Origin of the sequence: Bacillus salacetis (assembly GCF_003581585.1) — a bacterium.
Lineage (GTDB): Bacteria > Bacillota > Bacilli > Bacillales > Bacillaceae_B > Rossellomorea > Rossellomorea salacetis.
This window is the reverse complement of sequence record NZ_QXIR01000006.1, coordinates 115,343-169,809: the sequence shown is the minus strand read 5'-3', so window position 1 is coordinate 169,809 and position 54,467 is coordinate 115,343. Positions and strand designations below refer to the sequence as shown.

Here is a 54,467-nt window from a genome sequence, read left to right as displayed (position 1 = left end):
AAAAACCGCCGATAAACTGCCCGAAACCGCCGATAAACCATTCAAAATCGCCGATAAATCAAAAACACTACTCAAGATCCAGACAAAGGGGAGAAAAAATATATGAGTATCAAGAACGTAATGGTCATAGGTGCAGGACAAATGGGATCGGGAATCGCCCAGGTCTGCGCCCAAGCCGGATTCCAAGTAAAACTCAACGACTTGAAAGAAGATTTCGTCCAAAGGGGAATGGGCGTCATCAATAAGAACCTTTCCCGTTCCGTCGAAAAAGGCAGGATGACGGAAGAAGACAAAGAGAAGGTTTTATCTAATCTGACTCAGTCAACGGACCTGCAGGATGCAAGTGATGTTGATCTTGTCATTGAAGCGGCAGTTGAAAACATGGAAGTTAAGACAAATATTTTTAAACAGCTGGATGAAATCGCACCACAGCACGCAATCCTTGCAACGAACACTTCGTCTCTTCCGATTACAGAAGTGGCAGCAGCGACCAACAGACCGCAAAAAGTGATCGGCATGCACTTCATGAATCCGGTTCCGGTCATGAAACTGGTTGAAATCATCCGGGGACTTGCAACATCGGATGAAGTCTATCAGGAAATTGAAGACATGACGAAGACGCTGAACAAAGTCGGCGTTGAAGTGGAGGATTTCCCTGGGTTCGTTTCCAACCGTGTATTGATGCCGATGATCAACGAAGCGATCTATACACTTTACGAAGGGGTTGCGACGAAGGAAGCGATTGATGAAGTGATGAAGCTCGGGATGAATCATCCTATGGGACCAATCACATTGGCTGATTTTATCGGACTGGATACCTGCCTGTACATCATGGAAACCCTTCACGAAGGATTCGGCGATGACAAATACCGTCCATGTCCGCTGCTTCGCAAGTATGTGAAAGCTGGATGGCTGGGCAAGAAAACCGGCCGCGGATTCTATACGTACGAGTAAAACAAGTTTGGGGAAGCTTGTTATGGGACAACGGGCACGGCTGGATAACCGGTAACGGAAAACCCGGTGAATATCCAAGTGCCCGGCAGCCCTTTTTTAAAAGGCTGACTTCGTAGAAGCTACTGCTTTCGAAAAGTTTCCAAGAGGCTGTTTTTCCCCTGGTTACCCGGGGGCCAATCCTTAAACGGAAAGACCAGTCTTTTCTTTCGTGTTGACCAGGGTGATGGTTTTCTGGATTTAGAATGGATAGCAGCCAAGTCGAAGAGCCTTTACTAACATCAGGGAGGAAATCAGGATGGACTTACGGTTTACAGAGGAACAGCAGATGATGAGGAAGATGGTCCGCGACTTTGCGCAGACGGAGATTGCACCATTTGTTGAAAGAATGGAAGCTGGTGAGTTTCCAAGAGAGATTCTGAAGAAGATGGCAGAGCTCGGATTGATGGGAATCACCATTCCGGAAAAGTACGGCGGGTCGGAAATGGACTTCACCTCTTATATCAGTGCGATTCATGAACTATCCAAGGTAAGTGCGACAGTCGGTGTCATCCTGTCGGTGCATACTTCGGTTGGAACGAATCCGATCCTTTACTTTGGAACTGAAGAACAGAAGCAAAAATATGTGACGAAACTGGCATCCGGTGAATATCTGGGGGCATTCTGTCTGACGGAACCTGGAGCGGGGTCGGATGCAGGCGGCCTGAAATCAAAAGCTGTCAAAAAAGATGATCACTATATCATCAACGGCGCCAAAGTCTTTATCACCAATGGAGGTGAGGCAGACGTATACATCGTCTTTGCCTCGACAGACCCGGAAAAGGGCGGCCGCGGAGTTTCTGCGTTTATCGTTGAAAAAGACACACCTGGACTCATCATCGGAAAAGATGAACAAAAGATGGGCCTCCATGGTTCGCGGACAGTCCAGCTTACATTTGAAGATATGAAAGTACCGGCAGAAAACCTTTTGGGTGAAGAAGGCCAGGGCTTCAAGATTGCGATGGCAAACCTTGATGTCGGCCGGATCGGTATCGCTGCCCAGGCACTGGGAATTGCCGAGGCTGCGTTTGACCACTCAACAGCTTATGCAAAAGAACGGGTACAGTTCGGCAAGCCGATTGCAGCCCAGCAGGGAATCGGATTCAAGCTTGCAGATATGGCGACAGCCGTGGAAGCCTCAAAACTATTAGTCTATCGCGCAGCCAATATGAGAAGCGAAGGAATGAATTGCGGCAGGGAAGCATCCATTGCCAAGCTTTTCGCATCCAAGACTGCAGTTGAAGTGACAACGGAAGCCATCCAAGTCTATGGCGGATACGGCTACACCGAAGAATACCCGGTTGAAAGACTTTTCCGTGACGCCAAAGTAACAGAAATATACGAAGGCACTAGCGAAATCCAAAGAGTTGTCATAGGCAAACATCTCTTAAAATAAGATTGGAGCGCTTTAGCACTCTAAAGCAAGTGGGGACAGTCCCCTGTTACTTTAAAGTACTAAAGCGCCGGCGATCCAATATCCTACTAAACAGACAAACGGGGGAAGAGAAATGAATTTCAAATTATCAGAAGAACATGAAATGATCCGCAAAATGGTGCGCGATTTCGCGAAGAACGAAGTGGAACCGACTGCAGCGGAGCGCGATGAAGAAGAACGCTTTGACCGGGGGCTTTTCGATAAGATGGCAGAGCTTGGCCTCACAGGGATCCCTTGGCCGGAAGAGTACGGCGGGATTGGCAGTGACTACCTCGCATACTGTATCGCGGTTGAAGAACTGTCAAGAGTTTGTGCTTCAACGGGTGTAACATTGTCTGCCCATACGTCACTGGCTGGATGGCCGATTTTCAAATTCGGTAACGAAGAACAAAAGCAGAAGTACCTTAAGCCGATGGCGCAAGGTGAGAAAATCGGGGGATATGGTTTGACGGAGCCTGCTTCCGGATCAGACGCTGGCGGAATGAAAACTACAGCGAAGCTTGACGGCGACCACTATGTTTTGAATGGCTCAAAGATCTTCATCACAAACGGCGGTATTGCCGATATCTATGTTGTTTTTGCTTTGACAGACCCATCACAGCGCCAAAGAGGGACGTCAGCATTCATCATCGAAAGCGGCTTTGAAGGCTTCTCCGTCGGCAAGAAAGAAAAGAAACTGGGCATCCGCTCATCACCGACAACAGAAATCGTATTCGATAACTGCCGGGTTCCAAAAGAAAACATGTTAGGAAAAGAAGGAGAAGGCTTCAAGATTGCCATGATGACACTTGACGGAGGCCGTAACGGGATTGCTGCCCAGGCAGTCGGAATTGCACAAGGTGCGTTGGACGCTTCCATCGCATATGCCAAGGAACGTGAACAGTTTGGCAAGCCGATTGCAGCGAACCAGGGGATATCCTTCAAAATTGCAGATATGGCAACAAGCATCGAGGCTTCCCGCTTGCTGACTTATCAGGCAGCCTGGCTTGAATCGGAAGGCCTTCCTTACGGGAAAGAATCAGCAATGTCCAAGCTGATGGCCGGTGATACAGCAATGAAAGTGACAACAGAAGCGGTACAGATCTTCGGGGGCTACGGCTATACAAAAGATTATCCGGTCGAGCGCTATATGCGTGACGCCAAAATCACCCAGATCTATGAAGGCACACAGGAAATCCAGCGTCTCGTCATCTCCCGCATGGTGACGAAATAATATTTCTGAAGAGATTTAGGAACAGAGATCTTTAATAAGAGACTATTACCAGCAATGATAGTTTTAGGGATTCGTAAAGATGAGTTGATTGAAGCGGAAGGTGTGCCACCTCCTGCGGAGCAGCGGGACAGGTGAGCCAAGGTTACGTACCTACCGGACCGTAACCCCGCAGGCGAAGCTGAGGAGGCTCACCGCCCGCCCCGCGGAGTCGCACACCTGCAGCGGAAATCAATCGTTTGCAAACAAGGGGAAAGTTTTACACAAGAGGGAGAAAAGGTGGTCAATAAAGGCGGTCGGATAATGTGAATAAAAAGAGGGAAGTCCATGCTTCTGTCAAAGATGAAAGGCTTGTAGAAAAGCGCCGTGATGAGATGGTCCGCGGGGCTGTCTCTCTCTTCAAGCTAAAGGGGTTTCATCGGACAACGACTAGAGAGATTGCCAAAGCGGCCGGTTTCAGTATCGGCACGCTGTATGAATATATCAGGACAAAGGAAGACGTTCTTTACCTCGTCTGTGACAGCATCTACGAGCAAGTGCGCTCACAGCTGCAGGCGATGGACACCGAACAGGGGACACTGGTCAGCTTGAAATTGGGCATCGACCACTATTTCCGTGTCATGGATGATCTGCAGGATGAGGTCCTGGTCATGTATCAGGAAGCCAAATCGCTTTCAAAGGATGCCCTTCCGTATGTGCTGCAAAAAGAACTGGAAATGGTCGGCATGTTTGAAACGCTGATCAAAAGATGCTGCGAAAACGGCGAGCTTGCCCTGGATGAAACCAGGATCCACCTGCTCGCTCAGAATATTTTTGTCCAGGGGCAGATGTGGGGATTCCGCCGCTGGGCGCTTCAGAAAAAATACACATTGGAAGAGTATATTGAAATTCAAACAGACCTGCTTTTTTCAGGCATCAACGGCTATCTAGAGTAGGTTGTTGCTGGGAAAATTATAGTGATGTGATTGCTCCAGGAGTTGCACATAGGTGATTGGAGCGGAGAGTGAACGATCTCGTGACTGGCGGGACAGGTGAGACCCCGGAAGTGCAGGTGAGGAGGCCAATCCAGCTCCAATGGCCAGCGACTGGCAGATTGCGGTCTTTCTCCTTGCGATAAGTCAAGATCGGCTCGCTGTGCTTGCCGTGTTTCCTTTATCTCATGAGAGAGCCCTCCAATCTGTGAGTCGCTGAACGGCCATTTCCGCTTTTTGGGTCACCGCCCTCCCGCGCAGCCGTATACCTGGAGAGCAAATCAATACAGGATTATTTTATGAACAGGGGGAGAAATATGAGCACGGTTGAGATTTATAAGCCAAAGCATCACGTCCGCTTCGTGACAGCATCCAGCTTGTTCGACGGACATGACGCTTCCATCAATATCATGAGAAGAATCATACAGGCGAGCGGTGCAGAGGTCATCCACCTCGGCCATAACCGTTCTGTTGAAGAAGTGGTCAATGCTGCAATCCAGGAAGATGTCCAGGGTATCGCAATATCTTCCTACCAGGGCGGGCATGTTGAATACTTTAAATATATGTACGACCTTTTGCAGGAAAGAGGCGCGGCCCATATCCGCATATACGGCGGCGGAGGCGGGGTGATCATACCCCGCGAAATCAAGGAACTGCATAATTACGGCATTGCCCGGATTTTTTCTCCGGAAGACGGCCGGACTCAAGGCCTTCAGGGAATGATCAATAACATGATCGAAGAATGTGATTTCCCAACGGTTACTTCTTCTGTAGGCGAGCAGTTGGATAAATTGCAGGCGGGGGATATCAACACGGTCTCAAAAATGATTTCACTTGCTGAATACCAAATCAATACGAACGAAGAAGCTGCGGCCACGGCACAATCCGTTCTTTCTGAAGTGAAGTCAATGGCCAAGACTGTACCGGTACTCGGAATCACAGGTACAGGCGGCGCCGGGAAAAGCTCCCTTACAGATGAACTGATCCGCCGCTTCCTGAATGAAATCCCTGAGAAAAAGGTGGCGATCCTGTCAATCGACCCGACGAAACAGAAAACAGGCGGGGCCCTTCTTGGCGACCGCATCCGGATGAACGCCATCTTCAACAATCGGGTATTCATGAGAAGCTTGGCGACACGCGGATCGAAGACAGAGCTTTCCCTTGCTATACAGGATTCCATCAATGTGGTAAAAGCTGCAGGCTATGATCTGGTCATTGTAGAAACATCCGGTATCGGCCAGGGGGATGCCGAAATCGCAGAAATCTGTGATCTGTCCATGTATGTCATGACAAGCGAATTCGGAGCGCCTTCACAGCTTGAAAAAATTGATATGATCGACTATGCCGACCTGATCGTCATCAACAAATTTGAGCGGAAAGGGTCCGAAGATGCAAGGCGCCAGGTACAGAAGCAGTATCAGCGCAGCCATATGCTGTTTGACAAGGATCTCGATCTGATGCCTGTGTATGGAACGATTGCCAGCCAATTCAACGATCCGGGCACAAACGCGTTGTTTGCCGCTCTGGTTGATAAAATCAACAGCAAACTGAATCTTGAGTGGTCCACCTCTTTTTCGAAGGATGTGGATGTTGAAAAACAGAATGTCATCATTCCGAATGACCGTCGTTATTACCTGAGAGAAATTTCAGAAACGGTGAGGAATTACCATAAAAAAGCGGAAGAGCAAGCACATCTCGCCCGCAAATTGTTCCAGCTTAAAGGAGCCATCGAGGCGGTGAAGGAACAAGAAGTCAACGAAGAAGTGGTGACTTCCCTTGAAAACTTGAAAAAGAATGTAGAAGAAAAACTGACTCCTGAATCCAGAAAAATCCTTGATGGCTGGGAAGAATTCAAAGAGAAATACGGCGCTGACCAGTTCATCACGAAAATCAGGGACAAGGAGATCATCACTGAGCTGAAGACAAAGAGCCTGTCCGGCCTTGATATCCCGAAAGTGGCACTTCCGAGATATAAGGACTTCGGCGAAATCCTTGGCTGGGTCTATAAAGAAAATGTGCCTGGTGCATTCCCGTACACAGGGGGAGTATTCCCATTCAAACGCAAAGGGGAAGATCCGAAGCGCCAATTTGCGGGTGAAGGTACACCGGAGAGAACGAACCGCCGCTTCCATTATCTGTCCAAGGACGATGATGCGAAACGATTGAGTACGGCATTTGACTCGGTCACACTGTATGGTGAAGATCCTGACCACCGTCCGGATATTTACGGAAAAGTCGGGGAGAGCGGCGTGAGCATCTGTACGCTGGATGACATGAAGAAATTGTATGCCGGCTTCGACCTGTGCGCTCCGTCGACTTCTGTTTCCATGACAATCAACGGCCCGGCACCGATCATCCTGGCCATGTTCATGAACACAGCCATCGATCAGCAGGTGAAGAAGAAAGAAGAGGAACTCGGAAGGACGCTTACACTGGAAGAGTTCACTCATGTTAAAGAAGCAACCCTTAATGTGGTGCGCGGTACGGTCCAGGCAGATATTTTAAAAGAAGACCAGGGCCAGAACACGTGTATCTTCTCTACTGAATTCGCATTGCGGATGATGGGTGACATCCAGCAGTACTTCATCGATCACAAAGTAAGAAACTATTACTCTGTATCGATTTCCGGCTACCATATCGCGGAAGCAGGAGCGAACCCGATTTCCCAGCTTGCCTTCACACTGGCAAATGGCTTTACGTATGTGGAATACTACTTAAGCAGAGGCATGGACATCAATGACTTTGCACCGAATTTATCCTTCTTCTTCTCGAATGGACTTGATCCCGAGTATACGGTAATTGGAAGAGTTGCACGCCGTATCTGGGCGACAGTCATGAGAGATAAGTATGGTGCAAATGAACGGAGCCAAAAACTGAAGTACCACATCCAGACGTCCGGGCGCTCGCTGCATGCGCAGGAAATCGATTTTAACGATATCCGTACGACATTGCAGGCGTTGATGGCGCTTCAGGATAACTGTAATTCCCTTCATACGAATGCTTATGACGAAGCGATCACGACGCCTACGGAGGAATCAGTCCGCAGAGCGATGGCGATCCAGATGATCATCACGAAAGAACATGGATTGTCTAAGAATGAAAATCCGCTTCAAGGTTCTTTCATTGTTGAAGAATTGACAGACCTTGTGGAAGAAATGGTGCTCGCAGAATTCGATCGCATCAACGACCGCGGCGGTGTGCTGGGTGCGATGGAAACCCAGTATCAGCGCGGGAAGATCCAGGAAGAGTCCATGTACTATGAAATGAAAAAGCACAGCGGCGAACTGCCGATTGTCGGGGTCAACACCTACCTGAACCCGAATCCTCCATCAGAAGAACAGATGGATACCATGGAACTGGCACGTGCGACGAAAGAAGAAAAAGAAACACAGATCACGAACCTTCGCAGCTTCCAGGGACGCAATGAAGACAGCACAGAAGAAGCATTGAAGAGGCTGAAAGAAGCAGCTGTGAACGACGGGAACATCTTTGCCGAATTGATGGAAACCGTCAAAGTCGCAAGCCTGGGCCAAATCACAAGGGCGCTCTACGAAGTGGGCGGACAGTATAGAAGAAACATGTAATCTCAATGAAAATGGGTCCAAAGCCGGGAGCTTAGGACCCGTTTTTCCTGATATCCAGGAAACGCTTTAGCCCTTTAAAGCAGCCGGGGACTGTCCCCGGCTGCTTTAAAGGGCTAAAGTGACAGAATCGAATTTCCTGTTTTTTAACACAGATTTAATATTATATAGCACCATTTTCATCTATAATAGGTAAAGAGTAATATGAATTTCAGTTGTGCTGGTTATATGGCAGGGAGTGAACATTTTGAAGTTTTTACTTAAATACATCCTGATTTTGGCAGGTTTCATATTATCGTTTTACCTATATCAGAAACTCCTGGGAGCGATCCCGCTTTTGGTTTTGGCTTCTTATTTCTTCTATGAAGCTTTCAGTGAAATATATCAAAATGCAATGAAGCAGCGCCACGCTGATTTAGAAAAAGGGGAACTGCCCTGACGTTGTGAACCAGAAGACGAAAGAGGCAATTCCCCATTTTACTGTCCCCCATCTCGCACCCTCTCAATATACCTTCCAAGAAACCCGATTCAAGAGAACCCTGATGTGGAAAAAAATAAAAGAAAAACCGCATAAATCTAGCATAAACCACTGTATATTGTTTATAATGAATAATATGGTTTTAGGCAAATTCGAGAATTATGCCCTTTTATCATTCTTTTAGGCTGGCTTCGTAAATATTACTTTAATAATATTTCCTGCTTATTCTTACATAACATTAGAAATAGAGTGTGAACGCACTTTTTTTCTAATTAATAGCTCTGTAAAAGCTTTTTCGTGAGCTGGTAGCGGAATGCGCTCGACTCCTGGGGAATCAGCGGGACAGGTGAGCCCCCGCAGGCGAACCTAGCTCCAGCGGCCAGCGACTAGCTGATTTCGGCCACCTTTCTTGCGATAAGTCATCATCAACTCATTTATGTTCGTTGTGATTCCTTTATCTCATGCAGGAGCCCTCCAATCCGTACATCGCTGAACGGCCGCTTACGCTTTTTATTCAGCCGAGGAGGCTCAACGCCCGCCCTTGGGAAAGCGAGTGCCTGGAGCGGAAACAATTTTAAAGTAACGAATTACGAAAATAGCATCTTTTAATAGAATGTGAAATAGAGAAAGGAAGTGCGTTAGATGAGTTTAAAGCAGCTATCGACAGAAGAATTGCATCAAATGTCTTTCATAGAATTAGCACATGAGTTACTGGCGGATAAAAAACAGGCAATGTCATTCAATGATTTAATCAAACAGATCGGCGACATACTGGAGCTGTCCGGGGAGGAAGTCCGTTCACGCATGGTCCAGTTCTACACAGACCTCAATGTAGATGGTCGCTTCATCGCGCTTGGTGAGAACCGCTGGGGAATCAGAGCTTGGTATCCGGTTGATCAAATCGAGGAAGAAACCGTTCCGACCATCAAGACACGCAAGAAGAAATCCAAGAAAAAGGATGACGAGGATCTGGAAGAAGACTTCGATGATGAAGACCTGGACTTCGATGACCTTGATGATTTGGATGAAGAGGATCTTACAGATGATGAAGAAGATCTTGATGACGATGATGATGAGGAAGACCTAGATTCAGATGAAGAAGAAATCGATGAAGAACTGATCGATGAAGATGAATATGATCTTGGTGATGATGAAGAGGAAGAAGAACTCGACGAAGACGACGAGGATTCAGAAAAAGAAGACAAATAATCAATTCTTGACTTCTGATGTCGAGGAAGGTAGTATGTTATTTGGGCTCCTTAAAAAAGGATCAGATTATGAATTCAACGCTCCCCTTACTTCGGTAAGCGGGGGCGTTTTTTATTTTTTGCACCCCCTTGAAGCTGTTTCGTGAAGACAACCTTCCGCTCTTTTTCTTAGGCACTTTTCGTAAACTTTGCTGCTATTCAATATAAAATTTTCAAGTAATATCCTGATGAATCGCCGTCAAATTCCCGGTGAGCAGGAAAGAAAAGAGCTGCCCGTTCTTTTCCGAAAGCAGCAATGTATGCGAAAACAACCTTTTTTTATAAAAGATTTTAGGAGACGAAGACTGCTGCAGCAGTACATGGGAGGCTTCACAGAAATAGTTCCGGGATTAATTTCATCATAAGAGACTAATGTTCAGCACTGCTGAACATACTTTTTTTAGACAACTAACTTGAAGAAGGGGGTACTTTGCATGACAAAGTATATTTTTGTAACAGGCGGTGTAGTTTCCTCACTGGGTAAAGGAATTACAGCTGCTTCACTTGGAAGACTATTGAAAAACCGCGGGTTGAAAGTGACAATCCAGAAATTTGATCCATACATCAACGTGGACCCTGGTACAATGAGCCCGTATCAGCATGGTGAAGTTTTTGTTACCGATGATGGCGCTGAAACGGATCTCGATCTGGGACATTATGAGCGTTTCATTGACATAAATCTTACAAAATACAGCTCAGTGACAACTGGGAAAATCTATTCAACTGTACTGAAAAAAGAGCGCCGCGGCGATTATCTGGGCGGAACGGTCCAGGTCATCCCTCATATTACAAATGAAATCAAAGAGAGAGTATTCCGTGCGGGCCGCGAAACGAATGCGGATATTGTCATTACGGAAATCGGCGGAACGGTCGGTGACATCGAATCCCTTCCATTCCTTGAGGCGATCCGCCAGATCAAGAGCGATGTCGGCCGTGACAACGTAATGTACATCCACTGTACACTTGTTCCTTACATCAAAGCTGCCGGTGAAATGAAGACGAAACCGACCCAGCATAGTGTAAAAGAACTGCGCAGCCTTGGGATCCAGCCTACGGTCATCGTGGTCCGAGCAGAAATGCCGATGACCCAGGATATGAAAGACAAGATTGCCTTGTTCTGTGACATCGATCCCCGTGCCGTCATCGAAGCAATCGATGCGGATACGCTATATGCCGTGCCTGTTGCCCTTCAGGATCAAAAACTTGATCAGCTTACATGCGACCACTTGAAGCTGGATTGCAGAGAGCCGGATATGACCGAGTGGAATGAACTGATCCACAGAGTCCGCAACTTAAGCAAGAAGACGAAGATCGCTCTTGTCGGAAAATACGTCGAGCTGCAGGATGCCTACATTTCAGTAGTGGAAGCCATGAAACATGCCGGCTACAACTTCGATGCAGATGTAGAAGTGAAGTGGCTGAACTCGGAGCTGATCACATCTGAAAATGTCGACGAAGTGCTTAGCGATGTGGACGGTATCCTTGTACCAGGCGGTTTCGGTGACCGGGGCGTTGAAGGTAAAATCATCGTGACGAAATATGCACGTGAAAATAAAGTGCCTTTCCTTGGCATCTGCCTGGGCATGCAGCTGGCATCAGTAGAATATGCCCGCAACGTGCTGGGATATGAAACAGCTCACTCTGCTGAGCTGAACCCGGAAACACCATATCCGGTAATCGATTTGCTTCCTGAGCAGAAAGACATTGAAGACCTTGGCGGAACACTTCGCCTCGGCCTGTATCCTTGTAAACTGACTCCGGGAACAAAGGCTTACGATGCATATGCCGGCGAGGTCGTTTACGAACGCCACCGCCATCGTTATGAGTTTAACAATCACTTCAGAGAAGAAATGGAAGCGGCAGGCTTCATCTTCTCCGGGACAAGCCCTGACGGACGTTTGGTTGAAATTATCGAGCTTGCGGATCACCCTTGGTTCGTGGCATCACAATTCCATCCGGAGTTCACATCCCGCCCTACTCGCCCGCAGCCGCTGTTCCGCGACTTCATCAATGCGGCTTTGGAGAATGCAAAATAATAATATGAAATATAAAGAAGAGCTGACCCGTCCGTGCGGGCCGGCTCTTTTTGTTTGGCTCTTTTCGTAAACTTTGTTGCTATTCAATATAAATTTCAATTAATATGCTGGTAAATCGTCGTAAAAACCCCTGTGAGCAGGAAAGAAAAGAGCTGCTCGTTCTTTTTCGAGAGTAAAACCTTTGTATACAGGGGAAAAATCCGGCACCTGGGATTTTTCCAAAAGCAACAATATATGCGAAAACAGCCTTTTGTTTAAACAAAATGGTTAACGGAACCTGGCTGCTTAATTCTCGAGGAGATTTGCGGCGTTGGTTGAATTTTACATTCTGTGAAGGGTTCTTGGAACCGGGGTCACGGTGAGATGAGCGTCTTGGTGCCTGATGGCAGCTAATGGAACTGGTTATGCAGCGATTTTTGGGGATTAGAGCGGCTCATGAAGGGCCCATTGTACCAATTATGCAGCGATGGGAGATTAGAGTGTTCCGTACAGCCCTTATGAAATAAAAGCTCAGTGAAATTACGATCAAGTTGTACCAAACATGGTTCATGAACCAAACTTCCGCCGAGAGTCCTCATGCAATCCAAGTAAAAAAGCCCCGGCACCAAACCGGGACTTCACTCCAAACTTAATATTCCTCCAGCATCTCTTCAAGCGAAAACTTAAGCAGATAATAGATATAGAGAGCAGCCATACTGGAAGGGAATCCGACACGTTCGCCCAATTCCTCTCCTGGCAGCATGCCTTTGATCAGTTTGGTATCAATGTGGATATCCGCCAAATCGGCAAGGTTTTCTCCTTCACCAGCCACCGCCCCTGAAATCGCGGTAAAAGCAACCCCTTTGTCAGAGAGCTGCTTTGCAAGTGCAGAAGCCTGTTCATCGTTGGAAAAGCGGGATACAAGAAGAACCCTGTCTGCTTCCGTCAGGTCATCCACATTCTCCAGTGCTTTAGCACCGTTAAGTGGTTCCTGTCCATATAGCGCTTCAAGAGTGACGCTTTCCATCTCCTTGAACCCTTTTATATAAATATGGCCTTCACCAACAGCTGCCTGAGCAAGAAGGCGGGCACCATCCTCTATTGAAAACTCTTCCTTATCCGCTATCCGGTTGTAAAGTCCCGAAAGCTGTGTGGTAAACATTTTGATCATCGTGAGTACTCCTTCCAAATAAAGAGGTTTTAATGCAAAAATATAGTTCATTTTACATTAAAGTATAATTCCGACAGAGCATGATGTAAAATTATCGCATAAAGAAGGAATTTCCCGGTCCAATGTTGAAGTATACTTTTGGACTAAAGTTTCATTTACATATCATTTTTTTGTAATAATCAAACCCGGAAAATACCCGGCAGAGAGAAAAAAGCAGCTAATACTGTGGGAAAAGAGGCTCCGTCTACGGCAGCATTTACCACGTTTCAGGTACGAATAAGAGGGGAAGAGGTGGATTAGGATGAATGAAAAAATCCTCATTGTTGACGATCAATTTGGTATCCGGATTTTACTGAACGAGGTTTTGCAGAAGGAAGGCTATACAACATTTCAAGCGGCTAACGGAATTCAGGCACTTGATATAGTGGATAAGCATTCCCTGGACCTGGTATTGCTTGATATGAAGATCCCGGGAATGGACGGGATTGAAATTTTAAAAAGAATGAAAGAAAAGGAACCGGATATCCGGGTCATCATCATGACAGCTTATGGTGAACTGGATATGATCCAGGAAGCGAAAGACCTGGGTGCCATCACCCACTTTGCCAAGCCGTTCGATATTGATGACATCAGACAGGCAGTGAAGCAATACTCAACGATGTAAACCTTTCCATAAAATTGAAAATACGGAATAGTACTTCTTTTATAAAATAAGGGCAGTCAGTTGGTAAAATGTTGACCTTTTTGGTATTATACAGATGAAATTGCAAACACTGAGAAACGGGTATACAGTTACATAACTGACTCAATAAAAGGAGGAACTAGACTATGCCTTTAGTTTCAATGAAAGAAATGCTTATTAAAGCAAAAGAAAACGGCTATGCTGTTGGACAATTCAATTTAAATAACCTTGAGTTCACTCAAGCGATCCTTCAAGCTGCAGAAGAAGAGAAATCACCGGTAATCCTTGGTGTTTCTGAAGGTGCAGGACGTTACATGGGCGGGTTCAAAACTGTCGTGAAAATGGTTGAAGGTCTTCTTGAAGACTACAACATCACAGTTCCTGTTGCCATCCACCTTGACCACGGTTCCAGCTATGATAAATGTAAAGAAGCAATTGATGCAGGATTTACTTCTGTCATGATCGATGCTTCCCACGGTCCTTTCGAGGAAAACATCGAAATCACTTCAAAAGTGGTTGAATATGCTCACTCCAAAGGGGTTTCTGTTGAGGCTGAACTGGGAGTTGTCGGCGGACAAGAGGACGACGTAGTAGCTGACGGCGTTATCTATGCTGACCCTAAAGAGTGCCAGGAGCTTGTAGAGCGCACTGGTATCGATACATTGGCACCTGCCCTTGGTTCTGTTCACGGACCTTACAAAGGCGAGCCAAACCTTGGATTCAAAGAAATGGAAGAAATCGGCGCAGCTACCGGAGTACCTCTTGTGCTTCACGGCGGTACCGGCATTCCAACAAAAGATATCCAAAGAGCGGTCTCTTATGGTACAGCGAAAATCAATGTAAATACTGAAAACCAAATTGCTTCAGCGAAGAAGGTCCGCGAAGTCCTTGCAGAGGATGCGCATGTGTATGATCCACGTAAATATCTTGGACCTGCCCGTGAAGCAATCAAGCAGACAGTCATCGGCAAAATGCGTGAATTTGGTTCTTCAAACCAAGCTTAATTTTATATAACACCACGATCAACTTCTGAATCAAATAAACCATTATAGAAACCGCCTTGTCCTATAAGGCGGTTTCCGTTCATTTTAACTGTTTTGAAAATTTAGTCGAAAAAGGGGAAATTGACATGAAATTTTTTATCGATACAGCAAATATGGAAGAAATCCGCGAAGCATTTGAATGGGGCATCCTTTCCGGAGTGACGACGAATCCTTCACTGGTTGCGAAAGAAGAAGGGGTGTCTTTTCACGACCGCCTGAAGGAAATCGCAAATCTTGTTCCTGGGTCCATCTCGGGTGAGGTCATTGCCCTTGATGCAGAAGGCATGATCAAGGAAGGCCGCGAACTTGCGGCACTGGCACCGAATATCACGGTCAAGGTACCAATGACACCGGATGGCTTGAAAGCAGTTTCTGTATTCGCAAAAGAAGGCATCAAAACAAATGTAACGCTCATTTTCAGCGCGAACCAGGCTTTGCTGGCAGCTAGGGCAGGCGCGACTTATGTCTCTCCTTTCCTTGGAAGATTGGATGATATCGGCCATGACGGAATGGAACTGATCGAAAAAATTGCTGAGATCTTTGCCATTCATGGCATTGATACAGAAATCATCGCGGCGTCCATCAGGCATCCGCAGCACATTACAGATGCGGCATTGAGAGGCGCGCATATTGCAACGACACCATTCAAAGTCCTCAGCCAAATGTTCAAGCATCCGCTGACAGACAAGGGAATCCAGGCATTCCTTGATGACTGGAGCAAGCGTTCAGGAAACTAATTGGTTAATCATGTGTATTGAAGGCGGGGAAGGGCTGCCGGATTAAGAGGAGAAGGAGACTGTGCAGGCACAGCCGAAGAGCGAGCATAGATTGAAAGATTCGAGCTTTTCTTGCCAATCTTATTAATAGTTCAATCAACCGGAACCTGGCAGAAATCAGCCTCTCTTTTCATGCCAATCCAGCTTGGAGGCTAAGTGGTTGACGTACTTCCCGGCTTTTCCTTGCGAGAAGTCAACATCGGCCCGCTGCGCATGCCCTATTTCCTTTGTCTCACTCGCGAACCTCCAGTCTGTACGGCGTTGAACAGCTGCTTCCGCTTTTTATCAGTCCAGCTCCAGCGCCTAGCCCCTCGGGGTCAAATAACCCAAAGAGAATAAAAGGAAAGAGCGGAAAGAGCGGAAAGAGCGCCTTTTATTCTCTTTGGAACATTTGCCTGTCGGGACTGTTCAAGGCGCTTTCGCTTTTTATCAATCCAGCTCCAGCGCCTAGCCCCTCGGGGTTAAATAACCCAAAGAGAATAAAAGGAAAGAGCGGAAAGAGCACCTTTTTTTTCTTTGGAACATTTGCCTGTCGGGGCTGTTCAAGGCGCTTTCGCTTTTTATCAATCCAGCTCCAGCGCCTAGCCCCTCGGGGTCAAATAACCCAAAGAGAATAAAAGGAAAGAGCGCCTTTTTTTCTCTTTGGAACATTTGCCTGTCGGGGCTGTTCAAGGCGCTCTCGCTTTTTATCAATCCAGCTTCAGCGCCCAGCCCCTCGGGGTCAAATAACCCAAAGTGAATAAAAGGAAAGAGCGCCTTTTTTTCTCTTTGGAACATTTGCCTGTCGGGGCTGTTCAAGGCGCTTTCGCTTTTTATAGTATAAATGGTATAATTTATAAAAAAATCTATTCACCTATACATGTTTTGACGAATTATGTATAAACTAGTAGACAATACTTCTTAGAATCATTTTTATTGGTAAAAATAACCATGAATAAACATCAAGATAAATTGACACTCAGTTTATGGGAAATTCATCAAGGAACTATGGAAGGGAGTCTAAAATGGAAAAGCTAAAAATTGCAGGCGGTTATCCACTTAAAGGCACAATTAAGGTAAGTGGAGCGAAAAACAGCGCTGTAGCCCTAATCCCGGCAACCATTCTTGCCGACTCTCCAGTATCAATTGAAGGTTTACCAGATATCTCAGATGTGCAGACACTCAAAGCCCTTCTTGAAGAAATAGGCGGCGAAGTGTCATTTGGCGAAAACGGAGAAATGAGAGTCGATCCGTCCCGGATGATTTCCATGCCATTGCCAAGCGGAAAAGTGAAGAAATTAAGAGCATCCTATTATTTGATGGGTGCCATGCTTGGACGATTCAAAAAGGCGGCTATCGGACTTCCGGGTGGATGCCATCTTGGTCCGCGTCCGATCGACCAGCATATCAAAGGGTTCGAAGCTCTTGGTGCAGAAGTCACAAATGAGCAAGGCGCAATCTACCTGAGAGCCGATGAACTGCGCGGCGCACGGATCTATTTGGATGTCGTCAGCGTCGGGGCGACCATAAATATCATGCTGGCAGCTGTCAGGGCAAAAGGCCAGACAATCATAGAAAATGCAGCAAAAGAACCTGAAATCATCGATGTTGCTACATTGCTCACGAACATGGGAGCGAAGATCAAAGGTGCGGGGACGGATGTCATCCGTATTGACGGAGTCGAAAACTTGAGCGGATGCAGGCATACCATCATTCCGGACCGGATCGAAGCGGGTACATTCATGATTTTAGGAGCCGCGGCAGGTGAAGGTGTGCTGATCGATAATGTCATTCCCCTTCACATGGAATCATTGATTGCGAAATTGCGTGAAATGGGTGTGCCAATTGAAGCAGGCGATGATCAAATCTTCATCGGCAAAGCTGAAAACCTGAACGCAGTGGATATCAAGACCCTTGTTTATCCTGGTTTCCCGACAGATTTACAGCAGCCATTCACTTCGCTCTTAACAAAAGCAAAAGGTTCGGCAGTTGTGACTGATACGATTTATTCCGCGCGCTTCAAGCATATTGATGAACTGCGCCGCATGAATGCCAATATTAAAGTGGAAGGCCGTTCGGCGATTGTCAACGGGCCGATCCAGCTGCAGGGAGCTAAAGTGAAAGCGAGCGACCTTAGAGCCGGGGCTGCCCTTGTGGTAGCAGGCTTGATGGCTGAAGGCGTTACAGAAGTAACTGGCCTTGAGCATATTGACCGCGGCTACAGCAACCTCGTTGAAAAACTTGAAGGGCTTGGTGCGACGATCTGGCGTGAAAAGATGACAGCTGAAGAACTTGAACAGCTGAAAAGTTCCTGATTTACTCTTTCAAGAAAATAATCCTGCCGCTTAATGTTTAATGTGTTACAATATATTTATCATTATGTTATACAATTCGTATATATAAATATATATGTGACACAGGAGGCAGAAATCGATGGAAAGAAGTTTATCTATGGAACTTGTACGCGTAACTGAAGGTGCAGCACTCGCATCGGCCCGCTGGATGGGTAGAGGAAAGAAAAATGAAGCAGATGATGCAGCGACTTCGGCAATGAGAGATGTCTTTGATACAGTGCCGATGAAAGGGACCGTCGTCATTGGAGAAGGGGAGATGGATGAAGCCCCTATGCTCTATATCGGTGAAAAATTAGGGACAGGCTATGGTCCGCGTGTGGACGTGGCAGTAGACCCTTTGGAAGGCACGAATATCGTGGCTTCCGGCGGCTGGAATGCCCTTGCTGTTCTGGCCGTTGCCGATCATGGCAACCTGCTGAATGCCCCGGATATGTACATGGACAAAATTGCCGTTGGACCTGAGGCAGTCGGACAAATCGATATCAACGCTTCTGTGCTTGATAACCTGAAAGCTGTTGCACGTGCGAAAAATAAAGATATTGAAGATGTGGTCGCTACAGTATTGAACCGTGAGCGCCATGAACATATCATTGCCCAGCTGAGAGAAGCGGGTGCAAGGATCAAGCTGATCAATGACGGCGATGTCGCCGGCGCAATGAACACGGCCTTTGATCATACAGGCGTGGATATCCTTTTCGGTTCAGGCGGTGCACCTGAAGGCGTCCTTGCGGCTGTTGCGTTGAAATGCCTTGGAGGGGAAATCCAGGGAAAACTGCTGCCGCAGAACGAAGAAGAGGCTGTGCGTTGTGAAAGTATGGGGCTGGATTGCAGTAAGATCCTCCGTATGGAAGACCTGGTGACTGGTGATGATGCGATCTTCGCGGCAACCGGCGTAACAGATGGTGAGCTTTTGCGCGGTGTCCAATTGAAGGGCAGCCATGGCTTGACGCACTCCATCGTCATGAGAGCGAAATCCGGCACTGTCCGTTTCATCGACGGCCGCCACAGCTTGCAAAAGAAGCCGAATCTCGTCATTAAGTAAGGCATTTCCTAATATTTCCGGTTGCTGATAGGGATGCATGCAGGAAACGGATTGCTATCCACCGCAAGGAGATCCGGTTCCTGTGATTCCTCATGGCCGGCAATCACTTTGGAAATTGCCTGGCATCATAAATAGTAGTCAGCTTTGATGGATCCAGTCCATTGAAGCTGACATTTCCTATATACAGAGAGAAAATGAAACCGGGTATTCCTCTGCCCGCAGGCTTTAACCTTCCCTTTAAATTCCTTTGTTGATTTCAAGAGAAAAATATGATTAGATAGTAGTTGTTTTATTTTCGTCTATAGCATATAAACTTCACAAGAAATTGCTTCTTTATTTCTTCTATTTACTTTTTCCTGTAATTTTTTCCTATCATAACGTTCTCCATATGGTAGATTTCAAATAATTGAAGAGTGGTGTCATTATGGAATTAACGATCAAAGGTCTAGAAAACATGAAATTGAAAGAACTGTATGAATTAGCTAGAGAGTACAAGATTTCCTATTACAGCAAGCTGACAAAAAAAGAACTTATCTTTGCGATTTTAAAAGTGAGAGCGGAGAAGGAAGGCTATTTCTTCATGGAAGGTGTATTGGAAATCATCCAGTCAGAGGGATTTGGATTCCTGCGCCCGATCAACTATTCGCCAAGTGCTGAAGATATTTATATTTCTGCATCACAGATCCGCCGCTTTGACTTGCGGAACGGGGACAAGGTTTCCGGCAAGGTGCGGCCTCCAAAAGAGAATGAGCGCTATTTCGGACTCCTGCATGTAGAGATGGTCAACGGCGAGGAACCGGAAGCTTCCAAGGAACGTGTCCATTTCCCTGCTTTGACACCATTGTATCCCGACCGCCAGATCATGCTGGAGACGGCTCCGAACAAGATTTCCACACGGATCATGGATCTTATCTCCCCGGTTGGATTTGGACAGCGGGGTCTAATCGTTGCTCCTCCAAAAGCGGGTAAGACAATGCTTTTAAAAGAGATTGCGAACTCGATTACCACCAACAATCCAGAAGCGGAATTAATCATTCTGTTGATCGATGAGCGTCCTGAGGAAGTTACGGATATCGAACGTTCAGTGGAAGCGGAAGTTGTCAGCTCGACGTTTGATGAAGTGCCTGAAAATCATATCAAGGTAGCAGAGTTGGTGTTGGAGCGGGCGATGCGCCTTGTTGAACACAAGCGTGACGTGATCATCCTGATGGATAGCATCACTCGTTTGGCGCGTGCGTATAACCTGGTCATCCCTCCAAGCGGAAGGACCCTGTCAGGCGGTATCGACCCGGCAGCTTTCCACCGTCCGAAACGATTCTTTGGTGCTGCGCGTAACATTGAAGAAGGCGGAAGTTTAACGGTGCTTGCCACTGCGCTTATCGATACAGGCTCCCGTATGGATGATGTCATTTATGAGGAATTCAAAGGAACAGGAAACATGGAACTTCACCTTGACCGTCATCTTGCGGAAAGAAGGATCTTCCCTGCGATCGATATCCGCCGTTCCGGCACAAGGAAAGAAGAACTCCTTATTCCTTCTGAAAACCTCGAAAAATTGTGGGCAATCAGAAAAGCAATGTCCGATGCACCGGACTTCGCGGAAAAATTCCTGCGCAAGCTGAAAAAGTCGAAAACCAACGAAGAATTCTTCGAAGTGCTGCACGAAGAATCCAAAGGAAAAAGGGGCTGACGCTTTACCCCTTTAAAGCAAGTGGGGACAGTCCCCACTTGCTTTAGAGCGTTAAAGGGAATCCCATCCAGCTCAAAAAGCTGGTTGCAATTCGGGCATGGACTTGTTATAATATTGTCAGTGTGTTTTTAAAGTGGATGCGGTAAGGGGCTGGTCAAACGGCTTATGCTCATATCGCATATTGAGGAATATATAACTCTGTCTCAGATGATTCAGGGCGGAAGGAGATGAAAAAGAATGAAACAAGGAATTCATCCAGAATACAAAAAAGTGATGGTTACATGTGCTTGCGGTAACGAGTTCGAAACAGGTTCTGTTGAGAACGAAGTTAAAGTTGAGGTTTGCTCTGAGTGCCATCCTTTCTACACTGGTCGTCAAAAATTCGCTGATGCCGGCGGACGTGTTGATCGTTTCAACAAAAAATACGGCCTTAAAAACGACAATCAATAAACCTTTTAGAAAAGCGGCGGCTTGATTCCGGCACCCTGCACGCACTTGTGCATAACAGGAGCCTGGATACACGCCCCTTTCTGAATTTTGAAGAAAACAGGCAAGGAATCATGCTTGCCTGTTTTTTATTTCTCTTTTATGAGAAAATAAGTAAGAAATAAGTGGAGGCAGTTCGAAAAGCACTGTGCCACTTTTTTTCTGAAATAAAACGTACCGAGCATTCTTTTTTTATCAAATCACCCGCGTAATTGCACTTATTTTTTTATCTTTTCTGGAGTGGATTTTACATAGGATGCAGTATGGAATTGATTAATACGATCGAGGAAGGAGAGGGCTAATTTCATGTACATCATGAAACAGACCGGTTGGTTGGAAGTAATTTGCGGAAGCATGTTCTCAGGAAAATCAGAAGAATTGATTCGACGCGTAAGGCGGGCACAATTCGCCAAGCAGGAAATCATGGTCTTCAAACCGAAATTAGATAACCGTTACAGCGAGGAATCCGTCGTTTCCCATAATGGGACGTCGGTGATTGCGAGGCCTGTGGAATCATCTTTGGATATCCTTGACGAAGTTACTGCAAGTGTGGATATCGTTGCCATTGATGAAGTTCAGTTTTTTGACGAGGGAATCGTGGAAGTTGTCCAAAAGCTGGCTGACAGTGGGCATCGTGTTGTCACTGCAGGACTTGACCAGGACTTTCGCGGAGAACCATTTGGTCCAATGCCCAATCTGATGGCTGCTGCTGAACAAGTGACAAAACTGCAGGCGGTATGCTCGGTTTGCGGGTCGCCGGCAAGCCGGACACAGCGCCTGATCGATGGGAAGCCTGCTGGCTATGATGATCCGATCATTTTGGTTGGGGCTTCGGAAGCTTATGAACCAAGATGCCGCCATCATCATCAGGTGCCCAAAGGTGTCAGTATCAGTCAGGAATCGATCGTGAAGAAAATATAAATTATTCCGGGAGCCATTTGGTTCCCGGTTTTTATTTTCAAAAATTTTTGTTGTGGAACGGGGGCATGGGAGGCAGCCCTGTCTTTCTTTGAAGATGCCGCCAGCTCCGTGGACCGGCACTATAAGGTCTGCCTTCATGTGGTCCGGGTAATGGCGAATCGCTGGAATCCCGGTGACATTTTTAACATGAACGGAATTCCTTCACCAGTCAGTGAACGTCAGCTTGCGCTTTTGATTGCATATACTCCGAGACATGGGACAACCTATGCTCAGGAGGTGTTTTCAGATGAGAAAAGTCTTGAGTTTACTTTCACTGACTATATTACTGACTGCCTGCGGGGCACAAGAAAAGGATAATCTTTACGTGCAGGATGAAGATCAAGGCGGCAGAAGATTCGTCAACAATGACTTGACGGATGTCGATACCAACCAGAATGTCGACCAGCCGATGGAAACCAACCAAAACCCGAACTTTATTGATTTATCGGAGACACAGCCCAATAAAGGGACGGATGTCGACAAGGCAAGGGAAGTCATCGATGTTTATACAGATTATGAGCCCGGCCAGGTCTGGGTGAACGGAGAGCAGATGTGGGTGACGGCTTACACCCATGACGAATTGTCGCAGGACAAGAGGGATGACAAAGAAGCTGAACTGCGCAAGCGACTGACAAGAGCCTTGCCAAGATACAAGATAAATGTCAAGATCCAAGAGCGGTAAAAGGGATAAGCCCCCTTTTGCCGCTTCTTGTATTTAGGGCGTGCATATAATATAATTAGACTGTTATGGATTAAAATTGAGGTGAATAGCTGTGTTCGATCGTTTACAAGCAGTTGAAGATCGTTATGAAAAGCTGAATGAGCTTTTGAGCGATCCGGAAATTGTGAATGACCCAAAAAAGCTAAGAGAATATTCAAAAGAACAATCTAACATCCAGGAAACTGTTGAAGCATACCGTGAATATAAGGAAGCTACCTCCCAGTTCAAAGATGCCAAATCAATGCTTGAAGAAAAGCTTGATGCTGACATGCGCGAAATGGTCAAAGAGGAAGTCTCTGAACTCGAAGATAAAATTGAAGAGCTTGAAGAAAGAATGAAGATCCTTCTTATTCCAAAAGACCCCAATGATGACAAAAACGTTATCATGGAGGTCCGTGGAGCGGCAGGCGGTGATGAAGCTGCCCTGTTTGCCGGAGATCTTTACCGCATGTACACCCGTTATGCGGAAACTCAAGGCTGGAAGATCGAAGTCATGGAAGCCAACTCGACAGGGGTCGGCGGGTATAAAGAGATCATCTTCATGATCAATGGCAATGGAGCCTACTCAAAGATGAAGTATGAAAATGGTGCCCACCGCGTGCAGCGTGTACCGGAAACGGAATCCGGCGGACGTATCCATACGTCAACTGCAACTGTTGCATGTCTTCCCGAAGCAGAAGAGGTCGAAATTGATATCCATGAAAAAGATATCCGTGTTGATACATTCGCTTCCAGCGGACCTGGCGGCCAGAGTGTAAACACGACGATGTCGGCTGTGCGCCTGACGCATTTACCTACAGGTGTCGTGGTTTCATGCCAGGATGAAAAATCACAGATCAAGAATAAAGAAAAAGCGATGAAAGTACTTCGTGCCCGTGTATATGACAAGTTCCAGCAAGAGGCACAGGCAGAGTATGATGCGAATCGTAAGTCTGCTGTTGGTACTGGTGACCGTTCCGAGCGTATCCGCACGTATAATTTCCCGCAAAACCGTGTGACGGACCACCGCATCGGCCTGACAATCCAAAAGCTCGATCAAATCTTGGAAGGCAAACTGGATGAAGTCATCAGTGCACTTATCCTTGAAGACCAGTCTAAGCTGCTCGAGAGAATGGAAGAGTAATGAGAAATTGCGATACAGTTTTTGAAGCCCTAAAATGGGCTTCTTCTTTTTTGATAGAAAACAAGCGGGATGAAAATGCGGGAGAACTATTAATGAAGCATCTTTTGAAGATGGACAGGTCGCAGCTGCTGGCAAATCAGCGGCTGGTGCTGAAGGATCAGGAAAAATTGGAATTCGTCCGCGGGATCACGGATCACATTCAGGGAACGCCGATCCAGCACATCATCGGTTCCGAGGAATTTTATGGACGGCAGTTTTTGGTCAACGGAGATGTACTGATTCCCCGTCCTGAAACCGAGGAGTTGGTATATCATACGCTGGAAAAAATCCGGGTGCATTTCGGGGCTGCAGAGAGGCTGGAGCTGGCGGATATCGGAACCGGCAGCGGGGCGATTGCTGTTTCATTGAAAGCAGAGAAGCCGGAGTTGTCGGTTTGTGCTGTGGATATTTCAGGTGAGGCTTTGGACGTTGCCCGGCAAAATGCCGAGGTTCTAGGTGCTGAAGTGGTATTTATAGAGGGAGATCTTCTGGAGCCGTTGATTTCACGAGGGATGAAGGTGGATGTTCTGGTGTCCAATCCTCCATATATTCCTTTGGGTGACCTGCCTTCGTTATCCGAAGTGGTGAAAGATCATGAACCTCATTCGGCTCTTTTCGGCGGCGAAAGCGGGCTGGAGTTCTATCAGCGCTTTATGGAAGAACTGCCGCTTGTCATGAAAGACCGGTTCCTGGTTGGCTTCGAAATCGGAGCGGGCCAGGGAGAAGCGGTGGCAGGCATGCTGCGGGGAGCATTCCCGGATACCCATACTGAAATCATCCCTGATATTAACGGCAAAGACAGAATGGTTTTCTGCACGAAAGGCTGATAATGGGTTATGCTTTACCGCATTGCCGCGCTAAGGGGGACTGTCCCTTTCAGCGCGGTGCTGCGTTACCGCGTTACCACGCCCGGGGACAGTCCCCTGTTACTTTAACGCAGCAGAGCAAAGCTATAATTCTAGTATTTTGCCATTTTTAAATTTATTTGATTTTGCTAGTTTAAGAAATCGCATTTCTGACCACACTGTTTTACTGAAGGGACGGTGGAGGAAATGAAATCAACTAAATTAGCATGGATGTACATTATCACTTTATGTATGGGAACTATTTTAAGTTTATATATACCGAAACAGGAATCTATTTCTGCACAGCAGGAGGTCCAGGTCATTCCGAACGAAGCGATCAGGCTCAGGATACTGGCAGACAGTGACAAGGAAGAAGATCAGGCGGTCAAACGTTTGATCCGTGACCGGGTCAATGAAGAAATCACTGTCTGGGTTGAACAACTCACTTCTCTTGAAGAAGCGCGTACAACAATCAAAGCGGGTCTTCCGGAGCTGCAGGAAATTGCAGAAGATGTCATGGAAGAGGAAGGCCTGTCCCAAACGGTCAATGTAGAGTTTGGCAAAGTCGATTTCCCGACGAAGCTTTACGGCCAGTTTTTATATCCTGCCGGGGAATATGAAGCCATCCTGATCACCCTTGGCAGCGGCCAAGGCGCCAACTGGTGGTGTGTGCTTTACCCGCCTTTATGCTTCCTCGATTTTTCAAGCGGAACAGCTGTAAGGAGTCCGGGCTTTGAAACTACTGCAGAAGCCAGTGAAGTAGATGAAGTGTCTGCTGAAACGGCTGTGTCAGAAGAGGAAGCCATTCCTGGTGTAAAAGAGATTCCAGAAGAAGAGCATGCACCAGTCAGCGAAGCTCCAGAAACACCTGAAACCGATGAAGTTTCTGAACAATTGGGAAGTGGACAAGTTGTGGATAGTGTTAAAACAGAGCCGGCTGATGCTCAGGATGACCAGCTTTTTGTAAAGGAAGAAGAAAGTGAAGTGGAAGTAAGATTTTTCGTAGTAGACTTCATCAAAAAATTGATTCCATAAAAACAGATAACCAGAAGAGATTCTTCCCAAAAAAGAATCTCTTTTGTTCTTTTTACTCTCTCATTACATATCTATTAATTATAAAGATTAATTGAGAGGGTGCAGGGATCAGTGAAGACAATCAGAAAAGCTGTGGAAAAAGATATCGCAAACATTAAGGAGTTTTTGGATCTGGCAGGAGTAAGTTCACTGGGGGTGGAAGAGATTGTTGATAACTTTCTGCTCGTGGAGAATGAAGGAGGGGAGATTGATGGTTCTCTCGGCTTGGAAATTCAGGAAAGGACGGGCCTGCTGCGATCACTCGTCGTCAAACCGGGTATGGACGGGGCGGATCTGTTTGCTCTATTTCAGGAAATCCTGCAGTTGGGCAGGGAAAAGCAGTTATCCACTCTTTTCCTCGTTTCCAACAAACAGACCTCCGTACAGTTCTTTAATCTGCTGGGCTTTAAGCAAGTGGATAAACCGGAATATCCTGAAGAACTTACACATTTCACACACGCCAAAGCGTTATCCACAGTGGATAACTGCACCATCATGAAATTTGAATTTTAGCACACTTTAACACAGTAAAGCAGTGGGGGACAGTCCCTCACTGCTTTACTGTGTTAAAGTGAATACTCTAAGATGTACACATAGTTATGCACAAAGTTATTCGAGTTATACACATTTTGTGGATAAGGTTTGAATAACTCGCTCATTTTTAATATACTTGCAAAAGTAGAAATGATATAGGATAGTTAAATTTCAGCGGGAAACGAGCTTTCTCGACATAAATCTTGTTCGAAAAGATAAAGGTGGATCACAATGAAGATGAATTACTGGACTGTGGAGAACAATGTGGATATTAATGAAAGTTGTCCACAGATTGTGGAAGCTTCTCAATTTATAAAGAATAATGAAGTTGTTGCGTTTCCAACCGAAACGGTTTACGGACTTGGAGCCAATGCAAAATCGGATGAAGCGGTGGATAAAATTTTTGCCGCAAAAGGAAGGCCGAGCGACAATCCCCTGATTGTCCACATCTCCAACAAGGATCAGTTGAATGAGCTGGTCAGCGGCATTCCAGATGCAGCGCAAACCTTGATGAATAAGTTTTGGCCAGGCCCTTTAACGATTATTTTTAATAAAAGGGAAGGGGTGCTTTCGGAAAAAGTGACGGCCGGACTTGATTCAGTGGGAATCAGGATGCCGGATCACCCGGTAGCGCTGGCGCTGATCGAAGCGGCGGACCTTCCGGTTGCTGCACCAAGCGCGAACGTTTCCGGGCGGCCGAGCCCTACAGCTGCCAATCATGTTACACAGGATTTGGATGGAAAGATCAGCGGAATCATTGATGGCGGGGAAACGGGTGTTGGTGTTGAATCGACGGTTGTCGATTGCACTTCTGAAATCCCGGTTATCCTGAGGCCGGGCGGTGTAACGAGAGAACAGCTGGAAGAAGCGGCCGGCCCTGTGGAGGTGGATCCTTCTCTGGCTAAGGGAGAAGGTGCCCCGAAATCACCGGGAATGAAATACACCCACTATGCCCCTGATGCACCGATGATTTTAGCAGAAGGTACAAAGGAATGGGTCCAATCATTGATTGATGAAAAGCGAAATGCCGGATTGAAGGCAGGCGTTCTGACAACGGAAGAAAACAAGAATTTTTACCAAGCGGATAAGATCCTCGCCTGCGGCTTCCGCTCGGACCTCAACTCTGTCGCGCATTCGTTATACGATGTACTTCGTTCATTTAACGAAAGTGATGTTGACATCATATTTTCAGAAACGTTCCCGACTGATGGGGTCGGCATGGCTGTCATGAACAGGCTCCAGAAAGCAGCTGGACATAATTTGATAAAAGAGAGTTAGGAGCGGCAGGTTAACTTACCAAACCGTCATTTTCACTGAATAAAAAGCTATATAACTAACACATAAAGAAGCCCGGGAACCTCCCGGGCTTCTTTTCAATGTGCTGCTTTACTCCCAGGGAATAAACCAGGAAAGTTTAAAGTGCCAATATATTGACGGTAACAATTATTGACAATTAAGCCCAAACAATAAAAAGAAAGGCTGCAAGGTGAGGGCTTGCTTCGCCTTTACTCGCCTTTATTAAAGACAGGATAAAGAAATACCCAACAATTAAAAATAGACTTGTGTACAAGAAAAACAAAAGTTAACTTCCCTTCATTATATTAATGAATATTCTATCAAAAGGATTTTTCACTAAACTTATTTATTTGAAAGGCTCTTTAGGGTAAACTTTGTTGTTATTAAATATGAATTGCAGATAATATCCTGTTAATTCACCGAAAAAACTCCAGTTGCAGGGAAGAAAAGAGCTGTTCTCCATTTTTCAAGAGAAATACTTTGGAACACGGGAGGAATCCGGCTCTTGGGATTTTTTGAATTCAGCCATTTAAAAACAACAAAGCTTGTTGATTCCCATCCGGTTTAAAAATCTCTAATCCATCATGGATTGATTTTTGTAATCAGCAGCAAGGTTTACGAAAAGACATTAATAAACAGATATATTTCCTTCTGGACCAGCATAGAGTTTGATGTAGGCACGTCCAAAGGAGGAAATGAAATGACGGCGGTTATAGCGGAATTGTTCACGTTGATGTTGATGGCATTTGCCCTTGGGATGGATGCCTTTTCGATAGGGATTGGAATGGGGATGGTGAAACTTCGCCTGCGGCAGATTTTCTACATAGGCATCACGGTAGGGTTGTTTCATGTATGGATGCCGCTGCTCGGTATGATGACTGGTAAGTTCCTTTCAGAAAAATTCGGTTCGTTTGCTGCCTATGCAGGAGGGGTCCTGTTGATCGTGCTGGGAATCCAGATGGTGCTGGCGAGCTTTAAGAGTGACGAAAGTCCAGTGATGACACCAGTCGGCTTCGGCCTTCTCCTATTTGCTTTGAGTGTCAGCCTGGACAGTTTTTCGGTCGGGCTGACATTGGGAATATTCGGTGCAAGAACAGCCGCAGCCGTGATTTGCTTTGGAGTGGCAGCGACCATCCTGACCTGGTGCGGGCTGCTGGTCGGCCGCCGTGTTCAAGGCTGGCTTGGTTCTTACAGTGAAGCTTTGGGAGGCTGCATTCTCTTTGCTTTCGGAATCAAACTGCTGCTTCCGTTTTAAACGGTAAGGTCTTTAGTGCTTTAGCGCGGCGGGGGACAGTCCCCCGCCGCTTTAACGCGTTAACGTAAGTGGGGACAGTCCCTCGGTGCTTTAAAGCGCTGAAGGGATTTTTTATATTTCTCCCAAACCCGGCTATAGAGTTGTCGGACAATGGCTTATAATAGGGGTAAGGAGATGGTCAAATATGAATATATTATTTGTTTGCACGGGAAACACATGCCGCAGCCCCATGGCGGAAGCTCTTTTGAAACATAAGGGAAAAGACCGGTTCCAGGTGAAATCTGCCGGTGTTTTTGCAGCAGATGGACAAAAAGCCTCCTTTCAGACTCAAGAAGTTCTGAAAGAGAACGATATAATACATGAACACACATCCAGTTCGCTGACCCCGGGGGATATTCAGTGGGCGGACTATATTTTCACCATGACTGAGGGACATAAACAATCAATCGCATCCATGCAACCTCAGGCAGCGGACAAGACGTTTACGTTGAAAGAGTTTGTCACAGAAGAAGAGTTTGGCCGGGATGTTTCAGATCCATTTGGCGGAAGCGTGGAGGTCTATCGTGCAACCTACCGGGAGCTGGATGGACTGATTGACAGGATGATTGAAAAACTAAAGAAATCATGAGGAGCATGGAAGGGGAACTAGGCATGGAAACGGAAAAGAAAAATAGCTACAAATTCGGGTTGAGGAAGAAACTGGTCTTATTCATCACATTGCTGGCAGTCATAACGTATTCTACCAGTGCATTTTTTATCTATTATATCCGGCCCGCCTTTGCAGCTGGGATGAACGAAGCTGTATTTACAACGGCGACATTAGCGTTGGGGATTTTTTGGTCAGGGGTACTGGCATTTTTCGTGGCAGGTTTCATCACAAAGCCGCTGCAAAATCTTGAGAAAGCAGCCATCCAGGCGTCACAAGGAAATATCCATGATGATGTGCAGCTGCCAAAATCCGACGATGAGATCCGCTCGTTAGGCACAGCGTTCAATTCTATGCTGGCGAACCTCAGAGAAATGGTCCACAATATTGACGATAATTTTAATAAAACCAACGATACCGTAATCCATATCTCAAGTGCTTCATCCAAGGCTTCCCAGCAAGCAGAAGGAATCGCTGTCACGATCAATGAGATTTCTGCAGGTGCCGAGAGCTCTGCGGTATCGATCCAATCGACTGCAGAATCCGTGGATGATGTCATCAGGATTGCGCAGGAAGTTCAAAACCGCTCGAAGTCTTCAGAAACCATTTCAACGGAAATGCTGAAAGATCTGACTGAGAGTAAAAAAGTCATCAATTCTCTTGTAGATGGAATTGAAGCTCTTGCAAAAGATAACGAAGATTCACTTGAAGCGGTCCGACGTTTAGAAGACAATGCCAAAAAAGTCGAGCAGATCATCCAGCTTGTGGGCGATATTGCCGCACAAACAAATCTGCTTGCTCTGAATGCTTCCATCGAAGCAGCAAGAGCCGGTGAACACGGGAAAGGCTTTGCGGTCGTGGCGGAGGAAGTGAGAAAGCTTGCCGATGAGAGCGGGAAAGCGGTTCAGGGCATTTCCGAATTGATCAAAAACATCCAGACAGAGGTCGGCGATGTGGTCGGCAGAATCACTACGCAGGTCGAGAGTGCCAATAATGAAGTGAAAAAAGGGACCCAAACGAATCTGGCCATTGAAGAAATGACGGTAACGATCAACGAAATGGCTGAATCCGTCCAGCAGATTTCCGGCCTTGTAGACGAGCAGATGGAGTACATTGAATCCACCTCCACACAGTCCCAGGAAGTCGCGGCCATTGCAGAAGAAACGTCTGCAGGAGCGGTTGAAGTGGCAGCTGCCACCAGAGATCAGGCAGCGGTCATGGGAAGTGTCGAGCAGCTTGCCAGTGACCTGCAAAAGCAGGCGGAAAACCTGAAAAATACAATTACGCGCTTTCGTTTATAAAATTGATCGCAGAGCTTTCATCTGAAAATGACAGGCCATAAGTGAGAGCGGCTAATGGAAAAGTTTCAAAAAGCGCCATTTTATGCGAAGTAAAAATGAAAATCCGCCAGCATCTGAATGGCGGATTTTTCTTGTGGGTTACTGTTCAGGTTTGACTGCATCGACAATGAGGGAAAGAAACCCTAAATTTCCATCCTTGTTTCGATGATCAAAACGGAATGACCGGTAAATAAATCCTTCTTTTTCGTCCCAGTCAGTATGATGGAAGGTTCCATTCTCATCACAGAATTCGAGCAGGTTCACTTGAAACCCCGCTTCTTCAAACATCGAGGTTATGGTTTTATAAGTATGGACGATTTTATGGCTTGCCGCAGGATGATCCGCGGGTCCGGGTCCGCCGACCTTTACCCCTTCCTGATAATTTTCGTCCGGAAAGTATCCATCAGGGACTGCACAGCGGATGTAACCGCCAGGCTTTAAAAAATCGAAGCAGACTTCGGCAGCCTTGACGCCTTCTTCAAAACTTAAGTGTTCCCATACATGTTCTGCCAGGATGGCTTCCAGCGAATCGACCGCGAATTTATCTTCCCAATCTTTTCGGTTCAAGAGGTTTAATTCTGATTCTTGTGTTTGAAGCCAATCGGGATTGTTATTGTGTTCCCCTGCACCTATTACCACTCTTGGATGATTTTTCTCAGACATACAATTCTCCTGTTCCAGTCATTTTTTTACTAAATTCTTTATGTGCAGAGGAAAAACCTTCTTCCCATTGCAGTATCAGGTTCTAAAAAGAAATTTTTATTTGAAAGACAGGCGATAAACTTTATAATTTTTTGCGGTTATGTAAAAATTAAACTATAACACAATACGGCAGGAGGAATACGGCATGAAAGTCGCAATTGCATCAGATCATGGCGGTATCAATATCCGTGAAGAAATAAAAGATTTACTTAATGGACTGGGGATAGAGTTCGATGATTTTGGATGTGAATGTGATACATCTGTCGATTACCCTGATTATGCCCAGCCAGTTGCTGAAAAAGTGGCGAATGGGGAGTATGACCGCGGGATTTTGATTTGTGGTACAGGGATTGGCATGAGTATTTCCGCTAATAAAGTAAAAGGGATCCGCTGTGCGCTTGTCCACGATTTGTTCAGCGCCAAAGCAACCCGCCAGCATAATAACAGCAATGTTCTGGCCATGGGCGAGAGAGTGATCGGGCCCGGCCTGGCAAGGGAAATCGCCAAGGTTTGGCTGGAAACGGAATATGAAGGCGGACGCCACGAGCGCCGTATCGGAAAAATTGCCGAGTATGAAGAGAAACATAGGTAATTAAAAGAAATGCAAGTAAGAGAAGGAGGCAGCAATGATGGATGTCGAAGTTCTCAATAAGCAATTGGATTCTATCTTAACTGAGTTCAAAGGACAGTCTCCTTTGGAAAAGGGGAATCTGCTGGTGGTCGGCTGTTCAACGTCAGAAGTGATTGGCAAGAGGATTGGAACAGCCGGGACCTCAGAGGCAGCCGAGGTCATTTTCGAAAAGATGAAACAATTCGCTGATGAGCTTGGTGCAGTGGTCGCGTTTCAATGCTGTGAACATCTCAACCGTGCATTGGTCATGGAAAGGTCATGGGCGGAACGGCGCGGATACGATGAGGTTTCCGTCATTCCCGTCAGAACAGCAGGCGGTGCCATGGCGACCCATGCTTATGAAAAATTTGAAGATCCCGTGGTCGTCGAGTTCATCAAGGCTGAAGCGGGAATCGATATCGGACAGACCTTGATAGGTATGCATCTGAAACACGTGGCTGTCCCGATCAGGGTTTCACAAAAGATGCTTGGAGAAGCACATGTGGTACTGGCCAAATCCAGGCCGAAACTCATCGGCGGAACACGTGCCGTCTATGAACCGAAACCGGAAAACAAATCTTGCTGAAGAATAAGGGAAATGGCGGACGACACGTCCGCCATTTTTATATTGAGCTGGCAGTTACTTTAGCGCTTTAAAGCAGCCGGGGACAGTCCCCGGCTGCTTTAAAGCGCTAAAGCACCATTCGAAAAAATTTAAAATTGTGTAACATTATTCAAACTCAGACGTTGTGTTAGTAGAGAGAGAAAAGGGGGGGAGATGGTGCATGAGGAAAAGAGGCAAAACCTGGACACGTTATACCGGAGATACGCCGAGCAGTTATTTTATTACCTGATAAAGCTGACCGGAAGCAGAGAAACCGCGGAAGATCTTGTCCAAGAGACGTTCATCCGCGCCACTGTCGCCCTGGAATTCTCACAGACTGATAATGCGAAGGCTTGGCTGTATAAGGTGGCAAGGAATGTTTACCTTGATGAATGGCGAAAACGCAAAAGGCGGGAGAGGATTCCTTTTTTATCAAAATTGAAAAAGGGAAAAGATATGATCAGCCCATATGGCTTGCCGGAAGAGGAAGCCATCAAACGATCATCAGCTGCAGAAATGGATGAACTGCTTTCGCACCTGCCTGAAACACAGCGAACTCTTTTGTATTTGAGGGAATACGAACAATTCTCCTATAAAGAGCTTCAATCAGCATTGGACTTATCTGAATCACAGGTGAAATCCGAACTGCATAGGGCAAGGAAAAGGGTAAGAGAGATTTATATGAAAAAAGAAGGGAGTGCTGATGGTGAGTGACTGGGATGAGGGTCTGGAAAATAAAATCATGAAGAACTACCGTTTTAAATTTACTGCCCGGATTATCAAAGTGATTACAGCCATTTTTTTACTTTATGCCTTTTATATGATGGGGGTTAATATCATAGCAGACTCAATGAAATGGGACCGCAAACATCTTTATAATATCAGCCTGATGCTGGATTGGAAATTCCCCAATGTGAAAACACCGATGGATCCACCGGTCAGTGCCATGGATGGACTGTGGACCCAGAGGATGGAAGTTCCTCTGTATGAGCAGGTTGGGAAGGAGGATTATTCAACCGGCAGCATCAATATGAAAAAAGGGCTGCTCCCAGGGAGTTCACAACTTCAATATGAGTGGGAGACGGATACGTCAAATGATTATTTCGGATTCTATTTGCCGGAGAACCCCAATTCGGGTAAAAAATACAGCCCTCATGAGTCTGACTCTGCATGGACCACGTTGGAAAAAGTCCATGAGGGAACAGTGGCCGAGCTGGCATTCTCCACCACAGAGTTCATGAAACCGATTGAACTCCAAAAGACGCTAGAAAACTATGATATCCAAGTCCTATGGATGCCTTTGTATACAGGAGAAATGAAGGAATTCAAAGCGGGGTATGGTTCGAGCGGCAATGACATGCAGCTGACAGGTGTGTACGGACTATCCAGCGGCAGGGAGCACGACAAAGACTATATGTCCCAATCGCAAATGCTCCTGGATTCCAGGCATATGGGAGACTTGCAGGATGCTATGCTGGACAGCATGAAGAATATGCTGGAGAAAGAGAGTGAAAGGTATTATGACAGCTTCCTCGGTCTGGATCACCTTCAGGAAAGATACGATTATCTGAAAAAAGAAGGATTTGCGGTATATGGAGCGGTGGTTACAGGCCCGGTTAAAGAGCTGCTGAAACTAAAAGAAATCGAAGGAATCCACGGTGTGCAGGTAGGCAGTATGGAATACTGGAACTGGGATGCCTATTGATGCTTTAACACACTACCGCAGTGGGGGACAGTCCCCTGTTACTTCACCGCGTTAAAGCACCAGGGGACTGTCCCCCACTGCTTTAACGCGGTGAAGCACGCCAAGCCAAACCCACCTGAATCACACCATTTTTCACGTGTATTCTCCAGCGGAATCATGTTAGAATATAGAAGGAATTTGAATTTTTCGAGTTTGATAGAAATGAAACGGGATGGTTAACGTTTCCGTAATTTGAAGGGGGATCCGTATGAGCAAGATTGCAGCACAAGATCAAGAATTATACCAAGCTATTCAAGATGAATTGCATCGCCAGCAGACGAAAATCGAGCTGATCGCTTCAGAGAACTTCGTTAGTGAAGCCGTAATGGAAGCACAGGGTTCGGTTTTGACAAATAAATATGCTGAAGGCTATCCAGGCCGCCGCTATTATGGCGGATGTGAATATGTCGACGTTGCTGAAAACCTTGCGCGCGACCGTGCCAAGAAAATTTTCGGTGCAGAGCATGCCAACGTTCAGCCGCACTCCGGTGCACAGGCGAACATGGCGGTTTACTTCACTATTTTGGAGCAAGGGGATACAGTCCTTGGAATGAACTTGTCGCACGGCGGCCACTTGACTCACGGAAGCCACGTGAACTTCAGCGGAATTCAATATAACTTCGTCGAGTATGGCGTTGATAAGGACAAGCAGGTCATCGATTATGATGATGTACGCGAAAAAGCCCTTGAACACAAACCGAAGTTGATCGTTGCCGGAGCATCTGCGTACCCAAGACAAATCGATTTTGCCAAGTTCCGTGAAATTGCAGATGAAGTCGGAGCTTACTTGATGGTCGATATGGCCCATATTGCAGGACTAGTTGCAGCCGGCCTGCATCCGAATCCGGTTCCACACGCGGACTTTGTGACAACAACAACCCACAAAACGCTTCGCGGACCGCGCGGAGGCATGATTCTTTGCAAGGAAGAGTACGCGAAGAAAATCGATAAATCGATCTTCCCCGGGATTCAGGGCGGACCCCTGATGCATGTCATCGCCGCTAAAGCCGTCGCTTTTGGTGAGGCTTTGCAGGACGATTTTAAAACTTATGCCCAGAACGTCATCGACAACGCGAAACGTTTGGGAGAAGCTCTTGTAAAAGAAGGCATGGAACTGGTTTCAGGCGGTACGGACAACCATCTTCTGCTTCTTGACCTGCGCTCCATGAACCTTACAGGGAAAGTTGCTGAAAAAGTCCTTGATGAAATCGGCATCACAACAAACAAGAACACAATCCCGTTCGATCCGGAAAGCCCATTCGTCACGAGCGGTATCCGCATCGGTACAGCTGCAGTGACATCCCGAGGGTTCGGGCTGGAAGAGATGGATGAAATTGCATCCATCATTGCGTTCACACTTAAGAACCAGGAAGATGAGCAGAAGCTTGAAGAAGCACAGAAACGTGTGGAAGCACTTACTGCGAAATTCCCTTTATATGCAGATAGATAAATGATGAAAACCGCCTGCTCCTTGGGCGGTTTTTTTACGAGAAAATGACATCTCTGTACAAACGTTGCCACTCAATGCTCTTTTAGGTAAAATAGGACGGAGTGTGATATGACAAAGTACGTAAATTTACATAAAAGGAGAGATTGAAGTGGGCAAAGTATATGTATTCGACCATCCATTAATCCAGCACAAGCTGACATTCATCAGACAAAAAGAGACGGGAACAAAAGAATTCCGCGAGCTTGTAGATGAAGTTGCTTCCCTCATGGCCTTCGAAATCACCCGTGATCTTCCTCTGGAGGAAATTGAAATCGATACACCAGTAAGCAAAGCAGTGACAAAGACACTTGCAGGTAAAAAGCTGGGGATCGTACCAATTCTTCGTGCAGGACTTGGCATGGTGGACGGAATCCTGAAGCTGATCCCAGCTGCAAAAGTGGGGCATGTCGGTTTGTACCGTGACCCGGAGACGCTGCAGCCGGTAGAATACTACGTAAAACTTCCAACAGATGTTGAAGAACGTGACTTCATCGTTGTCGATCCGATGCTTGCAACAGGCGGTTCAGCTGTCGAAGCGATCAACTCCATCAAAAAGCGAGGCGCCAAAAACATCAAGTTCATGTGTTTAGTTGCCTGCCCTGAAGGAGTGGACGCAATCAAGAGCGCACATCCGGAAGTGGACATCTACATCGCAGCCCTTGATGAAAAGCTGAACGAAAAAGGCTATATCGTCCCTGGTCTCGGAGATGCCGGCGACCGCTTGTATGGAACAAAATAACCATTTGAACGTAAGCCCGCCTCTTTCATGTGAAAGAGGCGGGCTTCTTTAACGCTTTAAAGCAACCGGGGACAGTCCCCTGTTACGTTAAAGTGTTAAAGCGCAACTTAGTATTCGTTCGTCATCACCCCATGCATACCTTCCCTCCCCGCGAGATAAGCTAACGACAAAAGGAGGGATCGGCAAAATGCGAAAATTAATCGTCCTCATACTGATATTACTCATTCCTCAACAGGCCGGAGCACAAAGTTTCAAAATGCCTCCGCTCAAAGAAAATCCTGATGAAGAACAAATCCTGATCATCGAATCCGATAAGCCTGTCCAGCCTGCCCAAATCAAAAAAGTATTGAAGCAGCATCCCAAAATAACATTAAGACATATATTTTCTGAGGTCCTGAACGGCTATTCAATCAAAGGCCCGAAAGCCGAAATGGCCAAATTCATCGACTCCAGGCCAAATACAAATGCACTCACAACCTTCAAGGCCCAAACCTATACGGTCAAACGGGACAGCACGATCCCTTTCGTTGGAGCCGAAAAGGCAAGGGGGTATTTTGATAAAAACGAAAAACGGCTGACTGGAGAGGGAGTGAAAGTGGGCATCATCGACACCGGGATGGACCTCCATCACCGCGATCTCGAACGGAACTTCAAGGGCGGAAAGGATGTCGTTGACGGAGATGAGGAGCCGATGGAAACTCAATCCTCCCAAGGATATGCAACTCTTCACGGAACTCATGTTGCCGGAATCATCGGTGCAAACGGCTCGCTGCAGGGAATGGCTCCCAATGCAGATCTTTACATTTACCGTGCGCTAGGTCCCGGAGGCCGTGGATCGACAGACCAGGTCCTTGCTGCCATCGAAGCGGCCGTCAAGGACAAAGTCGACATCCTTAACCTTTCCCTCGGAAGCGAAGTCAACGGCCCTGACCTTCCCTTAAGCAAAGCGCTGGACAAAGTCGCGGAAAAAGGAATCCTTCCTGTAGTGGCAAGCGGCAATTCCGGACCGGGGGATTGGACGATCGGCACACCCGCCACTTCAGCGAAAGCACTGGCAGTAGGTGCCTCCACACCGCCAACAGAAGTTCCTTACCTCGCAATCGGCAAAGAAAGGATCCGACTTCTTTCTATAGATAAAACAGAAAAGTGGCGGAAAAAAAGAAATATTGAGTTATTCGACGGCGGACTTGGCTCGCCGGAAGAATTAAATGGCAGCTCCGGTAAAATCGCGATGATTCAAAGAGGTCATTTAACCTTTGAAGAGAAAATCAACAATGCCGAAACAGCAGGGGCAAAAGGGGTCATCCTTTACAACAATACAAAAGGATTGTTTGCAGCCATGATTCAAGCAGAAAAACGGATACCAGGTGCAGTGCTCTCCATGGAAGAAGGACAGAAACTTTTAAAAGCAAAAAAGCCTGTCTCCATAACAGTTAAAATGGAGCAGGATATGCTTGCACCCTTCAGTTCAAAAGGACCTGTCACCTTGAACTGGTCGATCAAACCGGATCTGACGGCACCCGGAGTGGATATCAACAGCACCATCCCGGGCGGTTATATGTCGCTTCAGGGAACCAGCATGGCAGCACCGCATGTCAGTGGGGCGGCAGCGATTTTAAAACAGGCGCACCCTGATTGGAAAGCAGCGGAACTGAAAGCAGCCCTGATGCTCACCTCAAAGGTAATTGCCAATGAAAACGGAATCCCCTACAAGGTTTATGAACAGGGATCTGGAAGAATCCAGGTCGATCAAGCCTTGGAACTGGACACCTTTGTCTTTCCTGCCACAATCTCCATGGGCGGGCTGGAAAACAATAAGAAAAAATTTTTAGAAAAGCAGCTGACGATCAAGAATACAGGAAGCGAAACAAAATCCTACTTCATGAAAGCGGCCGGCACCCAAAATCCCTTGCGCTGGGAACTGCCTTTAAGCTTCGACTTGGATCCAGGTGAGAAAAAAACAGTAACGGTGAGGGCGGTCATAAAAAATTTCCCTAAGGAACACGCCTTGTGGGAGGGCAGGCTTTTATTAGTAGAAGGAAGTCGTGAATTTTCGCTGCCTTATCTAATTGCCGCAGGTACCCCGGATTATCCGAGGATCATGGGCTTCGCTGCTGTCCCTGGCGACGCACCCAATACACTCAGGTACGAAGCTTATCTGCCTGGCGGAGCAGAGGAATTTGCTCTCGCACTATATGACCAGGAAACCCTCCAGATGCTAGAGATTCTTGAACAACGGCGACAGGCGGGACACGGAATGATCAGCGACCAAATAGAACTTCCTCCATCAATAAAAGGAAGGACCTTTTATGCAGTGGCATTTGTGAGGGAAAGCGGCGAGGAGGATTACCAGAAGAACTTGATTGAATGGTACAGGTGAAGGAAGCGAATGATTTGCTTCCTTTTTTAAATGGCTGTTTTCGCATATATTGTTGTTTTGGAAAAATCCCAGATGCCGGATTTTTCCCTTGTATCCAAAGGTTCTACTCTCGAAAAAGAACGAGAAGCTCTTTTCTTTCCTGCTCACCGGGGTTTTTACGGCGATTTACCAGGATATTTAAAATTTATTTTAAATAGCAATAAAGTTTATGAAAAGATTTAAATTGAATTAAGTACCTGCCGGATGAAGCATGCTCTTATTTTAAAAAAACGTTTAATGAAACCAGAACATCAGAGATCTGCGCTACAAACAGCCGCCCAACCCAATACCGGCTTATAGTTGAAAGTGGAATTTTTTACATTCCAATTTATCCTTTAAAACTTTCATCCTATTCCTATATAATGAAATAGTCACCAATATTCAGTACTTTTTTACAAATTTGATGATTTTGTGAACAAATCAGGAACGCGTGGAGAGGTTGTGAACTTTTTCACTGTAACTCATTGACATCAAATCTGCCCTATTGTATGCTTACAAAGGATATGAAATGATAGGGTTTTCACAATCATCACCATATTCGAAAAGGTCTTTTACTCTAGCTTTGCAAGTGTAGAAGATTTACCGCAAATCCCCGGAAATGTAGGGATGCCTATGCGTCATCGTAATAGACGCCCGTTACAAGCCATGGCTTTATACACAGCCATTCTCTCGCAACTTGTCGGATCCATGCTGATTGGTATCTTCGGAGGAAGATGGCTCGACAGCTACCTGGACACCGCACCACTTTTTTTAGTAATCGGACTACTCCTTGGACTAGCAACAGGAATATATGCAATGCTCCGTACAGTCCGTACTTACTTTTCAGGAGACTAATATGCCGGAAATTCAACAGATGTTCATCAGACATCGCAAGTACATACTCTTCCTGCTCTCTATCTATGTTCTAGGCTGGGGATTCACAGACTATCAATCAGTCTTCCTCGGGCTCATCCTTGGGACGGGCATCAGCTTGTTCAATCACTGGGTCATGGTCAAAAGGACTGTCAGGTTTGGGGATAAGGTCGTGGCAGGAGAAAAAGTTCGTTCTTTGGGAACGTTTTCACGCATGGCCGGCGCGGCTTTCGCGGTGATCGTTGCGATGGAATACCCGGACACGTTTCATCTTCTGAGCGTTGTTATTGGATTAATGACATCCTATCTTGTCATTATGATAGATTATTTGATTCAGCAGCTTCAACTTCATAAATAGCGGGGAAGAGAGGTGAATTTCATTGCATCATGAAAATCCTACCGCTGAGTTTCTGGGACTAACCTTTAACTTGGCAAATGTATTAATGATCACAGTAGCAAGTGCGATTGTATTTCTGCTTGCCGTTGTATCAACCCGGCGGATGGCCATGAAACCAACCGGAATGCAAAACTTCATGGAATGGGTCATGGATTTCGTCAAGAACATTATCAAAAGCAACATGGACTGGAAAACCGGAGGAAGATTCCATATCCTCGGAATAACATTGATTATGTACATCTTTGTATCTAACATGTTAGGTCTTCCATTCTCAGTGGTCATCGATCACGAACTCTGGTGGAAGTCACCGACAGCAGATCCTGCCATCTCATTAACACTGGCGGTCATGGTTGTTGGTCTATCACACTACTACGGTGTGAGAATGAAAGGTTTCGGTGAATACGGAAAAGATTTCTTTAAACCTATGTGGTTCTTATTCCCGCTGAAAATTATTGAGGAATTTGCAAACACCCTCACATTAGGTCTTCGTCTTTACGGAAACATCTACGCTGGTGAAATCCTGCTTGCGCTACTTGCAGGAAGCTTGGCCACAGGCGTAGGCGGAACTTTAGCGGCCGTACTGCCAATGCTTGCATGGCAAGGCTTCTCGATATTTGTTGGTGCAATCCAATCATTTATCTTCGTAATGTTAACGATGGTCTATATTTCTCACAAAGTGAGTGCAGACCATTAATATATACCTGTTCATTTATGGACAAAAACCCTATTTAAGAAAAAAATATTTTTTATACATTTAAGGAGGAACTTAATAATGGGTCTATTAGCAGCAGCAATCGCAATCGGTTTGGCAGCACTTGGTGCCGGTATCGGTAACGGTCTTATCGTATCTCGTACAGTTGAAGGTATTGCACGTCAGCCAGAAGCACGTGGTATGCTTCAAACGACAATGTTCATCGGGGTAGCACTAGTTGAGGCGATTCCTATCATCGCCGTTGTTATCGCGTTCATGGTACAAGGTCAATAATCGGAAGTTACACTCGTTCCAAAATGGCGAAGATCATTCCTTGAGAACCTTCGCCATTCCTTTATGTTCATGACTTCAAACACAAGTTTTGTGGATAAAGCATTACTTTATAAGTTAAAAAGCGGATCTAAAAGAGAAGCTATGTCTCTTGAAGGGAGTGATATCGCGTGCTAACAAACGCATTTGTCCTTGGTGCAGCTGAATTCAACGGTGGAGACATCCTGTTCCAGCTTGCCATGTTCATCATTTTGCTAGCGTTGCTTAAGAAATTCGCATGGGGTCCACTCATGGGGATCATGAAAGAACGTGAAAACCATATCGCAAGTGAAATCAATGCGGCCGAAGATAGCCGTACTGAAGCCAACAACTTGCTTGAAGAACAGCGCCAGCTTCTAAAGGAAGCTCGTCAAGAAGCACAAACAATGATCGAGAATTCCAAGAAGCAAGGCGAGCAGCAGCGTGATGAGATCATCGCGACAGCCCGTGCTGAAGGTGAACGCCTGAAAGAAGCGGCTAAGCGTGAGATCGAAACGCAGAAAGACCAAGCAGTCACTGCATTGCGTGAACAGGTTTCATCATTATCTGTACTTATCGCATCCAAAGTGATCGAGAAAGAACTAAGCGTTGAAGACCAGCAGAAATTGATCAGTGATTATATTTCAGAGGCAGGAGAAGAGCGATGAGTAATATTGCAGTAGCAAAACGCTATGCGATAGCTCTTTTCGAAATTGCCAAAGAACATAATCAGTTAGAATCAATTGAAGTGGAGCTTCGCATAGTCCGTACAGTATTCGAAGAAAACAAAGAATTAGGCATCCTTTTGGAAACTCCGCGGATCACGACGGAGAAGAAAAAAGAAATCCTTAAAGAAGCGTTCTCATCTGCTTCGCCATATGTAATGAACACCCTGATGCTTCTTGTCGACCGTCACCGGGCAAGCCAGATCACAGCACTCATTGATGCTTATATCAGCCTTGCCAATGACGAGCGCGGGATTGCTGAAGCGAAAGTATATTCTGTCCGTCCTCTGGATGAAGCAGAAAAAGCGGCGCTGTCCGCATCTTTTGCGAAAAAAGTCGGAAGAAGTTCATTGCGCATCGAGAACATCACGGACCCAAATCTTCTTGGCGGCTTGAAGCTGAGGATCGGCAACCGCATTTTTGACGGAAGCCTTAAAGGGAAATTAGAGCGCCTCGAGCGTGAATTAATCCGTAAATAAGCCAGGCGGTTTCCAACCGGTCCTGCATAACTGATAAAAGGGATCCTCTTTAATAGAGGTACCCTGAAAAATCCAATGTAACCATAGAGGGGTGAAATTCATGAGCATTAAAGCTGAAGAAATCAGTGCGCTGATAAAAAAGCAAATTGAAAACTATCAGTCAGAAATGAAAGTAAGCGACGTAGGTACGGTAATCCAGATCGGGGACGGTATCGCACGTGCTCATGGCCTCGACAACGTCATGGCTGGAGAGCTTGTTGAGTTTTCAAACGGTGTCATGGGTATGGCACAGAACCTTGAAGAAAATAACGTAGGTATCGTAATCCTTGGACCTTACAGTGATATCCGTGAAGGCGATGAAGTTCGCCGTACCGGCCGCATCATGGAGGTGCCTGTAGGTGAAGAACTTATCGGCCGCGTTGTTAACTCACTTGGACAACCAGTAGATGGTCTTGGCCCTATCAATGCAACAAAAACTCGTCCAATCGAAAGCAAAGCAACTGGTGTCATGGATCGTAAATCTGTTCATGAGCCGCTTCAAACTGGTATCAAAGCGATCGATGCTCTTGTGCCAATCGGGCGCGGACAGCGTGAATTGATCATCGGTGACCGCCAAACAGGTAAGACATCCGTTGCCATCGATACAATCCTTAATCAAAGAGATCAAGATATGGTATGTATCTACGTAGCTATCGGACAAAAAGAATCAACTGTCCGTAATGCTGTAGAAACTCTTCGTAAGCATGGTGCCCTTGACTACACAATCGTTGTCACTGCATCTGCTTCTCAGCCTGCTCCAATGTTATTCCTTGCGCCATACGCAGGTGTAACGATGGGTGAGGAATTCATGTTCAACGGCAAGCACGTCCTTGTTGTATATGATGACCTTTCCAAGCAAGCTGCAGCATACCGTGAACTTTCATTACTACTTCGCCGTCCTCCAGGCCGTGAAGCGTTCCCTGGTGACGTATTCTACTTGCACAGCCGTTTGCTAGAGCGTGCAGCTAAATTGAGTGATGCGAAAGGTGCCGGTTCAATCACAGCACTGCCGTTCGTTGAGACACAAGCTGGAGATATCTCTGCTTACATCCCGACAAACGTTATTTCCATCACAGATGGACAGATTTTCCTTCAGTCTGACTTGTTCTTCTCTGGTGTCCGTCCAGCGATCAACGCCGGTCTTTCTGTATCCCGTGTAGGTGGATCTGCACAAATCAAAGCGATGAAGAAAGTATCAGGTACACTGCGTCTTGACCTTGCAGCATACCGTGAGCTTGAAGCATTCGCACAATTCGGTTCCGATCTTGATAAGGCAACACAGGCGAAACTTAACCGTGGTGCACGTACTGTAGAAGTACTTAAGCAGGATCTTAACAAGCCGTTGAAAGTTGAAAAACAAGTCATGATTCTTTATGCGTTGACGAAGGGTCACCTGGATGATATCCCTGTCGGCGACATCCGCCGCTTCGAGGAAGAATTCCTTAGCTGGTTAGATCACAACCATACTGAGTTGTTAGACCATATTCGCACAACAAAAGGTCTTCCTGAAGACGACGCAATGAAAGCTGCGATCAGCGAATTCAAGAAAACTTTTGCCAAGTCTGAATAATTAACTACCGACATTCCATAAGGCAGGCCTCCTGAACAGAACAGTCCGGGCGGTCCTGCCCTCATGTATGAGGTAAGGTCCGAACAATAAAAAGGGTGGTGAGAACCAGTGGCATCGTTACGCGACATTAAATCTCGTATAACTTCTACGAAAAAGACGAGTCAAATAACAAAAGCTATGCAAATGGTTTCTGCATCAAAGATGGCCCGTGCTGAAACGAATGCAAAAGCGTTCGTTCCTTATATGGAAAAGATCCAGGAAGTTGTTTCCTCGATCGCCTTAGGAAGCACAGACGCATCCCATCCGATGCTAGTCTCCCGCCCCGTTAAAAAAACCGGCTACTTGGTCATCACATCTGACCGCGGTTTAGCGGGAGCATATAACAGTAATGTTATACGACTTGTCCATAATCAAATCAAAGAACGCCATTCATCCAATGATGAATTTGCTATAATCGCAATCGGCCGTATCGGCAGGGACTTCTTCCAGAAGCGCGGCTTCAATGTCATTGAAGGCATCACTGGGATCCCGGATCAGCCGAGTTTCTCTGATATCAAGGATATCGCAAACAAAGCGGTGGGCATGTTCTCTGATGGCGCATATGATGAGCTGTACTTATACTACAACCATTATGTCAGTGCCATTCAGCAAGATGTCACTGAGAAGAAAGTTCTGCCATTGACAGATCTTGACTCTTCAGCAAAATTGACATCCTACGAATTTGAACCATCCGCAGAAGATATTTTAGAAGTACTGCTTCCTCAATATGCTGAGAGCTTGATTTATGGCGCATTGCTTGACGGTAAAGCCAGTGAGCATGCTGCCCGTATGTCAGCGATGAAGTCTGCAACGGATAACGCGAAGGAATTGATCAACAGCTTATCTCTTTCTTACAACCGCGCCCGCCAGGCTGCCATCACTCAGGAAATCACCGAAATCGTCGGTGGAGCAGCAGCATTAGAATAAAATTTATAGCGGCTGGAGCATATCCTGCCCAGCCTTTTCTTATAATTGTCGTCAAAAGCTAGATAGGAGGGAAAAAGATGAACAAAGGACACGTTCTTCAAGTAATGGGTCCGGTTGTTGACGTTAAGTTCGAAAGCGGTCAACTGCCTGATATCTTTAACGCTCTTGTTGTCAAACAAGAAGCGAAAGCCGATGCTAAAGGCATCGATTTAACACTAGAAGTTGCCCTTCACCTAGGTGATGATACAGTCCGTACGATCGCGATGGATTCCACTGATGGATTGACTCGCGGAATCGAAGTAGCAGATACTGGAGCCCCTATCTCCGTTCCAGTTGGTGACGTTACTCTTGGACGTGTATTCAACGTACTAGGTGAAACGATTGACCTTGATGAAGCAATCGACAGCAGCGCGCGCCGTGATCCAATTCACAGGGAAGCGCCTAAATTCGATCAGCTTTCTACAGAGGTTGAAATCCTTGAAACTGGTATTAAAGTAGTCGATCTTCTTGCTCCTTATATCAAGGGTGGTAAGATCGGTCTATTCGGTGGTGCCGGTGTAGGTAAAACAGTATTGATCCAGGAGCTTATCAATAACATCGCCCAGGAACACGGCGGTCTTTCCGTATTCGCCGGTGTAGGTGAGCGTACTCGTGAAGGTAATGACCTTTTCCACGAGATGAGCGACTCTGGAGTAATCAAGAAAACGGCAATGGTATTCGGTCAGATGAACGAGCCGCCGGGAGCGCGTATGCGTGTTGCCCTGACTGGTTTGACAATGGCTGAATATTTCCGTGATGAACAAGGACAGGACGTTCTTCTGTTCGTCGATAACATCTTCCGTTTCACGCAGGCAGGTTCTGAGGTTTCAGCCCTTCTAGGCCGTATGCCTTCAGCGGTTGGTTACCAGCCGACACTTGCAACGGATATGGGTCAATTGCAGGAGCGTATCACATCCACTAACGTTGGTTCTGTTACATCAATCCAGGCGATCTATGTACCAGCCGATGACTATACGGATCCGGCTCCGGCAACAACTTTCGCTCACCTTGATGCAACGACTAACCTTGAGCGTAAGCTTTCCGAGATGGGTATCTACCCTGCGGTGGATCCTCTTGCTTCAACTTCACGTGCGCTTTCTCCTGAAATCGTTGGAGAAGAGCATTACAATGTTGCGCGTCAAGTACAGCAGACTCTTCAGCGTTACAAAGAACTTCAAGATATCATTGCAATCCTTGGTATGGATGAACTTTCAGATGAAGATAAATTGATTGTTTCACGCGCCCGCCGCGTACAATTCTTCTTGTCTCAAAACTTCCACGTTGCTGAGCAGTTCACCGGCCAGAAGGGTTCATATGTACAAGTTAAAGATACCGTCCAAGATTTCAAAGAAATTCTTGAAGGTAAATACGACCACATTCCAGAAGATGCATTCCGTCTTGTAGGTCCAATGAGCGACGTACTGAAAGCAGCAAAAGAGATGGGTGTAGAAGTATAATCAGGGACCAGGAGGGAATTAAATGAAGACATTAAAGGTCAATATTGTCACTCCCGATGGCCCAGTGTACGAATCTGAAGTGGAAATGGTAAGCACCAAGGCTCAAAGCGGCGAGCTTGGAATCCTTCCAGGACATATTCCAATGGTTGCTCCATTGCAAATCGGTGCCGTCCGTTTGAAAAATGGCAACGACACTGAGCTTGTAGCTGTCAGCGGCGGCTTCGTCGAAGTCCGTCCTGAACAAGTGACAATTCTGGCGCAATCAGCAGAAAGATCGGAAGCGATCGATGTTGAACGTGCCACACAAGCAAAAAATCGTGCAGAAAGCCGCTTGAACGCGAGCAAGGAAGAAATCGACTTCCGCCGCGCTCAACTTGCACTGCGCCGTGCGATGAACCGTATCAACGTCCACGACCGCAATTTCTAAACAACACCACAAACGCCTTTCCCAGCCGGGAAAGGCGTTTTATATTTAGAAATACTTTAGCGCTTTAAAGCAGCCGGGGACAGTCCCCGGCTGCTTTAAAGCGCTAAAGACTACACACAAAGACTCAGAAATATCCCGGTGCCAATGGGCACTTTAACACTGTAAAGGATGTGGGGACTGTCCCCACATCCTTTACAGTGTTAAAGACCTCTGAAATATTTGTAAAGTTGGTTCACAAGCATAAGACATGTGCTACAATAAGGTGTATGTCGAAATTTGGGGCTATTTGCGTTGAATTTTACATAGTTGGATAAAAGGAGATTTCTTATATGCTAGAAGGATTCGGTCAGCAGGCAATCATTAATATGATGGTACACTTGGTATTCATTGCCTTGAGCTTTTGGGCGCTGCAGGCACTGAACTTTGATAAATTCCTGCGGGCCAGCCGTATTTTCCAGGCCAGGCTTTTGTTTATCCTGATGTCGATCGCGTTGGGGTCCATCGTCGGGAATTTTTTCCTGGATTATTTGATGTGGTCACAGCAGCTGCCATTCATTTTGCAAACTGTCACTATTCTGTAAAAAAATAGGTCGTTGTACATGTGGTAAAACCCTGATCTATTGAGTATGATTTCTATTGTGTGTTTCTTTTCACAATCGCTCTCAAGCCCAGCAGAAACGGAAACAACAGAGTTTTTGACACAAACTTTAAAGATGAGTCTAGAATATATAGAGCACCAATCAACTGAAAGCCTTGAGAATATGTAAAAAGATGACGACAATTCCCAAGTATGTTCCTCCCTTTACAGGAAACACTGTGACTAAGGGGGAGAGGACATGAAGAGATATAAGGTATTATTGCCAGCATTATTACTGGGGATTTGTTTGATGGTCACTGCTTACGGGAAATACACAATTGCATCCAATCAAACCATCGATATAGAAAAGCTTGCAGCAGCTGTGGAACAGGCCGATGGACAAATCACTGAATGGTCTCTATATGCAAGGGAAAATCTAACCTTCTCCACGGATAAAGGTTTTACAACTTTTGCAGAAACTATGCAAAAAGAGAATCCTTCCTATGATTGGGTTCGCAGCCAAAAAAATGAAGACCAAGAAATAAAAGGTTTAATCCGGCGTGAGTCCGGGGTAGAGATTATCAAGATGGTGATGACACAGGTCGACAATCACTACCAATCGTATTTAATATACGAATTCCGCGGAAATAACTGGAATCATACTTCAGAACAATCAATTAAAGACCATTATTTTCCTAAAATGAGAAATCTTTTCGTAGGAGAACCTTTATTATTCTCTTGTATCAAAGGCGAATTCAGTGATACACTTGACGGAGTTTTATCTAAGCAGGCAGACGAGCTGCTTTCTATTTTAGATGCAGAAGAATTGGAATCATTGAAAGAGAACGACTTTTATTCGATATCAGCTCTTTCTAATAAATTCGAACTAAAAGTACCAGCGAAACACGATAACATGAATTTGCAACTAGGCCTTAGGAATACGGGATTGGGCGCACAGACAACCTTTGTCATTGGCACACCCATCCTGACGATTGAATATTAATATAAAGAAATTGGACGCGGAGGGGAATACTCTTGGAAAAAATCATCGTCCGCGGCGGCCAGAGACTTAACGGTACTGTGAAAGCAGAAGGTGCTAAGAATGCTGTTTTGCCTGTGATCGCTGCTACATTATTAGCTAGTGAAGGAAAGAGCGTCATTAAGGATGTACCAACTCTCTCCGATGTATATACTATCAATGAAGTATTACGTCATTTAAATACAGATGTCAGTTTTTCAAATAACGAAGTTACTGTTGATGCATCTAGAGAGTTATTTGTAGAGGCTCCATTTGAATATGTACGCAAGATGCGTGCGTCTGTTCTTGTCATGGGATCATTGCTTGGAAGAACCGGCCGTGCCCGTGTAGCTTTACCGGGAGGATGCGCAATCGGCTCAAGGCCGATCGACCAGCATCTGAAAGGCTTTGAAGCAATGGGTGCAAAAGTGAAGGTCGGCAACGGCTTCATTGAAGCTGAAGTTGATGGCAGGTTAAAAGGTGCAAAAGTCTATCTTGATTTCCCAAGTGTGGGAGCAACGGAAAACATCATGATGGCTGCAGTCCTTGCTGAAGGCACCACTGTGCTTGAAAACGTTGCAAAAGAGCCTGAAATTGTGGACCTTGCTAACTTCCTTAACAAAATGGGAGCAAACGTCAAAGGTGCAGGTACAGGCACCATCCGTATTGAGGGTGTAGAGCGCCTGTATGGTGTAGAACATAATATTATTCCTGACCGTATCGAAGCAGGAACATTCATGGTGGCTGCGGCAATCACTCAAGGTGATGTCCTTGTAAAAGGTGCCATTGCGGAACACATGTCTTCACTTGTAGCGAAGATGGAGGAAATGGGTGTGACCATCATTGAAGAAGAAGATGGATTGAGAGTCATCGGGCCGGAGAAACTAAAGCCTGTTGATATCAAGACTATGCCTCATCCAGGTTTCCCGACAGATATGCAAGCTCAAATGATGGCTTTGCTGCTTCATGCAGAAGGAACAAGCGTCATTTCTGAAACAGTTTTCGAAAACCGTTTCATGCACGTGGAAGAATTCCGCCGCATGAACGCTGATATTAAGATTGAAGGCCGCTCCGTGATCATCAACGGGCCAGTGTCCCTTCAAGGTGCAGAAGTCGGTGCAACCGATTTGCGCGCAGCAGCAGCTCTGACAATCGCAGGCCTTGTTGCAGATGGATATACGCGTGTTACAGAACTTCAGCATTTAGACCGCGGCTATGTAGACTTCCATACGAAACTGGAAGCACTTGGAGCTGACATCGAGCGTGTGAAAGAAACTGAAGAAGAACTCGACGTTACTGCCAACGAACAAATCATTACTGACCTTAATGCATAAAGAGAATATCTCTCAAAAAAGCTCTGTATCCTCAGAGCTTTTTTATTTGTATTTTTACTTTAGCGCTTTAAAGCGTCCGGGGACTGTCCCCGGCTGCTTTAAAGCGCTAAACCCCCTAAATTTTCTCCCCCTTTAAGTTATAATTACTTGTCCACGACCATACATATGAAGTGAGGTGAAGAAGGCGGCTTCTTCTCTTTAATCATTTATATGGAGGCATCGGTCATGAAGCAGTTCAAACCAGTAATCATTACAGTAGCAATCCTAATTGCCATCACATTTCTAGTCCCTACACTTGTTGTCCTACCGTTTTCAGGTGATGAAGCAGGCAGTCAGCTGGATGAAAAAGCGTCCAAAAAACCAGACAGCGCTGCACTTCTGGAAGACTCTGTGGAAGTGGCCGTATTCAGGTCCAGTAAAGAAATAATTGAAAAGCTTCCGCTCGAAGAATATGTCATTGGGGTGGTCGCGGGTGAAATGCCTGCAGACTTTGAGATAGAGGCATTGAAAGCACAGGCACTCACAGCCAGGACGTTCATCGTCAATCAAATGATGAACAAGGGAGGCGATCTCCCGGAGGGGGCTGATGTCACCGACACAGTGACACATCAAGTATACAAAAATAACGCAGAGCTTCAGCAGCAGTGGGGCGCTGATTACGATTGGAAGATCGAGAAAATATCCAAAGCAGTACTGGAAACGAAAGGGAAGATATTGACCTACGACGGCAACCCGATATCGGCACAGTTCTTCTCTACAAGTAATGGCTACACCGAAAACTCAGAAGCCTACTGGGCAAACGAGGTTCCTTATTTAAAAAGCGTGGAAAGCCCATGGGATAAAGAATCACCGAAATTCAACGCACAAAAGGTCGTTCCGGTAGCAGAATTTCAGCAAAAACTGGGCATCATACTGGGAGGGGACGGATCTGTAGGCACCATCACGGACAGGACACCCGGTCAGCGGGTCGGCAATGTTGTCATCGGCGGAAAGGAATTCACAGGACGGGAAATCAGGGAGAAGCTTGACTTAAGATCCTCAGACTTTACGTGGTATAGAAAAGGCGATCATATTGTCATCACCACCAAGGGCTTCGGCCATGGAGTCGGCATGAGCCAGTACGGTGCGAACGGCATGGCGAAAGAAGGGAAGACGTACGAGCAAATCGTCACCCATTATTATAAAGACGTGAAAGTCACCGCATCGGATACGATCCTTCAAAAATTTACTGCAAAAAAATAAAATAACAAGAAAGGAGCTGCACACCAACGCAGCTCCTTTTTCTTATTTTACCTTCATCCTCACCCACTCCATACCCCTTGCAATTGGATGGGCTTTATTTTTAAAATACGTGCGATTCACTATCAATAAACAAACTGCCACCCCCAAAAGATCTTTTGCAGCATCGATCAGAGTCGCAGAACGGTAGGGCACGAACGATTGATGAATTTCATCCGTGAGACCATAAAAGCCTGCCAGCATGGCTGCTATAAAGCTCGCCATATAAGTCAGCCTGTTATGGACCAGCAAAGCAAAAACAAACAGAATATACAGAATGGCAAATTCAATCAAGTGCAGGGATTCTTTGAAAATCCGGTCAAAGCGGTCATGTTCCATTTGAATGATCATATCATCCGGATTACTCGACATGAACCAGATCAACGCCATATATAAAAACGGAGCTGCGGTCAGCCCCCATTTAATGAATGTCCTCATGAAGCAGTCCTTCCTTATAGATATTCTTCTAGTTATTTTACCATTAACCCAGTTTTCTTCCATAGAAAATCAGAAAATGTGATAAAACATACATATTTAGATTGGTTTTGTCGAAACATAAGAAATTAAAAAATTTTTTCAAGGAGATGTATATAATTTTTTCAAAGTGTTCAGAATGATTGCTGAGGTGATGAAAATGAGAGAGGAAGAAAAGAAACAACCTTCTCAGAAATTCTTTAAAAAACGCTGGGCATACCCGGCAATGTATTTGGCAAGTGCAGCAATCATTATTACAGCAATCCTTTGGTACCAAGCAGCTGGAAATGATGTTGCAGAAGATCAGGAACTTGGGTACGAAGAGGATGCTCAAACAGGCAATGGGTTTGATGATCCAGCAGTCGAAGTCAACCGGACAATGGAAAATTTCGTAATGCCAGTAGCTGATGAAAATGAAGCTGTCATCGTAAAAGGATTCTATGATGTAAATGCTTCAGAAGAAGAGCAAGAAGCTGCATTGGTTGTCTATGACAATCAGTATCACCCTAACCAGGGAATCGATATCTCACTTGACGGAGAAGACTTTGAAGTATTAGCTGCAATGAGCGGTACAGTCACAAAGGTCCAGGAAGATTCACTGCTTGGCAACATGATTGAAGTCGAGCATGACAAAGGAATTGTAACACGTTACCAATCAGTCCAAGACTTCGCGGTTGAAGTTGGCGATGCTGTAAAGCAAGGGCAAAAACTTGCTAAAGCCGGCCAGAGCTTGTTCAATGAAGAAGCAGGAGTTCATGTACACTTTGAAATCCGTAAAGACAATGTTGCTGTTAATCCAAAAGAATATGTAAATAAATCTTTAGCTACACTTCAAGAAGTATCTTTCGATCAGAAACCAGCCACTGAAGATGCACAGGCAGAAGACCAGCAAGAAACAGATGTCCCGGATGCTGCTGACAGTCAAAGTGAAGATGGTGCCGCTGAGGAAAACACTCAAGGTGAAGACCAATCAGATTCCGCTGATGAAAATGGAACTGAGAATTCCAACACTGAAGAGGACGCAGACCAAGGCACTGACGATGAAGATAGTTCAGAAAACGAATAAACAATATCAAGGGGCTGTCCATTTTGGACAGCCTTTTTCACGAGAAAAATTTCCGGGGAAATTCGACTTTAAAAAATTATTATAACAAAATAATCTATCCTAAATCAGTAAGTCTCATCTATTATAGTCTTCATTTATAAATATTGCAGGAAAATAAATTTCCACAACAAGCTGAGAAACCAAGCAGAACTTGTCTACAAAAACCACTTGACTGTAAATCATTCAGTGTTAATAATTACCCTATAATTAAATATTCAGAATATTACAGTATTTTTTATCAAAGGAGGTAAAAGATTGTTATTATATTTAGGTTTTATCATCATCACTGGAGCCTGCCTTGTGCTTGCTCTTAAAAAGAAAAAAGCTTCATTCCTGGCGATTCCTTTCATTTCTTTGTTCGGATATGGATTAGTCCAGATCATCCTCGTCCCTTTGCCTTTCATTGATACGGTCAAGTTCATTTTCAGTTTGTCATGAATAGGAGGAATTTTATGAAGAAGATTGAGAAGGCCACTGCTGATCAATATTTCAAGGAAAAAAACCGGTATATCTTTCTCTATTTAATTGTCTGGTTCATTTCATCTTTCGGCGTTGTATTGTTTGCAGAACGGCTGAGTGATGTAACAATCAACGGTTTTCCTCTTCATTACTTCATGGGTGCGCAAGGAGCAATCATCATTTTTATCATTCTGTTGTTCGTCAATGCGAAGGTAAGTGACTCGATTGATAGAAAATACGGCATCGATGAAAGTAAGAATGAGAGTCTTAGTTATGGAAAGACACTGGATCATTGATTCTCAAAAAAGCTTCCAGGTAAGTTCAGGTCTACGTAATTGCATGGGGGCTTACCAGCCAAATTCAGAAGCGGCCGTTCAACGACGTATGGATTGGAGGGCGCCTGCATGAGATAAGTGCATCAAGACGAATGAGCATGAAAGCCGATCCCGCAGTAGATCGAGCACCTTCCGTTTGAATTGCTTGGCATCCCGGTCCTTTTTTAATCGGATACAACGATGCCCTTTGCACATATCAGTTAAAGGGTTGCTTTACCAAAGTGCCAATGATTTTTTTGCTCCTGAACAACGAAAAATTTAAGGATCAATATAAACGCTTCACCCATTAAGAAAGAAAAAAGGGGGACAAATATGGATTTGCAATTTATTGTGTCAACAGCCATTATTTTAGCTACTTTTGCTCTTTATATCGGTATTGCGGTTTATAACAAGGCGAAGGTGACATCCGATTTCTATGTTGCCGGCCGCGGGGTACCGCCGATCTTTAATGGAATGGCCATCGGCGCCGACTGGATGAGCGCCGCTTCCTTCATTGGTATGGCAGGAACGGTCATGATACTGGGATATGATGGCCTTGCCTATATCATGGGGTGGACAGGCGGATATCTGCTGTTGACCTTCCTTTTGGCCCCGCAGTTAAGGAAGTATGGACGGTATACGGTGCCGGAATTCATCGGGGACCGTT

At 45.8% G+C, this 54,467-nt stretch carries 54 protein-coding genes (1 of these 54 cut by a window edge); 51 read left to right on the top strand and 3 right to left on the bottom strand.

What is annotated here, in order from left to right:
* Nucleotides 1-102: 102 nt before the first annotated feature.
* From D3H55_RS06840 to pyrG, 8 genes are all read left to right on the top strand, one after another.
* Complete coding sequence (locus D3H55_RS06840) at nucleotides 103-954, top strand: 3-hydroxybutyryl-CoA dehydrogenase (protein WP_119546165.1); 852 nt, start codon at nucleotides 103-105, stop codon at nucleotides 952-954.
* 295 nt (nucleotides 955-1,249) lie between these two features.
* The gene (locus D3H55_RS06835; protein WP_119546164.1) at nucleotides 1,250-2,386 is read left to right on the top strand and encodes an acyl-CoA dehydrogenase; all 1,137 of its coding nucleotides are present in this window, start codon (nucleotides 1,250-1,252) and stop codon (nucleotides 2,384-2,386) included.
* 112 nt (nucleotides 2,387-2,498) lie between these two features.
* Entirely contained in the window at nucleotides 2,499-3,638 is a 1,140-nt protein-coding gene (locus D3H55_RS06830; protein WP_119546163.1) for an acyl-CoA dehydrogenase, read from the top strand.
* A 302-nt stretch (nucleotides 3,639-3,940) separates the two neighbouring features.
* Nucleotides 3,941-4,570 (top strand): TetR/AcrR family transcriptional regulator, encoded by a 630-nt coding sequence (locus tag D3H55_RS06825; RefSeq protein ID WP_205685409.1) that lies wholly within the window; start codon nucleotides 3,941-3,943, stop codon nucleotides 4,568-4,570.
* A gap of 353 nt (nucleotides 4,571-4,923) precedes the next feature.
* Nucleotides 4,924-8,190 carry a fused isobutyryl-CoA mutase/GTPase IcmF gene (icmF, locus tag D3H55_RS06820; RefSeq protein ID WP_119546162.1) on the top strand — a complete coding sequence of 1,089 codons (3,267 nt, stop codon included), beginning with the start codon at nucleotides 4,924-4,926 and terminating at the stop codon, nucleotides 8,188-8,190.
* Between the two features lie 244 nt (nucleotides 8,191-8,434).
* The gene (locus tag D3H55_RS06815; protein WP_119546161.1) at nucleotides 8,435-8,626 is read left to right on the top strand and encodes a hypothetical protein; all 192 of its coding nucleotides are present in this window, start codon (nucleotides 8,435-8,437) and stop codon (nucleotides 8,624-8,626) included.
* 681 nt (nucleotides 8,627-9,307) lie between these two features.
* Nucleotides 9,308-9,874, top strand: coding sequence for a DNA-directed RNA polymerase subunit delta (rpoE, locus tag D3H55_RS06805; RefSeq protein ID WP_119546159.1), 567 nt, complete (start codon nucleotides 9,308-9,310; stop codon nucleotides 9,872-9,874).
* Nucleotides 9,875-10,346: 472 nt separating this feature from the next.
* Nucleotides 10,347-11,948, top strand: coding sequence for a CTP synthase (gene pyrG, locus D3H55_RS06800; RefSeq protein ID WP_119546158.1), 1,602 nt, complete (start codon nucleotides 10,347-10,349; stop codon nucleotides 11,946-11,948).
* A gap of 628 nt (nucleotides 11,949-12,576) precedes the next feature.
* On the opposite strand, the gene D3H55_RS06795 is transcribed toward pyrG, so the two are convergent.
* Entirely contained in the window at nucleotides 12,577-13,098 is a 522-nt protein-coding gene (locus D3H55_RS06795; RefSeq protein ID WP_119546157.1) for a DUF2529 domain-containing protein, read from the bottom strand.
* A 301-nt stretch (nucleotides 13,099-13,399) separates the two neighbouring features.
* On the opposite strand from D3H55_RS06795, the gene D3H55_RS06790 reads away from it, so the two are divergent.
* The 17 genes from D3H55_RS06790 (at nucleotide 13,400) to D3H55_RS06695 (ending at nucleotide 30,944) form a co-directional block, all read left to right on the top strand.
* On the top strand, nucleotides 13,400-13,762 hold the full coding sequence (locus D3H55_RS06790) for a response regulator (protein WP_119546156.1): 363 nt from the start codon (nucleotides 13,400-13,402) through the stop codon (nucleotides 13,760-13,762).
* Nucleotides 13,763-13,926: 164 nt separating this feature from the next.
* Nucleotides 13,927-14,784, top strand: a complete 858-nt coding sequence (locus D3H55_RS06785; RefSeq protein WP_119546155.1) for a class II fructose-bisphosphate aldolase — start codon at nucleotides 13,927-13,929, stop codon at nucleotides 14,782-14,784.
* Nucleotides 14,785-14,909: 125 nt separating this feature from the next.
* Nucleotides 14,910-15,560: a fructose-6-phosphate aldolase gene (gene fsa, locus D3H55_RS06780; protein WP_119546154.1), complete on the top strand. Its 651-nt coding sequence runs from the start codon at nucleotides 14,910-14,912 to the stop codon at nucleotides 15,558-15,560.
* Nucleotides 15,561-16,603: 1,043 nt separating this feature from the next.
* Entirely contained in the window at nucleotides 16,604-17,893 is a 1,290-nt protein-coding gene (gene murA, locus D3H55_RS06760) for a UDP-N-acetylglucosamine 1-carboxyvinyltransferase (RefSeq protein ID WP_119546153.1), read from the top strand.
* A 118-nt stretch (nucleotides 17,894-18,011) separates the two neighbouring features.
* Complete coding sequence (glpX, locus tag D3H55_RS06755; protein ID WP_119546152.1) at nucleotides 18,012-18,974, top strand: class II fructose-bisphosphatase; 963 nt, start codon at nucleotides 18,012-18,014, stop codon at nucleotides 18,972-18,974.
* Between the two features lie 424 nt (nucleotides 18,975-19,398).
* Nucleotides 19,399-20,664: a transcription termination factor Rho gene (gene rho, locus D3H55_RS06750; protein ID WP_119546151.1), complete on the top strand. Its 1,266-nt coding sequence runs from the start codon at nucleotides 19,399-19,401 to the stop codon at nucleotides 20,662-20,664.
* A gap of 237 nt (nucleotides 20,665-20,901) precedes the next feature.
* The gene (gene rpmE, locus D3H55_RS06745) at nucleotides 20,902-21,114 is read left to right on the top strand and encodes a 50S ribosomal protein L31 (protein WP_119546150.1); all 213 of its coding nucleotides are present in this window, start codon (nucleotides 20,902-20,904) and stop codon (nucleotides 21,112-21,114) included.
* Between the two features lie 342 nt (nucleotides 21,115-21,456).
* Nucleotides 21,457-22,071 (top strand): thymidine kinase, encoded by a 615-nt coding sequence (locus tag D3H55_RS06740; protein WP_119546149.1) that lies wholly within the window; start codon nucleotides 21,457-21,459, stop codon nucleotides 22,069-22,071.
* A 286-nt stretch (nucleotides 22,072-22,357) separates the two neighbouring features.
* Nucleotides 22,358-22,792, top strand: coding sequence for a hypothetical protein (locus D3H55_RS06735; protein ID WP_119546148.1), 435 nt, complete (start codon nucleotides 22,358-22,360; stop codon nucleotides 22,790-22,792).
* A gap of 91 nt (nucleotides 22,793-22,883) precedes the next feature.
* Nucleotides 22,884-23,954 carry a peptide chain release factor 1 gene (gene prfA / locus D3H55_RS06730; RefSeq protein WP_119546147.1) on the top strand — a complete coding sequence of 357 codons (1,071 nt, stop codon included), beginning with the start codon at nucleotides 22,884-22,886 and terminating at the stop codon, nucleotides 23,952-23,954.
* Nucleotides 23,954-24,820: a peptide chain release factor N(5)-glutamine methyltransferase gene (gene prmC / locus D3H55_RS06725; RefSeq protein WP_119546146.1), complete on the top strand. Its 867-nt coding sequence runs from the start codon at nucleotides 23,954-23,956 to the stop codon at nucleotides 24,818-24,820. The genes prfA and prmC overlap by 1 nt, the downstream gene beginning before the upstream one ends.
* Nucleotides 24,821-25,045: 225 nt before the next feature.
* The gene (gene spoIIR, locus D3H55_RS06720; protein WP_119546145.1) at nucleotides 25,046-25,873 is read left to right on the top strand and encodes a stage II sporulation protein R; all 828 of its coding nucleotides are present in this window, start codon (nucleotides 25,046-25,048) and stop codon (nucleotides 25,871-25,873) included.
* Nucleotides 25,874-25,984: 111 nt separating this feature from the next.
* A complete protein-coding gene (locus tag D3H55_RS06715; protein ID WP_119546144.1) occupies nucleotides 25,985-26,425 on the top strand; it encodes a GNAT family N-acetyltransferase in 441 nt (146 codons plus the stop codon).
* Nucleotides 26,426-26,677: 252 nt separating this feature from the next.
* Nucleotides 26,678-27,724, top strand: coding sequence for an L-threonylcarbamoyladenylate synthase (locus tag D3H55_RS06710; protein WP_119546143.1), 1,047 nt, complete (start codon nucleotides 26,678-26,680; stop codon nucleotides 27,722-27,724).
* Between the two features lie 718 nt (nucleotides 27,725-28,442).
* Nucleotides 28,443-28,997: a manganese efflux pump MntP gene (locus tag D3H55_RS06705; protein ID WP_119546142.1), complete on the top strand. Its 555-nt coding sequence runs from the start codon at nucleotides 28,443-28,445 to the stop codon at nucleotides 28,995-28,997.
* Nucleotides 28,998-29,181: 184 nt separating this feature from the next.
* Nucleotides 29,182-29,625, top strand: a complete 444-nt coding sequence (locus tag D3H55_RS06700; RefSeq protein ID WP_119546141.1) for a low molecular weight protein arginine phosphatase — start codon at nucleotides 29,182-29,184, stop codon at nucleotides 29,623-29,625.
* 23 nt (nucleotides 29,626-29,648) lie between these two features.
* Nucleotides 29,649-30,944: a methyl-accepting chemotaxis protein gene (locus D3H55_RS06695; protein WP_119546140.1), complete on the top strand. Its 1,296-nt coding sequence runs from the start codon at nucleotides 29,649-29,651 to the stop codon at nucleotides 30,942-30,944.
* Between the two features lie 138 nt (nucleotides 30,945-31,082).
* Here the strand turns inward: D3H55_RS06695 and D3H55_RS06690 are convergent, their stop codons facing one another.
* Nucleotides 31,083-31,646 carry a class I SAM-dependent methyltransferase gene (locus tag D3H55_RS06690; protein ID WP_119546139.1) on the bottom strand — a complete coding sequence of 188 codons (564 nt, stop codon included), beginning with the start codon at nucleotides 31,644-31,646 and terminating at the stop codon, nucleotides 31,083-31,085.
* 184 nt (nucleotides 31,647-31,830) lie between these two features.
* On the opposite strand from D3H55_RS06690, the gene rpiB reads away from it, so the two are divergent.
* The 22 genes from rpiB (at nucleotide 31,831) to spoIID (ending at nucleotide 51,412) form a co-directional block, all read left to right on the top strand.
* Nucleotides 31,831-32,277 carry a ribose 5-phosphate isomerase B gene (gene rpiB / locus D3H55_RS06685; protein ID WP_119546138.1) on the top strand — a complete coding sequence of 149 codons (447 nt, stop codon included), beginning with the start codon at nucleotides 31,831-31,833 and terminating at the stop codon, nucleotides 32,275-32,277.
* Between the two features lie 37 nt (nucleotides 32,278-32,314).
* Entirely contained in the window at nucleotides 32,315-32,881 is a 567-nt protein-coding gene (locus tag D3H55_RS06680) for a TIGR01440 family protein (RefSeq protein WP_119546137.1), read from the top strand.
* Between the two features lie 192 nt (nucleotides 32,882-33,073).
* Nucleotides 33,074-33,613 carry an RNA polymerase sigma factor gene (locus tag D3H55_RS06675; protein WP_119546136.1) on the top strand — a complete coding sequence of 180 codons (540 nt, stop codon included), beginning with the start codon at nucleotides 33,074-33,076 and terminating at the stop codon, nucleotides 33,611-33,613.
* Nucleotides 33,606-34,604: an anti-sigma factor gene (locus D3H55_RS06670; protein ID WP_168412984.1), complete on the top strand. Its 999-nt coding sequence runs from the start codon at nucleotides 33,606-33,608 to the stop codon at nucleotides 34,602-34,604. Before D3H55_RS06675 ends, D3H55_RS06670 begins: the two co-directional genes overlap by 8 nt.
* Nucleotides 34,605-34,851: 247 nt before the next feature.
* Nucleotides 34,852-36,093: a serine hydroxymethyltransferase gene (gene glyA, locus D3H55_RS06665; RefSeq protein ID WP_119546134.1), complete on the top strand. Its 1,242-nt coding sequence runs from the start codon at nucleotides 34,852-34,854 to the stop codon at nucleotides 36,091-36,093.
* A 148-nt stretch (nucleotides 36,094-36,241) separates the two neighbouring features.
* Complete coding sequence (upp, locus tag D3H55_RS06660; protein ID WP_119546133.1) at nucleotides 36,242-36,871, top strand: uracil phosphoribosyltransferase; 630 nt, start codon at nucleotides 36,242-36,244, stop codon at nucleotides 36,869-36,871.
* A 187-nt stretch (nucleotides 36,872-37,058) separates the two neighbouring features.
* On the top strand, nucleotides 37,059-39,251 hold the full coding sequence (locus D3H55_RS06655) for a S8 family serine peptidase (protein ID WP_119546132.1): 2,193 nt from the start codon (nucleotides 37,059-37,061) through the stop codon (nucleotides 39,249-39,251).
* Between the two features lie 30 nt (nucleotides 39,252-39,281).
* Nucleotides 39,282-39,473 (top strand): hypothetical protein, encoded by a 192-nt coding sequence (locus D3H55_RS24070; RefSeq protein WP_119546131.1) that lies wholly within the window; start codon nucleotides 39,282-39,284, stop codon nucleotides 39,471-39,473.
* 429 nt (nucleotides 39,474-39,902) lie between these two features.
* Nucleotides 39,903-40,124 carry an AtpZ/AtpI family protein gene (locus D3H55_RS06645; protein ID WP_119546174.1) on the top strand — a complete coding sequence of 74 codons (222 nt, stop codon included), beginning with the start codon at nucleotides 39,903-39,905 and terminating at the stop codon, nucleotides 40,122-40,124.
* A gap of 1 nt (nucleotide 40,125) precedes the next feature.
* Nucleotides 40,126-40,500 carry an ATP synthase subunit I gene (locus D3H55_RS06640; protein ID WP_119546130.1) on the top strand — a complete coding sequence of 125 codons (375 nt, stop codon included), beginning with the start codon at nucleotides 40,126-40,128 and terminating at the stop codon, nucleotides 40,498-40,500.
* A gap of 22 nt (nucleotides 40,501-40,522) precedes the next feature.
* Nucleotides 40,523-41,233, top strand: a complete 711-nt coding sequence (atpB, locus tag D3H55_RS06635) for a F0F1 ATP synthase subunit A (protein WP_119546129.1) — start codon at nucleotides 40,523-40,525, stop codon at nucleotides 41,231-41,233.
* Between the two features lie 78 nt (nucleotides 41,234-41,311).
* Nucleotides 41,312-41,524, top strand: coding sequence for a F0F1 ATP synthase subunit C (gene atpE / locus D3H55_RS06630; protein WP_006838507.1), 213 nt, complete (start codon nucleotides 41,312-41,314; stop codon nucleotides 41,522-41,524).
* A gap of 167 nt (nucleotides 41,525-41,691) precedes the next feature.
* Nucleotides 41,692-42,207 (top strand): F0F1 ATP synthase subunit B, encoded by a 516-nt coding sequence (atpF, locus tag D3H55_RS06625; RefSeq protein WP_119546128.1) that lies wholly within the window; start codon nucleotides 41,692-41,694, stop codon nucleotides 42,205-42,207.
* The gene (locus D3H55_RS06620; protein ID WP_119546127.1) at nucleotides 42,204-42,743 is read left to right on the top strand and encodes a F0F1 ATP synthase subunit delta; all 540 of its coding nucleotides are present in this window, start codon (nucleotides 42,204-42,206) and stop codon (nucleotides 42,741-42,743) included. Before atpF ends, D3H55_RS06620 begins: the two co-directional genes overlap by 4 nt.
* A gap of 100 nt (nucleotides 42,744-42,843) precedes the next feature.
* On the top strand, nucleotides 42,844-44,352 hold the full coding sequence (atpA, locus tag D3H55_RS06615) for a F0F1 ATP synthase subunit alpha (RefSeq protein WP_119546126.1): 1,509 nt from the start codon (nucleotides 42,844-42,846) through the stop codon (nucleotides 44,350-44,352).
* A gap of 108 nt (nucleotides 44,353-44,460) precedes the next feature.
* Nucleotides 44,461-45,318 carry a F0F1 ATP synthase subunit gamma gene (locus D3H55_RS06610; protein ID WP_119546125.1) on the top strand — a complete coding sequence of 286 codons (858 nt, stop codon included), beginning with the start codon at nucleotides 44,461-44,463 and terminating at the stop codon, nucleotides 45,316-45,318.
* A 77-nt stretch (nucleotides 45,319-45,395) separates the two neighbouring features.
* Nucleotides 45,396-46,814, top strand: coding sequence for a F0F1 ATP synthase subunit beta (gene atpD / locus D3H55_RS06605; RefSeq protein ID WP_119546124.1), 1,419 nt, complete (start codon nucleotides 45,396-45,398; stop codon nucleotides 46,812-46,814).
* A 22-nt stretch (nucleotides 46,815-46,836) separates the two neighbouring features.
* Nucleotides 46,837-47,241, top strand: coding sequence for a F0F1 ATP synthase subunit epsilon (locus D3H55_RS06600; RefSeq protein WP_119546123.1), 405 nt, complete (start codon nucleotides 46,837-46,839; stop codon nucleotides 47,239-47,241).
* 329 nt (nucleotides 47,242-47,570) lie between these two features.
* Entirely contained in the window at nucleotides 47,571-47,822 is a 252-nt protein-coding gene (locus D3H55_RS06595; RefSeq protein WP_119546122.1) for a DUF1146 family protein, read from the top strand.
* A 255-nt stretch (nucleotides 47,823-48,077) separates the two neighbouring features.
* Entirely contained in the window at nucleotides 48,078-48,821 is a 744-nt protein-coding gene (locus tag D3H55_RS06590; protein WP_119546121.1) for a YwmB family TATA-box binding protein, read from the top strand.
* Nucleotides 48,822-48,853: 32 nt separating this feature from the next.
* Nucleotides 48,854-50,170 (top strand): UDP-N-acetylglucosamine 1-carboxyvinyltransferase, encoded by a 1,317-nt coding sequence (gene murA / locus D3H55_RS06585; protein WP_119546120.1) that lies wholly within the window; start codon nucleotides 48,854-48,856, stop codon nucleotides 50,168-50,170.
* Between the two features lie 225 nt (nucleotides 50,171-50,395).
* Nucleotides 50,396-51,412, top strand: a complete 1,017-nt coding sequence (gene spoIID / locus D3H55_RS06580) for a stage II sporulation protein D (protein ID WP_119546119.1) — start codon at nucleotides 50,396-50,398, stop codon at nucleotides 51,410-51,412.
* A 42-nt stretch (nucleotides 51,413-51,454) separates the two neighbouring features.
* Here the strand turns inward: spoIID and D3H55_RS06575 are convergent, their stop codons facing one another.
* On the bottom strand, nucleotides 51,455-51,886 hold the full coding sequence (locus D3H55_RS06575) for a VanZ family protein (RefSeq protein ID WP_240628502.1): 432 nt from the start codon (nucleotides 51,884-51,886) through the stop codon (nucleotides 51,455-51,457).
* Nucleotides 51,887-52,061: 175 nt separating this feature from the next.
* Here D3H55_RS06575 and spoIIQ point away from each other — a divergent pair, with 175 nt between their 5' ends.
* From spoIIQ to D3H55_RS06555, 4 genes are all read left to right on the top strand, one after another.
* Complete coding sequence (gene spoIIQ, locus D3H55_RS06570; RefSeq protein ID WP_240628506.1) at nucleotides 52,062-52,988, top strand: stage II sporulation protein SpoIIQ; 927 nt, start codon at nucleotides 52,062-52,064, stop codon at nucleotides 52,986-52,988.
* A 294-nt stretch (nucleotides 52,989-53,282) separates the two neighbouring features.
* Nucleotides 53,283-53,465 carry a hypothetical protein gene (locus D3H55_RS06565; RefSeq protein ID WP_119546117.1) on the top strand — a complete coding sequence of 61 codons (183 nt, stop codon included), beginning with the start codon at nucleotides 53,283-53,285 and terminating at the stop codon, nucleotides 53,463-53,465.
* Between the two features lie 14 nt (nucleotides 53,466-53,479).
* Nucleotides 53,480-53,782, top strand: coding sequence for a DUF4212 domain-containing protein (locus D3H55_RS06560; RefSeq protein ID WP_119546116.1), 303 nt, complete (start codon nucleotides 53,480-53,482; stop codon nucleotides 53,780-53,782).
* 351 nt (nucleotides 53,783-54,133) lie between these two features.
* Nucleotides 54,134-54,467: the 5' end (the start) of a sodium:solute symporter family protein gene (locus tag D3H55_RS06555; protein WP_119546115.1), read on the top strand. The gene runs 1,334 nt beyond the window's last position; the window shows 334 of its 1,668 coding nt (coding positions 1-334); its start codon is at nucleotides 54,134-54,136; its stop codon lies off the right edge, out of view.

Bases quoted from the DNA above. Each gene is read 5' to 3' on its own strand.
- D3H55_RS06705 (WP_119546142.1), top strand. From the start codon at position 28,443: ATGACGGCGGTTATAGCGGAATTGTTCACGTTGATGTTGATGGCATTT.
- D3H55_RS06590 (WP_119546121.1), top strand. From the start codon at position 48,078: ATGAAGAGATATAAGGTATTATTGCCAGCATTATTACTGGGGATTTGT.
- D3H55_RS24070 (WP_119546131.1), top strand. From the start codon at position 39,282: ATGGCTGTTTTCGCATATATTGTTGTTTTGGAAAAATCCCAGATGCCG.
- atpD (WP_119546124.1), top strand. From the start codon at position 45,396: ATGAACAAAGGACACGTTCTTCAAGTAATGGGTCCGGTTGTTGACGTT.
- D3H55_RS06695 (WP_119546140.1), top strand. From the start codon at position 29,649: ATGGAAACGGAAAAGAAAAATAGCTACAAATTCGGGTTGAGGAAGAAA.
- D3H55_RS06690 (WP_119546139.1), bottom strand. From the start codon at position 31,646: ATGTCTGAGAAAAATCATCCAAGAGTGGTAATAGGTGCAGGGGAACAC.
- glyA (WP_119546134.1), top strand. From the start codon at position 34,852: ATGAGCAAGATTGCAGCACAAGATCAAGAATTATACCAAGCTATTCAA.
- prmC (WP_119546146.1), top strand. From the start codon at position 23,954: ATGAGAAATTGCGATACAGTTTTTGAAGCCCTAAAATGGGCTTCTTCT.
- D3H55_RS06595 (WP_119546122.1), top strand. From the start codon at position 47,571: ATGCTAGAAGGATTCGGTCAGCAGGCAATCATTAATATGATGGTACAC.
- D3H55_RS06830 (WP_119546163.1), top strand. From the start codon at position 2,499: ATGAATTTCAAATTATCAGAAGAACATGAAATGATCCGCAAAATGGTG.
- rpiB (WP_119546138.1), top strand. From the start codon at position 31,831: ATGAAAGTCGCAATTGCATCAGATCATGGCGGTATCAATATCCGTGAA.
- D3H55_RS06710 (WP_119546143.1), top strand. From the start codon at position 26,678: ATGAAGATGAATTACTGGACTGTGGAGAACAATGTGGATATTAATGAA.
- D3H55_RS06790 (WP_119546156.1), top strand. From the start codon at position 13,400: ATGAATGAAAAAATCCTCATTGTTGACGATCAATTTGGTATCCGGATT.
- rpmE (WP_119546150.1), top strand. From the start codon at position 20,902: ATGAAACAAGGAATTCATCCAGAATACAAAAAAGTGATGGTTACATGT.
- pyrG (WP_119546158.1), top strand. From the start codon at position 10,347: ATGACAAAGTATATTTTTGTAACAGGCGGTGTAGTTTCCTCACTGGGT.
- D3H55_RS06560 (WP_119546116.1), top strand. From the start codon at position 53,480: ATGAAGAAGATTGAGAAGGCCACTGCTGATCAATATTTCAAGGAAAAA.
- atpA (WP_119546126.1), top strand. From the start codon at position 42,844: ATGAGCATTAAAGCTGAAGAAATCAGTGCGCTGATAAAAAAGCAAATT.
- icmF (WP_119546162.1), top strand. From the start codon at position 4,924: ATGAGCACGGTTGAGATTTATAAGCCAAAGCATCACGTCCGCTTCGTG.
- D3H55_RS06620 (WP_119546127.1), top strand. From the start codon at position 42,204: ATGAGTAATATTGCAGTAGCAAAACGCTATGCGATAGCTCTTTTCGAA.
- D3H55_RS06675 (WP_119546136.1), top strand. From the start codon at position 33,074: ATGGTGCATGAGGAAAAGAGGCAAAACCTGGACACGTTATACCGGAGA.
- murA (WP_119546153.1), top strand. From the start codon at position 16,604: ATGGAAAAGCTAAAAATTGCAGGCGGTTATCCACTTAAAGGCACAATT.
- D3H55_RS06575 (WP_240628502.1), bottom strand. From the start codon at position 51,886: ATGAGGACATTCATTAAATGGGGGCTGACCGCAGCTCCGTTTTTATAT.
- rho (WP_119546151.1), top strand. From the start codon at position 19,399: ATGGAATTAACGATCAAAGGTCTAGAAAACATGAAATTGAAAGAACTG.
- rpoE (WP_119546159.1), top strand. From the start codon at position 9,308: ATGAGTTTAAAGCAGCTATCGACAGAAGAATTGCATCAAATGTCTTTC.
- D3H55_RS06835 (WP_119546164.1), top strand. From the start codon at position 1,250: ATGGACTTACGGTTTACAGAGGAACAGCAGATGATGAGGAAGATGGTC.
- D3H55_RS06700 (WP_119546141.1), top strand. From the start codon at position 29,182: ATGAATATATTATTTGTTTGCACGGGAAACACATGCCGCAGCCCCATG.
- D3H55_RS06600 (WP_119546123.1), top strand. From the start codon at position 46,837: ATGAAGACATTAAAGGTCAATATTGTCACTCCCGATGGCCCAGTGTAC.
- D3H55_RS06680 (WP_119546137.1), top strand. From the start codon at position 32,315: ATGGATGTCGAAGTTCTCAATAAGCAATTGGATTCTATCTTAACTGAG.
- atpE (WP_006838507.1), top strand. From the start codon at position 41,312: ATGGGTCTATTAGCAGCAGCAATCGCAATCGGTTTGGCAGCACTTGGT.
- spoIIQ (WP_240628506.1), top strand. From the start codon at position 52,062: ATGATTGCTGAGGTGATGAAAATGAGAGAGGAAGAAAAGAAACAACCT.
- D3H55_RS06655 (WP_119546132.1), top strand. From the start codon at position 37,059: ATGCGAAAATTAATCGTCCTCATACTGATATTACTCATTCCTCAACAG.
- D3H55_RS06840 (WP_119546165.1), top strand. From the start codon at position 103: ATGAGTATCAAGAACGTAATGGTCATAGGTGCAGGACAAATGGGATCG.
- D3H55_RS06785 (WP_119546155.1), top strand. From the start codon at position 13,927: ATGCCTTTAGTTTCAATGAAAGAAATGCTTATTAAAGCAAAAGAAAAC.
- spoIIR (WP_119546145.1), top strand. From the start codon at position 25,046: ATGAAATCAACTAAATTAGCATGGATGTACATTATCACTTTATGTATG.
- D3H55_RS06645 (WP_119546174.1), top strand. From the start codon at position 39,903: ATGCGTCATCGTAATAGACGCCCGTTACAAGCCATGGCTTTATACACA.
- fsa (WP_119546154.1), top strand. From the start codon at position 14,910: ATGAAATTTTTTATCGATACAGCAAATATGGAAGAAATCCGCGAAGCA.
- D3H55_RS06640 (WP_119546130.1), top strand. From the start codon at position 40,126: ATGCCGGAAATTCAACAGATGTTCATCAGACATCGCAAGTACATACTC.
- D3H55_RS06740 (WP_119546149.1), top strand. From the start codon at position 21,457: ATGTACATCATGAAACAGACCGGTTGGTTGGAAGTAATTTGCGGAAGC.
- D3H55_RS06795 (WP_119546157.1), bottom strand. From the start codon at position 13,098: ATGATCAAAATGTTTACCACACAGCTTTCGGGACTTTACAACCGGATA.
- D3H55_RS06735 (WP_119546148.1), top strand. From the start codon at position 22,358: ATGAGAAAAGTCTTGAGTTTACTTTCACTGACTATATTACTGACTGCC.
- glpX (WP_119546152.1), top strand. From the start codon at position 18,012: ATGGAAAGAAGTTTATCTATGGAACTTGTACGCGTAACTGAAGGTGCA.
- spoIID (WP_119546119.1), top strand. From the start codon at position 50,396: ATGAAGCAGTTCAAACCAGTAATCATTACAGTAGCAATCCTAATTGCC.